Genomic DNA, 57,671 nt, shown 5'->3' with positions numbered 1-57,671 from the left:
CGTCCACGCTGCGACGTCCGGATCCGCCACGCCTGCGGCCGCCTGACGCGTCCGTTGCGCGTCAACGAACTCGAGGGCCTCCGCAACTTCCCCGGCGGACGGCGGACGGCTCAACGCCCGCCACCACGCCGCCGTCACCCAGTCGCCCGGCGACGATTCCGGATCCGCCCGGATCCGTGCAGCCAAGGCGCCCGCCCAACGCCGCACCTCCGGACTGTTCATCAGAAAAAGCGCCTGCGGAGCCACCGTCGTCGTCGGGCGCATGGCCTGGCTGACCAGCGGTTCCGGCGCATCGAATGCCTGAAGCATTGGGATCAGCTGGCTCCGCTTGATGGTGAGATAAATGCTCCGGCGCCCAATGCCCACTTTCAGGCTGCCCGGACCAAAGCGCTGAAGGTCCAGCTCGCCGCCAACCGCCAAAAGGGAATCGCGGACCACTTCGGCCTCCATCCGCCGGGGCACACGACGTGAAATGAGGAGGTTCTCGGGATCCGCTTCGAACGCCGTCGCGACCGGATGCGACGACTGGCGGTAGGCATCACTGAGGACCAACAGGCGGTGAATGGGCTTCAGCCGCCAGCCTCCGCGAACGAGTTGCCCGGCAAGCCAGTCCAGCAACGCGGGGTGGGTAGGCCGGGCTCCCTGGACGCCGAAGTCATTCGGAGTGGACACGATCCCCGTGCCGAAATGGTGTTGCCACAGCCGGTTGACGATGACCCGCGCGAGCAACGCCCCCGCACCGTCGTCCAGGTCGGTCATCCATGCCGCCAGCGTGCGACGGCGTCCGGAGAACCGCTCCCCTCCGGCCGGCTGCCATTGCCAGCGATCCCCGAGCTCCGGGCCGCGAAGAAGCACCCTGGGAAACCCCGGGGTCGCCACACCCCGCTTCTGCTCAGGACTTCCCCGGAGCAGGAAATGCGTCTCGGGCAGGAAATCACCACCCTGTGTATGCATGCGCACTGCCGGATACCCCTCGGCGCAGACGAGCACCTTGGTGAGCCGCGGTGCCGGCCTCCGCTGCGCATGGGACTCCACACGTTCGTGCAGGGTCCGCCACCCGGCATCCTGGGTTCGCCACCATGTCATCAGGGTATCCCGTCCCTCCGCGGAAAGCTCCGCCCCCTTGCGCACCGCCTCCAAAAGGCCCGTCACCGACGGCGGCCGGGCGGGAGCCTCGAACGACGACGCGTCGGACGCCGTCACCGCGAGGCGCACCCGGCCGATGTTGTGGCGCGCATTCAGCTCGAATTCCAGTCGCACCGTCAGTCGGTCGCCAGGCGCAACCTCCAGCGGCCCGCCGAGGAGAAAGATTGCCGCATGGTTCGTTCCGAAACGCGGATCCACCGCCCAGCCGGTGCGCGGATCGTCATCCAGTGCGGAGGCCACCGACAGGGAGTTCGTGTTCTGTTCGAACGTCGCCCGCGCCGAGACCAGCGGGAGCTCGCGCCGCGTGGCATCCCCCCCGGACGTCACGAACACCCGGATCCGGCTCAAGCCGATATTGCCGTTGTCGGCACGACCGGGTCCGCCGTGCGGCAAGCTGGAATCCGCCAGCGCCTCCAGGCGCACTCCCCGGATCACGGGCGAAGGAACCGCAGCGACGAAGGTGTAGGCGTCGGCGTCCCCGTTGCTTCCGGCGGCCAGCAGGGAACCATCCTCCAGGCGTTGAAAGGTCGCGCCGGCGTCGGAGCGAGACACCTCCGGATCCAGCAGGTCCCAGACCGGGCCATCCGGCACCGGTGCCCCGGCATTCAGCCAGGCTTCGAAGCGCCGGGGCAGTTCTGCGGCTTCATAGCGGTGCAGATCGTCCACCAGCGGCGCATGCATCCGGTCGAACGCTTCGCGCACGGCGCGGTTCTCGTCCGGATGCAGATCGAGCTCGAGTTCGCTCCGCACGGTGGTCGTGAAGGTGGACAACAGACGGTAGTAGTCCCGGCTGGAGATCGGATCGTACTTGTGGTCGTGACACCGCGCGCAGCCGATGGTGAGGCCGAGAAATGCGGTTCCCGTGGTGGCCAGCATGTCATCCATCGCGTCGTAACGGGTCCGCTCCACCTCGTTGGCCGTGATCTGCGTTGGAAACACGCCGGCCCCCAGGAACCCGGTCGCCATGAGGGCCTGCACCTCCCCCGGGGCAAATTCGTCCCCGGCCAACTGCCACCGGACAAACTGGTCGTAGGGCATGTCGGCGTTGAGCGCCTGGACGACAAAATCACGGAAGTGATGGGCGCCCGGACGATCATAGTCGTGCTCAAACCCGGAACTCTCGGCGAACCGGGCGACATCCAGCCAGTGACGGGCCCACCGCTCACCGTGCTCCGGACGCGCCAGCAACCGGTCCACAAGCCGTTCCCAGGCATCGGGAAGCGCATCCGAAAGGAACGCCTGCGCATCTTCCGCTGACGGGGGCAGCCCGGTCAGGTCCATGGACACCCGGCGCAACAGGGTCCGCCGGTCCGCCTCCGGAGAAAACTCCAGACCGACCTCACGCAACCGGGCGAGGAGGAAGGCATCCACGGCCGTTGACCCCGATCGCCCCCGGACCTGAGGGACCCACGGCGGTTGGACCTCACTCAGGGGCTGAAATGCCCACCACGCGTGTCCGGACACCGCCTCCCCGGCCTCGGCAGCGACACCGGCGGGCACCGGCAGGACCGTCAGGGCGGATGCCAGAACGCCGACCAGCACTTCGGAAGCACGATGAAGCGAGTCGCTCATTCGTCCGGGGAGGCCAGCCGGGCGAGGACGCTGAAGTCCTCGAGGGTGGTCGTATCGCCGCGGATCTCGGCGCCGATGGCGACCTGCTTGAGCAGGCGGCGCATGATCTTGCCTGAGCGCGTCTTCGGAAGCGCCTCGGCGAACCGGATTTCGTCGGGCTTGGCCACCGGACCGATCTCCTTGCCGATGTGATCCCGCAGAACGTGCTTGAGTTCCGGCGAAGCCGCGCAACCGGACTTGAGGGTGACGAAGCAAACGAGGGCCTGGCCCTTGAGCTCGTCGGGGCGCCCAACCACGGCCGCTTCGGCCACCGATGGATGACTGACCAGGGCGCTCTCGATCTCCGCGGTCCCGATGCGATGTCCGGCGACATTCAGGACGTCGTCAATGCGTCCCACGATCCAGAAATAGCCGTCGTCGTCCTGACGGCATCCGTCACCTGTGAAGTAGCTGCCTTTCACCTCGCTCCAATACACCTCCTTGTACCGCTTCGGGTCCCCCCAGATGCCACGCAGCATGGAAGGCCACGGTTTACGGATCACCAGTTTGCCGCCTGACCCCTTGGGCACCGGACGCCCATGGTCGTCCACCAGTTCAGGAAGAATGCCCGGCAACGGAAGCGTGGCCGTGCCCGGCTTGAGCGGGGTGACTCCGGGGATGGGCGAGATCATGATGCTCCCGGTCTCCGTCTGCCACCAGGTATCCACGATCGGGCAGCGTCCGCCCCCGATCACCGTGTGGTACCAGATCCAGGCCTCGGGATTGATCGGTTCGCCCACCGACCCGAGGAGGCGCAGTGATCGCAGGTCATGTTTACCCGGCCACTCATCGCCCCACTTCATGAACGCACGGATGGCGGTGGGTGCCGTGTAGAGGATGGTGACACGATACTTCTCGATGATCCGCCAGAAGCGGTCCGGCTCGGGCCAGTTTGGGGCGCCCTCATACATCACCGCAGTCGCACCGTTGGCCAGCGGGCCGTACACGATGTAGCTGTGACCCGTCACCCAGCCCACATCGGCCGTGCACCAATACACGTCTTCATCCCGCAGGTCGAAGACGAGGCGGGACGTGAGCTTGGCGCCAAGGAGGTACCCCGCCGTCGAGTGCAGGATCCCCTTGGGTTTGCCGGTGGACCCGCTCGTGTAAAGGATGAACAGAGGCGCCTCGGAGTCCTGAGGCACGGCCGGGCAGTCCGCATTCACATAGTCGAGCTCCCGGTGCCACCAGACATCGCGGCCCTCCGCCATGTGCACCTCGTTGCTACAACGGCGCACGACGACCACCTTTTCCACCGACCGCGCCTGGAGCGAGCCGTCGGGCCCCTTGAGCAGGAGCGCCTCGTCCACATTGCGCTTCAGCGGCACCACCGCGCCGCGCCGGTAGCCACCGTCGGCGGTGATGACCAGTCGGGCGCCGGAATCCTGGACGCGATCCGCGACCGACTGCGCGCTGAACCCGCCGAACACCACGCTGTGAACGGCGCCGATCCGCGTGCAGGCCAGCATGGCGATCGCCGCCTCGGGAATCATCGGCAGGTAGATCAGCACCCGATCGCCCCGCGAAATGCCGTGTCGTTTGAGCACGTTGGCAAAGCGGCACACCTCCCGGTGCAACTGGGCGTAGGTCAGCACCCGCTCCTCGCCCGGACGTCCATCGGTGGCCGGCTCACCCTCCCAGATCAGGGCCGCCTTGTTGGCGGTGGCGGTGCCGAGCCAGCGGTCGAGGCAGTTGGCCGAGACGTTCAGGCGTCCCCCCACAAACCAATGCGCGAACGGCTCCTTCCACTTCATCACCTTGCGGAACGGTTTCTGCCATACCAGTTCCTCGCGCGCCTGACGGGCCCAGAACTGGTCCGGACGCGTCACCGACTGCTTCCAGAAACGCCGGTAAGCCGCCAGGGATCGAAACGGCGCGCGACGGGCAAAGGTCTCCGGGGGCGGGAACACCCGGTGTTCCTGAAGCAGGGAGGCAATGTTTCCGGAGACGGACTTCTTCGCAGACTTTGAGCTCATGAGGCAGGAGGCAGGCCGGGAGCTTGCGGACACCGGGCTGGGGCCGTCAATGCGGGGTGGGTCCAGCCCGTTCAGAATCCGGACCCCGGGAAACAAAAAAGGGCGAAGGTGAATCCACCGTCGCCCCGGGGACCGGCCACCGCCGATCAACCCGCCGCCAGCCGCTCGCGAAACTCCAGGCGGTCCCGGAGCTTGCGCAACGCGGCGGCCTCCAACTGACGGATCCGCTCCCGGGTCAATCCGAAGTCCACCCCGATCTGCTCCAACGTCTTGGGGTCCCCTCCGTCGAGAGCGAACCGCTGGCGCAGGATCCGCTGTTCGCGCCCGTTCAACGTGGCGACCAGTTCCCGAATCAATTCGGCATTGGTCTCCTCGCTGACCCCGGTCCACGGCATCAGGGCGTTCTCATCGGGAATCAAGTCCGCCACCCGGCCGGCGTCGGGGTCACTCCCCAGCGGTGCCTCCAGGGACGTCGTGCCCACCGTGGCGCTCTCGCGCCAGTGCAGGATGTCGTCCTCGGACACGTTCAGCACCACGGCCAGCTCGGCATCGCGCGCGGGACGCCCGTGGCGTGCCTCAAAGGCGGTCTCCGCCCGGCGCAGCTGGGCAATCTGCTGGACCAGATGGATCGGCAGCCGGATGGCCTTAACCTGGTTGGACAGCGCCCGCTTGATGGACTGCTTGATCCACCACGCGGCGTAGGTGGAGAGCTTGGCCCCCTTCGTGGGGTCAAAGCGCTCAACCGCACGCATCAGCCCGATGTTGCCCTCGTTGATGAGGTCCAGAAGCGGCAACCCGTAGTCCTCGTATTCCCGGGCAATCTTCACCACAAGGCGCAAATTGGCCTTGATCATGTGCTCGCGAGCCTCGGCATCCCCGGCCTGGACCCTCCGCGCCAGGCGCACCTCATCGTCAGCGGTCAGGAGCGGCGTTTCGACGGCCTGCCGCAGATACAGCCGAAGGGATGAATTCTCGTCCCAAACGGCCCGCGGCCGCTCGGAGGCGGTCTCCACCCGGGCACGGGGAACCGCCACGGGTACCTGGGCGGCGGATGAGACCTCCACCGGACGCCGCCGCTGTACGCCCAAGGCCTTCAGACGCGGCGGCCGGGGCACCTTGGGCGCCATCCGGACTGCGGGAGCGACTTCACGGCGCCCCGACCTCGGGACCGCCGGCTGGGCGGGCACCGGGGGGCGACGACGACGATGGAGCGTCGCCCGTGCGGGGGACGATCGGGACTCAAGGCGAGGGGTGACCTTCATTTGTGCTCCTTTCAACAACCATCGGAGAGGGTTTCAAGTCGCAACGTTCAATTCGAACTGCGAACGCGTCGCGATTCGACTGCCCGCTCTGACAATTATTCGGGAGCAAACTCGACGCCAGATGCCGGAATTTCATGAACTTTCCGTGGGGCAGCCACAATCCGACCTGCGGGCAGACCGTCACCCGCCATCGCCCGGGCACTCCGCGTCATCCATCGCCGGTTCTCCCCAAGGCCGGCACAAACTGGCACAAGAAATGACCTGGGGCCGACCTAGGCGTTCCCGTCCCCGGCGTCGGCGTCGGCAATCGGGTGGAGACCCCAACTGGAGGTGCTACCCCCCGGCGACCAGGCTGGCGCGCGGGCCGGAAGCGGTGTCGAGGCGGGCCTCGATCCGTTGCACCAGGGATTCGACGGTCAGACCGTATTTCGTGCGCAGATGGTCCACCGAACTGGCGTGCTCGATGAACTCGTCGGGCCAGGCCAGGCGGACGACCGGTGTGGAGACTCCGGCCTCGGCGAAGCACTCCAGAACCGCGCTGCCGTACCCACCCATCGCCACATGGTCCTCCAATGTCGCGACAACCTCGGCAGCCTGCCCATAGAACTCGTGGACCGCGGCGTCCAGCGGCTTGTAGAAACGCGGATTGATCACGGCCACATCCACGCCGCGGGTCGCGAGGTGGTCGGCCGCCTCCCGGGCAAGGCGCAGCATGGGTCCCAAACCGAACAGCGCCACCTTGCGTGATCCGGGAAGGTTGGCGAAGTGCCGGACCACCTCCGCCTTGCCAATCTCGAGGACCGTGGGCTGCTCCTTGACCGGAACGCCTTCGGCGTTGCCCCGGGGATACCGGATGGCCACCGGATGCGGCTGGAAGGTGGCGGTGAACATCATGTCCTGAAGTTCGTCCTCGTTGGACGGCGCCATGCCGATCATGCGGGGCAGACACCGCAGGTACGCAATGTCGAAGAGCCCGTGATGGGTGGGACCGTCATTGGCGCTGAGGCTTGAGCGATCCATGCAGAAGATCACGGGGAGATCCTGCAGGCACACATCGTGATGAATGCAGTCATAGGCGCGCTGCAGGAAGGTGCTGTAGATCGCCACGACAGGCCGGAATCCCATGGTGGCCATGCCGGCGGCGAAAATGACGGCGTGCTCCTCGGCGATACCCACGTCGTAGTACTGCCCGGGCAGTGCCTGCTCCAGGAGCTTGAGGCTGGTCCCGCTGGGCATGGCGGCGGTGATGCCAACGACGTTCTTGTTCTGGCTGCAGATTTTCACCATCGCCCTTCCGAACACCTCCTGCCACATGGGGGCGGCGCCAGGCTTCGGCGCCGGCGTCTGACCGGTCACCACATCGTACGGTCCCAGCCCGTGGAATTTCTCCGGGGACTTCAGGGCCGCCTCGAAACCCCGGCCCTTCTGGGTAAGCACATGGATCACCACGGGCTCCTGGCAGGTTTTTGCGAACTCCAGCGTGCTGATGAGCAGCGGCAGGTCGTGTCCGTCAATCGGCCCCAGGTAGCGAAGGCCGAACTCCTCAAACAGGAGCGACGAACCGTGCCCGCCGCGGCCGTCGGAACCCAGCGCCGGGCCGGTGTGCTCCAGGGCCAGGGAGTTCACGACACCCTTCAACGCCTCCTCGGCCTTCTGGCCCAGCATCGAGACCGTCTGCCCTTGGGGCAGCTTGCGCAGCCAGTGACCGAACTCCTCCCGCAGCCGGTTGTAGCGGGGATTCGTCGTCAGCTTCCCGAGGTAGGTCGAAATGGCGCCGACATTCTTCGCAATGGACCATTCATTGTCATTGAGGATGCCGATGAACCGGCGGGTCGTGCCGGCAATGTTGTTCAACGCCTCGAACGAAATGCCGTTGGTCAGCGCCGCATCCCCAAAGATGCACACCACATGCTCCATTCCACCCCGCTGGTCCCGGGCGGCACACATCCCAAGGGCGGCCGAGAGGGCTGTTCCCGCATGGCCGGCACCGTAGCAGTCGTGCTCGCTTTCCGTCCGGAGCGCGAACCCGTTCAACCCGTCGGTCGTCCGCATGGTGTGGAACCGATCCTTCCGGCCCGTCAGCAGCTTGTGGACGTACACCTGGTGGCTGACATCCCAGACAAACTTGTCCCGGGGGGTTTCGAAGCACCGGTGCAGGGCGATGGTCAGCTCGACCACCCCGAGGTTGGGCCCGAGGTGACCTCCATTCCTTGCGAGCTTGGTGATGAGTTCCTGCCGAACCTCCGACGCCAGCTCGGCGAGCTGCTCCGGGGTGAGTTTCCGAACGTGCGAAGGGTGATCCACCATGTCGAGATAGCGACTCATGCGTCAATTAAGGCTCCCAATGGCGGGAGCATGGGGAACGGCGGCCCGGCGGCAAGCCCAACCGATGGCCCTCACGTGTCGCTGTCCCCTCCGGAAACCGCCACAGGACGGGCCACCCACTCGCCGGACAAGGTCTTCTCCAGCTGCTGAACGCGCACCTCGGCGGCGTCCAGCTGCGTCTGGCAGGTCCGCACCAGCCGCGCCCCCTCTTCAAACCGCGAAAGCAGCTGCTCCAGGGTCAGATCCCCCGATTCCATTGCTTCCACGATGGCCTCCAGTTTCTGGAGCGCCTCCTCGAACGGAACGGGAGCCCCGGAAGGCTCCGGAGTGGATTTTGCGGTCTTTGACACGGGCCGGAACGTTAGGGCATCCGCGTCCGGATTGCCCAGCCCGGATTCAAACGCCGCCCACCGCCGCCCACGCGATCCGACCCCGGCTCTTTGCGCTTGCCTTGGGATCGTGAAACAAATAAACCATTCAGAAGAATTTGAACGGCCTGAATCGTTCATCCGCCCGTAAGGGTCACCGCATCCCTGCGAAGTGACCGGCACGCAGTGTGCCCGGCGGTTTCACCCAAACTCCCGTGTCTGACCCCCTAGGACGCACGCGTCTCGAGTTCATCGAGGTGGCGGGACGGGTGTGCCAGATTGCCGGACTCCCACGCTCGGTGGGGCAGATGTACGGCCTGCTGTACCTGTCGCCAAAACCGCTGGCGCTCGACGACATCGCCGAACTCCTGTCCATCAGCAAGGCCAGTGTCAGCACCGGCACACGCCACCTGGCGTCCTGGCAGGCGATCCGGCAGGTGTGGATCCCCGGCGACCGCCGCGATCATTTTGAAGTCGTCGGGGATCTGCGCGAGATGCTGCGCACGGTGTACACCGGCTTCGTGACGCCGAAATACGCCAAGTCGGAGCGCAAGCTCGAGGGCCTGCTGGAGACCCTCGACGCCGAGTTGCGCGACGGCGGCCTCAGCCGCGACGAGCACGCGTTCTGCAAGGAACGTCTCGCCCACATGACCCGGCTTCAGCACCGCATCGGCAAACTCCTGCCGCTGGTCGAAAAGCTGCTGTAGAACGTCCGGCCCCCCTCTCCATTGTGACGCGAAAGGCACTCATCACCGGCATCAGCGGACAGGACGGCTCGTACCTGGCCGAACTGCTCCTGGAAAAGGGCTACGAGGTGCATGGCATCGTGCGCCGCCAGAGCAGCACGTACCGGCCCCGTCTGGACGCCGTGCGCGCCCGCACGGATTTGCCGCAGGACCGGCTGCACCTGCATTACGGCGATTTGACGGATGGAAGCGGCCTGGTCCGCCTCGTGCACCGGATCGCACCGGAGGAAGTGTACAACCTGGCCGCCCAGAGCCACGTGCGGGTGAGCTTCGACACCGCGGAATACACCACTGACGTCACCGCCACCGGATGCCTCCGCCTGCTGGAGGCCATCCGGGACGCCGGCATTCGCCCGCGCTTCTATCAGGCTTCTTCATCGGAGATGTATGGAAAGGTCCGTGAGGTGCCGCAGACGGAGCGCACCCCGTTTCATCCGCGCAGCCCGTACGCCTGCGCGAAGGTGTTCGCCTACTGGGCGACGGTGAACTACAGGGAGTCGTACGGGCTGCACGCGAGCAACGGCATCCTGTTCAACCACGAGTCGCCACGACGCGGCGAAACCTTCGTCACCCGGAAAATCACCCTGGCCGCCGCACGGATCCGGGGCGGACTTCAGCAGCGGCTGTCGTTGGGGAATCTTGAGGCCCGCCGCGACTGGGGGTATGCCCGGGAATACGTGGAGGCCATGTGGCGCATGCTCCAGCAGCCGTCCGGGGACGACTATGTCATCGCCACGCAGGAGACCCACAGCATTGAGGAATGCCTTGAAGTGGCTTTCGGGGCCGTGGGATTGCAGTGGCGGGACCATGTGGATGTGGACCCGCGCTTCCTCCGCCCTGCAGAGGTGGACCTGCTGATTGGTGATCCAACCAAGGCGCGGCAGGTGCTGGGCTGGGAGCCAAAGGTCCGCTTCCGGGAACTGATTGAACTCATGGTCGAGGCCGACCTCCGGCTGCTCCGGGACCAGCAGGCGGGCCGCCCGATCCTGTCCTATTGAAGCGCGGGAACCCCAAGCAAATGCCCCGCGCGCTCATCACCGGCATCACCGGCCAGGACGGCTCCTACCTCTCGGAACTGCTGCTGGAAAAGGGATATGAGGTTCATGGGCTGGTGCGGGATCCCGGGCGGATGGCGGGGTCGCGCATCGCCGCCTGGATGGACCGGCTGGTCCTCCACGGGGCCGACCTGACGGACGGCCCCCGGCTTGGGGATCTGATTCCCGCAGTGGCGCCGGACGAGATCTACCACCTGGCCGCCCGGACCCATGTCCCGGAGAGCTGGGAGGACCCGGTGGACACCCTGTCGGTCAACGTGGTGGGCACGGCGCGGTTGCTGGAGGCGTGCCGGCGGTGCGCCACCCCGCCCCGGTTGTTTCATGCCAGCACCTGCCAGGTGTTCGGGGAATCCGAGGACGCGCCGCAGGACGAGCAGACCCCGTTTCGTCCGGTCAACCCCTACGGCGCATCCAAGGCCTGCGCGACCGACCTCGTGCGAATGACGCGGGACGCCGCCGGGCTCTTCCTGGTGAATGGCATCTGCTACAACCATGAGTCCCCGCGCCGCGAAACCCGGTTTGTGATTTCGAAGATTTGCACCGCGGCGGCGCGGATCCGTCGCGGCATCCAGCAGGAGCTGCCGCTCGGCAATCTGACGGCCCGGCGGGACTGGGGCGACGCGCGGGAATTCGTGCGGGGCTTCTGGGCGTCGCTGCAGGCGGAACAGCCTGCGGACTACGTGTTCGCCACCGGACAGGAACACTCGGTGGAGGACATCCTCAAGGCCGCGTTCGGTGCCGTGGGGCTGCGCTGGCAAGACCATGTGGTGGTGAATCCAGCCTTGCTGCGCGCCACCGATCCCGGACGCCTCGTGGGCAACCCGAAGCGCGCCCGCGAGGTCCTGGGCTGGCAGACCCGTCGCACTCTCCCGGAACTGGTTGCCGAAATGACGCAGACGGTGCTGGATGCCGGCACCTGAACCAAACCCGCCGTTCGAACCCCGTCCAACGCACCATGCGCATCCTTGTCACCGGAGCCGCCGGCTTCATCGGATACCACGCCGCCCGGGCCCTGCTGGCCCGCGGGGACGTGGTGACCGGACTCGACAACCTCAACGACTACTACGACGTGCGGCTGAAGGAGGCGCGCTTGGAACGGTTGCGCGCCCTGCCGGGGTTCACCTTCGTGCGCGCCGATCTGGCCGATCCGGCGGCGGTGTCGGGGGTCTTTCGGGACGCGACGCCCGAACGGGTGCTCCACCTGGGCGCCCAGGCCGGGGTCCGCTATTCGCTGGAGAATCCTGCCGCGTACGGCTCGGCCAATCTGACCGGCTTCCTGAACATGCTGGAGGCCTGCCGCCACCATGGCGTGCAGCACCTGGTGTACGCCTCGTCGAGCTCGGTTTACGGCGCCAACACGCGGATGCCATTCTCCATCCATCAAAATGTGGATCACCCGCTCAGCCTGTATGCGGCGACCAAAAAGGCCAACGAGTTGATGGCCCACGCCTACAGCCACCTCTACCGGCTGCCCACCACGGGACTCCGGTTCTTCACCGTCTACGGTCCGTGGGGGCGTCCCGACATGGCCCTGTTTCTGTTTACCCGGGCCATTCTGGAGGGACGTCCGATTGACGTGTTTAACGAGGGGCGGATGCGCCGGGACTTCACCTATGTGGCCGACATCGTCGAAGGGGTGGTGCGGGTGCTGGACCGTCCCCCGGGCGGTGATCCGGCCTGGGACGCCAACGCGCCGGATCCCGGAAGCAGCACTGCCCCTTACCGGGTGTACAACATCGGCAATGACTGCCCGGTGGCGCTTGGCGATCTGATCGGGTGCCTGGAGCGCGCCCTGGGACGGGGCGCCGGACGCCGACTCCTGCCGATGCAGCCCGGGGATGTCCCGGCCACATGGGCGGATGTGAGCGACCTGGTCCGCGACACGGGATTCCGCCCCTCCACGCCCCTTGAGGAGGGGGTTCGCCATTTTGTTGCTTGGTATCGGGACTTTTACGGTGTTTGATCGGCCGGTCGGGCGACATGCGATTGTTCCTGATCAACATCCTCTTCTGGGTTGCGGCTGCCGGGGCTTGGGCATGGTACCATGTGGATCCTCCGGCGCCGCCCATCCGCTACGCCTTCACCGCGCGAACACAGATTCCAGGCATGCGCTTCACACCGGAACCCGTGAGCGAAGCGGCGCAGGACGTCCTGGCCACGACCAATTTGTTCAACGGAACCTTCACCGGTGATGGCGGCCGGCGCGTGTCGGCGTTTCTGGGTGTCTGGAGCGCGGAGAACTCGAAGGAAATGAGCGTGGTCTCGCACACGCCGGACATTTGCTGGGTGGGGGCCGGATGGACCCCGGTGATGGCGCGGCATCCCGACCAGATCGAGCTCGAATTCGACGGAGTGCGGCTGCCGTTCGAATGCCGGACCTTTCGCGCTCCCGGGAGCCTGCATGAAGAGCTCACCGTCTGGTGCACGCTGGTGAACGGGCGGGTGAGCGGCGACACGGGACGCTTCGTGGCGCTGCCCGAGCCGGGAGCACGACGCGAGGAGCGACAGGCACCGCAGGCACGACGCCTGGCGGGCAACCAGTTTTTGGAGTCCCTGAAACACCGAAGCGCCGGCAACGGGGAGAAGCAGTTCGTTCGCTTTTCCATCCGCCTTGATGGCGACTGGGAGCGGTCGCTCCGGCAGCTCCAGGAGTTCGGGCAGCAGTGGCTGGCGCTGGAAGTCAAGCGACCCCCGACCGGAGCGGCCGGCGAACCGTGACCGGGGCGGCGCCTCACCGGCACCGCGGCCTGTTTCCCCATCGTTGCACATGAACACCCTTCGCGTCGGCATTGGCCCATCCAGTTTCGCCCAGGAGGACCGGCGGCCGCTGGAAATCCTGGAACGGGCGGGCGTCACCGTGGTGCCCAACCCCACCGGCAAACGACTCACCGAAGCAGAAGTGCTGGCATTTCTGGTCGAGAACCGGCTGGACGGACTCCTGGCCGGCCTGGAGCCCCTGAACCGCCGGGTGCTGGAGGCGGGACGTCCTGCGCTGAAGGCCGTCGCGCGGGTTGGCATCGGAATCACCAACGTGGATGTGGCCGCCTGCCAGGAGCTTGGGATCCGCTTCTCGTTCACACCCGACGGACCGACGGAGGCGGTCGCCGAAATGACCCTCGCCGCCCTGCTGCACCTGGTGCGCGAGCTCGGGCCGATGGACCGGGAACTTCATGCGGGACGCTGGCCCAAGAAGATCGGTCGCAGCCTGCGGGAGCTGACCGTGCTGGTCGTCGGCTACGGGCGCATTGGACGTGCCGTGGCGGCGCAACTGCACGCGATGGGATGCCGCCTGCTGGTGTGTGATCCATTCCTGCCGGACGATGCCGGCTGCGCCCACCCGCGAGTGGGGCTGGCGGATGGCCTCGCCCGGGCGGACGTGGTGACCTTGCACGCCGCGGGTGACCAGGTGGTGCTCGGGGAGACGGAACTCAACGCCGCGCGCCGGGGCCTGATCGTGCTCAACTCCGCTCGAGGCGAACTGGTGGATGAAGCCGCCCTGGTGCGTGCGCTGGAATCCGGGCAGGTCTCAAAGGCCTGGTTTGACGCCTTCTGGCAGGAGCCCTATCGCGGTGCGCTGCTGCAGTTTGAGCAGGTGCTGTTGACGCCGCACACCGGCACCTACACCCGGCGCTGCCGCCGCGAGATGGAATCCGCGGCCGCCGCCAACCTCCTGCGCGACCTTGGCCTCCCATCATGATCCACGACTCCCTCAAGCAATGGCGCCGCCTGCCCGGCTTGGCACCGCATCCGGTGTGGGCCACCGCATTCGAATGGCTGGAGCGTGAGGCGCCGCAGGCGCCCGCGGGGGATCATTCCCTGGGCGGCGAGGGGTTCCTCGCCCGCGTCATGGCCTATTCATTGAAGCGCCGGGAGGAGGCCCGGTACGAGAGCCACCGGCGAACCGTGGACATCCAGTACACGATCGAGGGCGGCGAAGGCATTGAGGTTTGCAGTCCGGAAGTTCTGACCGCCCTCGGCGATTATTCCGAGGAGAAGGACGTGGAACACTTCATGCTTCCACCGCCCGGAAATTCGTGGCTTCACAACCGGGCCGGGTGGTTCACCGTGCTGCTCCCCGGGGAGCCCCACCTGCCGCAGCTTTCGGCTCCGGGCCACCTGCAGGTCCGGAAGGTCGTCATCAAGATTCCCGTCGCGCGCCTCGGGTGATCCCGCCTGGACGCGCCTGTGGACGGTCATTCAAGCACAGTTTCCATGATTAACATCGGCATCATAGGGTTTGGAAAAATGGGTCAGACCCGGCACGAGGCCATTGTCGCCACCGGCAAGGGCACCGTCGTGGCGGCATACGATCCGGGGCCCCAGGATTTCCGGGGCATCCCGGCCGTGGCCTCCGCGGAGGAGGTCATCGCCGATCCCCGGGTGGAAGCCGTCTTCATCGCAACACCCAACTTCCGCAACCGGCCGCTGACGATTGCCGCGCTGGAAGCGGGCAAGCACGTCTTCTGCGAGAAACCGCCGGCCTTCACCGGCGACGAGGTGCTGGAGATCCAGCGCGTCGAGGCGGCGAGCGGACGGAAGCTGATGTACGGATTCAACCACCGGCACCACCGCTCCATCCGCGCGGTGAAGTCCATGGTGGAATCGGGCAACTACGGACGCCTGCTCTGGATGCGCGGCCGCTATGGAAAAAGCGTGGACAAGAATTACTTCTCCACTTGGCGGGCGAAGAAGGAGCTGGCCGGCGGGGGCATCCTGCTGGACCAAGGCATCCACATGCTCGACCTGTTCCTGCTCCTGGCCGGGGAGTTTGACGAGGTGCAAAGCATGGTTTCGAGCCTCTACTGGAAGCTGGACGGCATTGAGGACAACGTGTTTGCCAACCTCCGCAACCGCCAGACGGGCGTCGTGGCCTCAATCCACAGCACGATGACCCAGTGGCGCCACCTCTTCTCATTTGAAGTCTTCCTGGAGCGCGGACACATGGTGCTCAACGGGCTCAAAACCCAGTCCGGCAGCTATGGTGATGAAGTCCTGACGGTCACCAAGAACCGGACCATGGCCCCCGCCGCCACCTGGGAGGACGAGGAGAAGATCGTGTATCATGTGGACCACTCGTGGCGCGACGAGACCGAGCACTTTCTCGACTGCATCCGAGAGGATCGTCCGATCGTGAACGGCAGTTCCCACGATGCGCTGAGGGTGATGCAGTTGATTGACCGGATCTACCGGGAGGAACGTCATCATCGTGCCGACCTGCACCAGGACCTGATGTCCTGAGGCCTTCGACACGGCTTCCCGCTGCTGCCCGTCGGTTTCCCCCCATCTCCCGCCGCTTCATGAACGCCGTCGAACCGGTCCGCATCCGTCCGGGATTCCCCTCCCTGGCGTGGATCCGCCAGATGCTGGCGACGGCGGGTCGGCGGCGGGGCGAAATCCTCGCCATGCTGGGGACGGTGTCCACGCCCGCCGTGAACCTGGTGTACGGCCTGCTGGTGTTTCGCAACATGACCCCGGAGATGGCCGGCCTGGTGGCCACCGCGGCGATTCTGCCCTTTTATCTGACCTTTCTGAACTTCGGGGTCCTGAACGGCCAGCAACGCGAACTGCCGTTCGCCCTGGGTGCCGGCGACCGGGAACGCGCCAACCGCATCCTGCAAACCGCTTCGCAGGTCAGTCTGGCCGCGGGAACCGTCGGCGCCCTGGTCTGCGTCGGAACCGGGCTGATCTCCCTGCTCCTCAAGAAGCCCCCGTTGCTGGTGCTGGCCTTCTGCGGGGCGGGCCTCGGGGCCTTTGCCTACCAGGTCGTGACCCACACGGACATCGCCCTCCGGTCGGAGAACCGGTACCTGCGCCAGGCGTGGGCGGTGATCGGAACCAACCTGATCTCCCTGGTGACCTGTGCCCTGATTCCGATCGCGGGAACCCTGGGCGCAATCGGGCGGGGAGCGCTGTCCTCGCTGGGTTCCCTCGCGGTGCGCTGGCGGACGGGCCTCTGGACCCCCGGGGGCCGCTGGAATCTGCAGGAAGCGCGGGCGCTGTCCCGCACCGGCCTCCCCCTGATGATCTCGGGAGCACTGGCCAGCCTGCTGATGGTGGCGGACCGGACGATGGTCGCGGTACTGCTGCCCAAGCAGGAAATGGGCGAATTCCAACTGGCGGGGATGATCGTCAACAGCCTGACCTTTGTACCCACCTCGCTGTCGCTGATCCTGTTTCCGAAGATCGCCCGGGCTTATGGCGAGCACCGGTCGCGCCGCCGCCTGCGCCGGTACGTCTGGATCAGTCTGCTGTTCAACACCGCCACGCTGATCCCGGTGAGCGCCCTGTGTTTCTTCATTATCGGACCGGTGGTCGAGAGGTTCTTCCCGGCATATGCCCCGGGCATCCCGGCGGCGCGGCTCGCCTGTGTCACCTGCGTGTTCTGGGTGTACCTGGGTGTGGGCTCCGTGATCGGGGTCATCAACCGCATGACCCCATATCTGTGTGCCCTGGGGGCGGTGCTGGTGATCATCTTCGGAGCGTCGGCGTGGCTGATCCATCTGGGGCACGGCATCATGGGGGCCGCCATCGCGAGGCTGATCGGCACCGCCATCCTGTGCGTGTTTACGATCCTGTACTCGCTACACCTCACCTCCAGTGAGATCGCGGAACCTGCGGACAAGGAGGGGCATGCGGCCGGCTGAGATCAACCTGCAGGACCCCCTCCAGGGCCGGCGCTGGCTGCAACTGCTCCAACCGGACGCCGGATGCGGCTTCCGCCTGCAGCCGGGACTCGACCTGCAGGCCCGTCGGCTGGGATTTTCCTTGAATTCCAACGCCCACGGGCTGCGGGGGCCTGCCGATGGCGGCGCCCCAAACGTGGTCCTCGGAACGTCGTTTGCCATGGGAATTGCCGTTCACAACGAGGAAAACTGGTGGGCGCTGGCCCTGCCCCCGCGGGGCTGGCTGAATCTGGGGCTGGCCGTCGGGATCCGGGAATGGGGGGACCTTCTCTCGAGATTCTACCGGGGTGGCCACGAGCGGGTGTGGTTTCTGTACCATCCCAACCTCTGGGCGCACTGCCGGATGTACGAGCGCTGGAGGGAATCGGGCACCGACGTGTTTCGGGCCCTGCGCTGGCGTCGCGACCTGGCCTCCTGCATTTATCTCAAGTTGCGGCGCATTCTCCGGAGGCCTCAATTGATTCGCACCGGCCGACTGTTGCACCATCGGACCGGCGGCGGGACCATGGAAATTGACACGGAATACGTCCATCTCGATTTCGACGGGGCCGGGACCCTTTTCCAAAGGAATCTCGACCTTCTTTCCGGGATCCTGTCCCGGTTTCGGGAAGTCCACATGGTGCGACTTCAGATCAAACAGGAGCTGGTCCCGGAGGGTGCCTCCAATGAGAATCTCCGGCGCACCTGCAGCAGCTACGACCGCTGGTACGAGGCGACATGCAGCGGGCTGGCTTCGCTGCCCGGGCTCCGGGTCCACCCCGCGCCCCTGATGACGCTCGATGACTTTCACCCGAGAGACTCCCACTGGAACGCCGCAGGCAACCGACGCTTTGCCGCCTGGCTGCAGTCATGGATCCCGTGAACACAACCCCAACAAGTTCCGGTCCCGCGCCGTGGGTCGCGCCGTCGCTGATGACCCGGGGCATTCGGAAACTGCGACGACTGGCCTTGCAGCCGCTGCGCAGCGCCGGAATGGCGCTCGGCGCCAATGACGAGCGCATCCTGGCCCTGAAAAACCGCCACGCAGGACGCCGCGCCTTCGTGCTGGGCAACGGCCCCAGTCTCAAGGTGGCCGATCTCGACCGCCTAGAGCAGGAAATCACCTTCGCCTCGAACAAGGTGTACCTGGCCTTTGACCAGACAGCATGGCGGCCAACCTACTACTCCGTGTGCGACAAGCTGGTGGCCCGCAACAATGCGCAGACCATCGCCGCCACCCCGCTGAACCGGCTGATGTCCGACGCCGTGCGCGACTTCTTCGGGCCCGATCTCCCCGCCACGTGGGTCCGCGAGCTGTCCGTACCCCCCGGTGAGCCCGACACCGTCCATCCGTTCTCCGACAACCTGCTCGTCGGCCACTACGGCGGCTGCTCGATCGTCTTCAACCAGCTGCAGATGGCCTATTACATGGGCATCCGGGAGGTGATCCTCATCGGGCTGGATTTCTCCTTCCAACTCCCCAGCCAGCAGGTGGCGACCGAGGTGCCTGGCGCCGGGTATGAGGTCGCGTTGAGGTCCCAGGGCGAGGTCAACCACTTCCACCCGGACTACCGGAAGGCGGGCGAGGCGTGGGCCGTCCCCAACATGGAAGGCCAGCGCGCTGCGTTCCGGTCGGCGCTTGCACGGTTCGAGGCTGACGGACGCCGCATCGTCAACGCCTCGCGCACCACCAAACTCGATGTCTTCCCCCGGGCCGACTTCGACGCCCTCGTCCCCAATCCCCCGCAGAAAGCGGGAATTTCAACATGAAGGTATTGCTCACCGGTGGGAGCGGCTTCATTGGCCGCCACCTCATTGCCCAGCTGCACTCGGAAGGCCACGAGGTCGCCAATCTCGACATCGCCCCGCCCTCGGAACCATCGCACAGGGCCCTCTGGCGCGAGGGGTCCATCCTCGACCCCGGGTCGTTGAGCCAGTGCTTCCGCGAATTCCAGCCCCAGGGCGTCGTGCACCTCGCCGCCCTGGCGGTGATGGAGGGGCGGTCTCTGGCTGACTTCCGGGCCAACACCGACGGCACCGCCAACGTGCTCGCCGCCGTCAAAGCGGCCGGAACGGTGCAGCGCCTCGTGGTCACCTCCACCCAGCACGTCCGCAAACCCGGCAGCGGCCCGCCCAAGTCCGACGACGATTACGTCCCGTACATGCTCTACGGAGAAAGCAAGGTCATCACCGAACAACTCACCCGGGCGGCCGGCCTGCCCGGCCACTGGACCCTGATCCGGCCGACCGCAGTCTGGGGTACCCATCATCCCCTCCTGACTTCCGGACTTTGGCGGCTGATCCACCGGGGCCTCTACCGGCACCCGTCGCACGACCCGGTGATCCGCTCCTACGGCTATGTGGAGAACGTGGCATGGCAGATCGGACGAATCCTGTCCCTGCCCGCAGAAGCCACCCAGGGCCGCACGCTGTACGTCGGGGACGACAACGGGCGGCAGGTCGAATGGATCCACAGTTTCGCACGGGCCCTGACCGGACGCGAGGCGCGTACGGTGCCGCTGTGGAGCCTCCGCGTGCTGGCCCGGATCGGCGACCTGGTGCGCGCCTTTGGCCTGCCCTTCCCCATGTATGCCTCCCGCCTGTACAACCTGATCACCGACAACCCGGTGCCCATCCAGCCGACCTTCGATGTCCTCGGGCGGGGCCCCCGGACCCTGCCGCAAGGGGTCGAGACCACCGCGACCTGGCTGTTGGAGCAATACGGCGACCTGGAGCGGGCCCGATCCCTGCGGGCGGCAACGTCCGCCAAGATTTGAATCGCCTGCCACCGTCGCCTGCCTATAGTGAACCGCCTACGGACGCGATGACGCCCCCTCTGCCCGGCAGGTTCCGCGAATGCCGCCAGTCGTGCCCCGCCTTGCATTGCATTGCCGGCGGGGCGCCATCCCAGCAAAGCGCCGCAGGAGTCCTGCGGAAACCGGGTTCGGACCCCGTTGAGTTCCGCACACTCCGCCATGCCTCAAGTGCCCTTGACGTCTCCACCCCCTGAACCTTCAAGCGGGAAATCCCGCCAGATCCTCGGCGTGCGGTTTTTCACCGGCACCGCTGAAGAGGCCGTTTCGCTGGGCGTCGCAGGCGGCCTGGTGGTGGTTCCAGCCGCCCCGGCGCTCATCGAACTGGGAAAGGATCCCGAGTATCGCGACGCGTTGCTGCACGCCGATCTGGCGATCACCGACAGCGGCCTGATGGTGCTCCTGTGGCAGGTGTTCCGGGGGGAACGGCTCATCCGGGTTTCGGGGCTGGAATACCTCAAGCGGCTCCTGGAGCGTCCGGAATTTCGGTCGCCGGGCCGCCTGGCCTGGGTCATGCCCACCGCGGCGTCGAGGGACCGCAACCTGGAGTGGCTGCGGCGCGAGGGATTCATGTGCTCGGCCGACGACTGCTACCTCGCCCCCATGTATCCCCGCGGACCGATCGCTGACCCTGCTCTCCTGGAATGGGTCGAATCACGCCGGCCGCAGCAGCTCGTCGTCGGACTTGGGGGCGGCACCCAGGAGCGCCTCGGGCATTATCTGCGGTCCCATCTCAGTTACCGGCCCGGCATCCATTGCATCGGGGCCGCAATCGGCTTTCTAACCGGGGATCAGGCGCGAATTCCCGACTGGGCGGACCGGTTCTTCCTCGGATGGCTGTTTCGATGCCTTGAAGCGCCCGCCCGTTTCCTGCCGCGCTATTGGCGCGCCCGCAAGCTGGTGGCGATGATGTGGCGCTACGGCGAGAACCTGCCGCCGCTGGCCACCCCATGACGGAACCGGACGGCCCGGACCGCGTTCACCGGGTGTCCATTTTCCCTGCCTGCTTTCCTGACCAAAACCTGTTGAGCACATGAAAAATGATCTGATTGTAGTTTGCGGCGGCGGCGGCTTCATCGGCGGCCACCTCGTGGCCGACCTGAGGCGCCAGGGCTTCACCCGAATCCGCTGCGTGGATGCCAAGCCCCAGACCGTTTGGTACCAGCGCTTTCCCGACGTCGAAAATCTCGTCCTGGACCTTGAACGGAAGGAGGCCTGCTACGCAGCGGTACAGGGCGCCCACACGGTGTACAATCTTGCGGCCGACATGGGCGGGATGGGCTTCATCGAGCTCAACAAGGGCCTTTGCATGCTTTCCGTGCTCATCAACACCCACCTGTTGATGGCCGCACGCGATTTCGGCATCCAGCGCTACTTCTTCGCCTCCAGCGCCTGCGTGTACAATGCCGACAAGCAGCGCGATCCCAACGTGACGGCACTGAAGGAGGCGGATGCCTACCCGGCCCTGCCCGAGGACGGCTACGGCTGGGAGAAGCTGTTCAGCGAACGCATGTGCCGGCATTTCCGGGAGGACTTCGGAGTGGTCACGCGGATCGGGCGCTACCACAATGTGTACGGTCCGTTCGGCACCTACGACGGGGGCCGCGAGAAGGCCCCGGCGGCCACGTGCCGGAAAGTCATCACCGCCAAACTCACCGGAAATCACGAGATCGAGATCTGGGGTGACGGCCATCAGACCCGATCGTTCATGTACATTGACGACTGCCTGAAGGGCACCCAGATGCTCACCGCAAGCGACTTCGTCGAGCCGATCAACATCGGGTCCAGCGAACTGGTCTCCATCAATCAACTCGTGGACATCGTCGAGGAGATCGCGGGCCTGAAGCTCAAGCGGACCTACAACCTGAAGGCGCCCAAGGGCGTCAACGGCCGCAATTCCGACAATACGCTCATCCAAAAGGTGTTCGCATGGGAACCCGGCACCCGGTTGCGGGACGGCATGGAAAAGACCTACCGCTGGATCCATGACCAGATGACTGCGGCGAAGTGACCGGCATCTTCATGAGCCCGCGACGGCGGGATCCCGGCATCGGCCGGGGTCCCGCCGTTTGCGTTTGTCGGACGCCCTGCCGGACCCCCTTTGGAGGTCAGAAGGCCGATTTGGGGGGCACGATGACCTGGAAGGCGGTCCGGAGGATCAGCAGAAAATCGAGCGCGATGGACCAGTTCTCGATGTATTCGATGTCGGCGAGCACCCGAAGCCGCAGCGCCTCATCCGTCCGCGCCTCGCCCCGGTAACCGCGAACCTGCGCCAGGCCGGTGATTCCGGGCTTCACGAAGGTGCGCACGTGATAATTGGCCATGATCCGGGACCATTGATCATTGTGGGCGGCCAGGTGCGGACGCGGCCCGACCACGCTCATGCTCCCCTTGAGCACATTAAAAAACTGCGGAAGCTCATCAATGCTGAGCTTCCGGAACCACCGACCGGCAGGATACACGCGTTCATCGCCCTTGGAGGTCTGCCGTTTGACGTCAAGGTCGTGCACATGCATGGACCGGTATTTATAAATGGCGAAGGGCTGGTTCTGCATCCCGGCGCGCATCTGCACATAAAACACCGGCCCCGGGGACTGGAGTCGCTGGAACAACCACACGATCGCCGTGGTCACCGGAAGAATGAACAACACGACCGGGAGCGACACCGCGATGTCGAGGGAACGCTTCAACAACCGGTTGAACGGGCTCTCCAATGGTTCCTCCCGGAGCGTCAGAAACCGGATCCCATCCTCGTCCACCATCGTCACCGCCTGACCGAACTTCTCCTCAAAATCGGTCAGGACCAGCAACCGGATCCCCCGCCGCTCGCACAGTGAAGTGATGAACTGCAGGACGTTCCGGAACATCGGAAAGCCGCTGACCAGCAACTGGGTGGCCTTGGTCTCCGTCAACACCCGCTCCACGTCCTCGGTGCCGCCCAGCACCGGGAGATTGGACAGCGCGCCGCGGGTCGGACTGTCGGACAGGATGCCCAGCACATGGAGCCCGATCCGCTCCTGGCGTCCGAGCCATGGGCCCAGATTCTCCAGATGCCCCCCAATGCTGTAGAGGATGGTGCGTTCGACCCGGTCGCCGGCAAACAGGCGCCGCGCCAGCCAGGAAGGCAGCTTGGAATTGCTGGCGACCAACAACAGGTACACCAGGGGCAGAAAGGTGAAGAGGAACATCCGGGAGATGTTCTTGTCCTTGGTGATGACGAGGACAAACAGCAGCAGCGTGGAAATCCAGAGCGTCTGCACGAACGAATCCCGGAGGCGGTCCAGGACCCTCAACCGGAGGAGCGCCCGTCGCTCCGACTGGGTGGTCAATCCCTTGAGGAGCAACCCGGTCACCGAGAGCAGCGAATAGATCGCGTACCGCCGGTAATCCACCGCACCGGGCGGATACATGAGTGCGAACACCCCCAGCCAGCCCCAAAACAGCAGCATCACCAGAACCGCCTGAACGATGCAGTGGAGGACGTAGAGACCGCGGGATCTTTCAGATATCATTGGCCGTCAACTGACTGGAAGAGCGGTGGACGCAACCCTCAGCGTCCCCAAACATGGAAAGGTCTGTTCGACGACTCGGACCGGAAATAGTCATGACACGGCATGGATCGCGTTGAACCCGCAAAGCCCGCAGGAACGGGAGAAGAAACTCTCCCCGGCTCTGGGTCGCGCCGCCCTCCCGGGACTCCGGGCGGCGCGAGTACACCGAAGCCACGTCGCCAAGTCGAGCCGGATTGCCGCGGTGCTCCTTCTTTTTCTTTGCGTGTTCCCGGCGGACGGCGTTCCCATACGTCCATGAACCCCCCTCCGGAGGCGGCGAGCTACCGGGTCTGGGCGCTGGACGACTCAGTGTACGGTCCCGTGGGTGTGGAGGTGCTGAAGGAATGGGTGCGCGACGAGCGGATCCTCCCCGAATCCTGGGTGTTTTGCGAGGGGACCCGGCGGTGGCTTCAAGCGGGGCAGATGCCCGCGCTCCGCCGTCTCTTCGGATTGGAGGACCCCGCGGTCGACGACTCCGGTCCCCATCCGATGCTCAAGCCGTCCATCCTCCGCCGCATCCGCGCCTTTGGCGAACTGTCCGACGACGACCTCGCCGCGCTGATTCCGCTGGGCAGCGTCCTCCAACTGCCCGCCTTCCACACGATCATGCGCGCCAACACGCCCTCGGACGACATCTACTTCGTGATTGATGGGCAGGTGCGCCAGCGGATCATCGTGCGTCAACGCGAGATCCTCATCGCGGTGAAGGAGGCGGGCGCGGCGTTCGGTTACATCGCGCTGTTCGACGGAGGTCCGCACGTCACCGACGCCGTCAGTGATTCGCCCGTGACGCTGTTCCGCATCCCGACGTCGCGGCTGCGCGAGCTCTGCCGCGTCCGCCCCGAGATCGGTGTGTCCATTCTCTCCTCGCTGGGCCGGTCGCTCGCCCAGCGGATCCGCTCCGACGATCGTCACCTCTATGAGCTGGTGGCCCTGAGCCAGGGAGGCCACTGACCGTCAAAGTTCCGGCGCCGGCAGGTGACGCAGCAGCTCCCGGTTTTGCTCGTGGGTGAGCAGGCGCAACGCCTCGTCGCGGCCAACCCAGCGGACTTCCGCCACCTCGTCCGTATCCCCAGGCGTCCCCGCCTCGAGCGCGGTCATTTCCCAAAGGCAGACCACCTTGTTCCGACCCGCAACCGGGTACTGCATCACGCCGGCAAACCGGCCCAGGCGCGCCCGCACTCCGGTCTCCTCCAGCACCTCGCGCAGGGCCGCCTCGGGAAAGGTCTCGCCAGGGTCCAGCTTGCCTTTGGGCAGGGACCATTCATCGGTCCCATGACGGCAGCGCCGGATCAGCAGCAATTCGGGCCCGCGTTCACCCGCACGCCACACCAGTCCGCCCGCGGCACGCAGCGGGAATTGCGATTCCTGAAGTTGAGGCTCTGACATTGCGGCACCGTCCGGGACCATCCAAGCCGGCCCCGGGCCGCGCCGGCAATGCCCAAAAACATCCTCCGGCTATCAAGGGGGCATCGAGCGGAGGAATGCATCGGCACGGGCGATGGACTCGCGCACCTGTTCCGACCAACGGTCGGCATCGCCCGACAAGGCGGTGAGGCCGGATTGAACCCCGGCGGCCACTGCGGGCGTCCAGGGCCGCGACAGGTGCGGCAAGGGATCCGCCAGCTGGCTCAGAACCGGATCGGCCGCCGATTCGACCATGCGGACGGTGGAGGTGAACTGGTGGAAGCGCGTTCGCGTCTCGTTCAGCTGCCGGCGACTGCCGGACGCCTCCAAGGGGTCTGCGCGGCCGCGAATTTCGAGCTCCCAGGCCGCGAAGAGTTCGGACGCAATCCGTTCCAGGTCCCGGAATCGCGACCGCACAACCGCCGTGGCCCTTCCGAGGGCATCCTGAATCTCCAACAGCGACTCGTATTTCCGGACGAGTTCGCCGAAATCCCCCTCCGAGGCCCCCTGCAACCGGCGTCGCAATTCGCCAATCTGCACGTCGAGCGCAACCTCGCTCTCACGCACCGCTTCCACGGCGAGGCGGAGCCGCTGACGCCCCTCGCCACGAAAGGCCTCTGGAACCCTTTCGCCGGATGACTGGCAACCCGTGGCGACGAGCAGCACTCCCAAAAACGCAGCCAACCGTCCAAATGTCCGGACCACGCGTTCACGATATCCAGCGTCTTCGGCCCGGCAACCGGGATCCGTCGCGCGCCGGCGGACGCCGGCGTCGGGACCTTGTGGAACCCGGCCCTGCGGGCAGCGAACGGGAGCGGACGGCCATTGCATCGCCCGCGTTTTTTCAAGACGCTGCCTCCACAATTCATCCCCCTCCATGTCTGCGAACGGCTACCGATCCATTCTCCACCCCACGGATTTTTCACGGGGCAGCGACGCCGCCTTTGCCCATGCGGTCCGCATCGCCGTGGCCTTCCAGTCGGTTCTCCATCTCCTGCACGTGGGCACGCTGGACGAGCCGACCGACTGGGCGGATTTCCCGGGTGTTCGTGAGACGCTCACCCGCTGGGGGCTGCTGCCGCCCGGCGCACACCACCGGGATCTCTCCCTGCTCGGACTTCATGTCCGCAAGGCACAAAAGCTCTCGGACGACCCCGCCGAGGCGATCAGTCGTTTCGTCATGGTCCATGAGGTGGATCTCATGGTGGTGTCCACCCACCAGCGCCAGGGGCTGAGCCGGCTGCTGCACCCGGGCCTGGCGGAGGCGATTGCGCGCACCTCGGGAACTCGCACGCTCTTTGTGCCGCGGCGGGTGCCGGGATTCGTCCACGCTGAAAGCGGCGCAATTTCGCTGAGGCACATCCTGATCCCGGCCGACCGGGATCCGCGGCCACAACGAGCGATCGAGGCCGCGGCCGATCTGGTCCGGACCCTGGGCGTGGGTCCCGGCACGATCACGGTGCTGCACGTCGGCTCCGAGGAGGACCTGACCCGCATCCCCAGGCCGGAAATCCCCGGCTGGGCGGTCGAGTTTGTCACGGTGACCGGGGATGTGGTGGACACGATCCTGGAGGTCAGTGACGAACGGGAGGCGGACTTGATCGTGATGGGCACCCGTGGGCGACACGGGTTCCTCGATGCAATCCGCGGCACGACCACGGAGCGCGTGCTGCGCGGGGCAAAATGCCCGTTGCTGACGGTTCCGTCGGCATGAGGCTCCGGAGTCAGGCCTTCGGGGATGGCACCAGATGCACGGGCACCGGGCTGTTCCTCATGACCGTCTGCGCGACGGACCCCAGCAGGACGCTCATCGCGGCGCTCCGCCCGTGGCTGCTGAGGCAGATGGCATGTGCCCCAAACCGAAGGGCCTCGGCGAGGAGGGCCTCGGCAACCTGATCGGCCTCCAGGATGACGGGCTGAACCAGAATCGCCTTGGATGCGGCCTCGCATGGCACCAGGCGCATCAGGAGGGACTTGAGGTGGCGAATCCGGGACTCGTGCTCACCCGGGGACAGTGGGGCTGACCGCCGGCCCCCCCCCGCGGGCAGCGCATGCACGACGCGCAACGTGCCTCCCTTCGGCAGCAGGGAACAGGCGGTGGCAATGGCGCGGTTGCCGAGAGGCGACAGGTCGGTGGACACCAGTACCCGCTCCAGCACCGGGATCGGCCCCGGAGCGCCCCCGGACTCCACGGGAACCACCGCGACGCTCATCGGGCTGTCGGACAGCAGGGCGCGTGACACGGAACGATGCCAGAGGCGCCGGACGCCGTGGCGCTGGTGGGTGCCGGTCACCATCAGGTCGGCACGGTGTTCCTTCGCCAGCTCGATCAGGACCGCGGGAGGCCCCACCGGCGCCAGCACGACTTCCACATCAAAGGGAGTGTCCCCCAGAATCAATCGGGCGCGCTCCGTCAAGTCCCGCTCCAGGATCTGCCGTGTGGATTCCGCCTCGGCGACACCCGGGATTGCTTTTGGCGTCCCGTCCTCGCTGGCCTCGGCGACATACCCCAGCATCACACGAACCGCCCCCACGGCGGCCCAATCCCGCACGAAGGCCAGCGCGGTATCACTCGCAGCCGATCCATCGGTCGCGACAAAAATCCGCAGCGGACGCTTCCCATCCGCCCATTCCCGGAACGGGATGGTGCTGCGCACCACCAAGGTGGGCGCGGCAGCGGATTCGGCGATCCGGTCGGCCGTGCTCCCGAGCAACACTCGCGCCAGGGCGACCCGGCCAACCGATGACAGGACGATCATCCGGGTGCGTCCGGGCCGGACCATCCGCTCCAGGACGGAGACCGGATGCCCCGGCTCCAACCGGGTCTCGACCGGCACTGCAAACGCAGCAAGGGACGCCGCCTGCGCATCGAGTTGCCCGCGGAGTGCCTTCTCCACCGGCGCCCAGATGTCGGGCGTGAGACCGTCGTCCACCGGTGGAGCACACGCATGCACCAGGATCAGGTCATCTCCAAAGCGTCCGGCCAGCAAGGCCGCCGTCGTGGCCGCCTCCGCCGCGTTGGGGCTGAAATCCGTGCCGCAAAGCAGTTTCATGAGGGAAGTCGCTGGTGTTTCCGACGTGGTCGCACGGACTGCGACAAAATGCCAGCGACCGTTTTGGATCCCTGGAATGCCGCGAATCGAGACGGCGGGTGATGAAAAATCTGGCCGTGCCGCCGGGCTTCCGCTGAAATGGTCCCATGATGAAAATCCCTTCCACGACAATCGCCGGTGTGGCCGTCCTGGTCGTCGTTGCCGCCTCCGTCCAGGCGGCGCCAGATTTCGAGAAGGAGATCGTGCCCATCCTGCAGTCGCAGTGTGTCGAATGTCACGGGGCCGACAAACAGAAGGGAAAGCTGCGCCTCGATTCCCTGGAGGTGGTCCTCAAGGGGGGCAAAGGGGGGCCGGCACTGATGGCGGGAGATGCCGCGGCCAGCGAACTGATCAAACGGGTGTCCCTGCCCAAGGAGGACGACGACCGGATGCCACCCGAAGGCGATGGCTTGACGCCGGAACAGATCAACCTGTTGAAGGAATGGATCAACGACGGCGCGAAATGGCCCGAGGGCCTGGTGATCGCTCCGGAAAAGTCTGCTGCAGCGGTGAGCGCGGTCCCTGTCCGGAAGGGGCCGCCCCCGCCCCCGCTCCCCGAACTTCCCAGGGACTTCGCGCCGGGCGCCGGCGAGGCCGCCGCCATCGCCACGATTGCCAAATCGGGGGTTGAGGTTCGGCCCCTGGCCCAGAACATCCCGTGGCGTGAAGCCAATTTTCGCCTGGCCGGCACCAACATCACGGACGAGGTCCTCGTGCCTCTCAGGGACATCGCCAGCCTCGTTGAACTGAACCTTGGAACCACCCGGGTGACCGACGCCGGGCTTGCGGTCATCGCCGGCCTCGGGCACCTGCAAAATCTTCAGGCCCCGCTGACGGCACTGACCGATGCCGGACTCACCCACGTCAAGGGGCTGACCAACCTCGTGACGCTCAACCTGTACGGCACTCAGGTCAGCGACGCCGGACTGGCACACCTCACCGGGCTCAAGCACCTGCGCGCCCTGTACGTGTGGCAAACCCAGGTGACGCCCGAAGGGGCCACCCGCCTTCAGGAGGCGCTACCGGGCCTGTACGTCAACACCGGAGCGGAGCTGCTGGTGATGGCGGCGGCCGAGTCCACCGAAAAGCCGGCTGAGGCCAAGGAGGAAACGAAGTAGTCGGGAAGCCGGGAGGCGCTTCCACCCCGGAAGGTGTTGCCCCACGCGGCCGTCACCCCGGCGGCGACGTGCGGATCCATCCACCTCCCAGCACCTGGTCGTCACCATCCCCGCCGTAAAAGACACAAGCCTGTCCGGGCGTCACCGCCCGCGCCGGCTCGTGCAAGCGGACGGTGGCTCCGCCGTCCGGCCCGGGCAGAACCCGGGCACCCACCCCAGGATGGTTGTAGCGAATTCTCGCCACACACTCGATCGCTGCGGGTGGGACCTCCCAGGCAATCCAGTTGCAGTCCTTCACCTCGAACTCCGTCCGTCCCAGATCCTCCTCCGGTCCCACGACGACCTGGTTTCGGGCGGCATCCAACCGGACCACATAGAGCGGCCGGGCGCCGGAAAGCCCAAGGCCGCGCCGCTGTCCGACGGTGTAGAACTCGATGCCCGCATGCTCCCCGAGGGTGCGCCCGGCCGTATCCACGATCTCGCCGCGATGCGGGCTCACCAGCCCCGCGTCCCGCAGGAATTTCCCGTAGTCGTTGTCCGGTACGAAGCAGATTTCCATGCTTTCCTGCTTGTCCGCCGTCCGCAGGGCGCACGCGCGCGCCACGTCGCGGGTCTCGGACTTGGTGCGCTCCCCCAGCGGAAACACGGCCCGGGCGAGTTGGTCCTGCCGCAGGCTGAACAGGAAGTAGCTCTGATCCTTGCGGCGGTCCCGGCCCCGGTACAGCAGGGTCCGGCCGGACACCGGATCGGTCTCCAGTCGTGCGAAATGGCCGGTCGCAATATGGTCGCAACCCAACTGGCGCGCCCGGTCGAGGAGGACCCCGAACTTGAGGTGCTGGTTGCACATCACGCAGGGATTGGGGGTGCGCCCGGCCCGGTATTCCTGCGCGAAATAGCCGATCACCGCCTTCTGGAAGAGGTCGGATTCGTCCACGAGATAGTACGGAATGCCGAGGCGTGCGCAGACGCTTCGGGCGTCCATCACCGCCTGAGGGCCGCAGCACTTGTCCTCCGCGCGGCTTGCGCAGTCCTGGGGCCACAGCTTCAGGGTGACCCCGACGACCTCCCAGCCCGCCGCCAGCAACAGGGCCGCCGTGGCCGAGGAATCCACCCCGCCACTCATTCCGACCAGCACACGGCGCCCGCCCATTCCCGTCATGACCCGGGGATCATGACACAACCCGGCACGGGACGCGACGCCTGCGGTGACTCAGGAGGCTTCAGGCGGGCTGCTTGTGACGCGACTCATGGCCCGTTCCAGTTCCTGCACCCGGCGCAGCAGATCCGGGAGACGCTCGATCGCGATCATCTGCCGTTTCCCATCGCGATCCGGGCGTGCCGGGGCTCCGAGCCAGCTCTGGCCCTCGGGGATGTGGTTCATCACGCCGGCCTTGGCCCCGACGGTGACGCGGTCGCCGATGCGCAAATGGCCGGCAATTCCGGCCTGGCCGGCAATGGTGACGTAGCTGCCGATCTTGGTGCTTCCGGCGACACCCACCTGTGACACGATGATGCAGTGTTCGCCCACGGTCACGTTGTGGGCGATCTGAACGAGGTTGTCTATCTTGGTGCCCCGCCCGATCACCGTCGCCCCGAGAGCGGCCCGATCAATCGTCACGCAGGCACCCAACTCGACATCATCGTGCAAAACAACCTGCCCGACCTGCGGCACCTTGCGATGCTGTCCCTGGTCGAAGACATAACCGAACCCGTCGGCACCCACCACGGAACCGGAATGAATGCGCACCCGCCGTCCCAGCACGGACCGGGGGTACAGCGAGACGTTGGGGAACAGGCGGCACCCTTCACCCAGGATGCAATCGTCGCCGACGAACACCTGCGCCTGCAGCACCACGCCTGCGCCGATCTGGACCCGCTCGCCGACCACGCAATGGGGACCGACGTGAGCCTCGGGATGAATCTCAGCGGAGGCCGCCACGACCGCAGACGGGTGCACCCCCGGGGCGAAAACCGGTTCAGGGAAGAACATCGGGAGCACCCTGGCAAACGCAGTGCGTGGGTTGTCCACTCGAATCAAGACCTTACCGGAGGCCGAGACATACGCCCCGCCGACCAGGATGGCAGACGCGGCGCTCTGGTCGGCGCGCGCGAAGTAGGTGTCATTCTCGGCGAACGTGAGCTCGCCGGGTTTTGCAGAGTCCGCCGGGGCAAACCCCGTCAGGACGAGGCCGGCATCGCCGACCACGGAGCCGCCCAACTGCGCGGCCACCTGGGCACAGGAAAATTCGGGCATAAGGACAAGCGTCCGAAAAGACGCAGGGGAACCCTACGTGCAGTCCTCGCGTGATGGCAATGTTTTGGAGCCCCACGGCCGGAGCCCGGAGCGCCGGTCAACGTTCGTTGGAGGTCTCGCGCCAAAGGGCAATCGCCCCCGTTTCAATCCGCGGCTCGGTCTTCTTGTCCCCGCCGGCGTAGGTGACATTTGTGAACAACAGACGGGTCCGGGCGTAGCCGCGTGCCTCGACCTGGATGTGGACGGCAAAATCGGAATACGTCTCCAGCAGGAGGTACGCATTCTTCACCGCCGCAAGCTGGAACCATCCTTCGCGATCCGTGACGGCCACCAGCGCCCGTTCCTCCATCCTGGGCCCTCCCTTGGTCGGAATGCTGCTCCCGGCAACGCCGGACCGGACTCGCGACACCGACGCGCCCCGGATCGGCTCCCGGGTGCTGCCGTCCACCACCTGTCCGGTCACCCGTGCCTCGGTCCAGGCCTGATGGGGCGGTGCAAGGTATTCGCATCCAACCGGCCCCAGCACTCCCAGCACCGTCAGGCCTGCTGCGGCCGCGATCCATTTCCGCCCCGCCCGGAATTTCATGGCAACCAGCATCCTCGGGCCTCCCGACGTTGTCGAACTTCTGCTTTTCCGGAACGGCGGCCAGCCCCACCTTGCGTACGTGAGCAGTGCCGTGCTGGTGACCGGTGGCGCCGGGTTCATCGGATCCCATCTGGTCGAACATCTGATCGCCTCCGGCGAGTCGGTGATCGTGCTGGACGATCTCTCCACCGGGGACCTGGAAAATTTGCGGAGCGTTGCCGGGCATCCCCGCCTGCGGCGGATCCACACCCGGGTCTCGGCCTGCGAAGACCTCGTGGCCCTGGTCGCCGAATGCCGGTTCATCTACCACCTGGCCGCCGCGGTGGGGGTTGAACTGGTGGTGAATTCCCCGATTCGCACCATCGAGACCAATCTCCGGGAGACCGAGGTCCTGCTCGCCGCCGCGGCGTCCGCAACCGTGCCGGTGTTGCTGACCTCGACCTCCGAGGTGTACGGCAAAAGCACGCGGCCGGCATTCTCCGAGGACGATGACCTGCTGATCGGTCCGCCGACCCACGGCCGCTGGAGCTACGCCTGCTCCAAGCTCATGGACGAGTTCCTGGCCATCGCCTACATGCGCGAACGGGGCCTGCCGGTCACCATCGCCCGGCTGTTCAACACCGTCGGCCCCCGGCAGTCCGGTCGCTACGGCATGGTGCTGCCCCGCTTCGTCCAGGCCGCCCTCAGCGGCGCACCCCTCCGCGTTTACGGCGACGGGGGACAAACCCGGTGCTTCTGCCATGTGGCGGACACCGTGGAGGCCCTGCGACGGCTGGAGGCGGTCCCGGCATCCCGCGGCGAGGTGGTCAACGTGGGGCACGACACGCCCATCTCGATACAGGACCTGGCCACACGCGTCCGCGAACTCACCGGTGCCGCCTCGCCGGTGCAGTTCGTCCCTTACGAGGACGCCTACGCTTCAGGATTCGAGGACATGCGCCACCGGCGTCCGTCGCTCGACAAGCTCGAGCGCCTCACCGGATTCCAGCCGCGGACACCGCTCGACGAGATCATCCGCCAGGTGGCGGACCACCTCCGGCCGCCGCCGCGCTAGCCCGGGTCGTTCCCACACGTCCGTCGCGAGGCCGACGCCGCCAACCGGGCGTGCGACCCGCCGCAGCGAACCCGGTGTGCACGGTTCCGGTCAGCCCGGACGGACGGCCGTGGCGGGGACCAGGGACTCCCGATGACCCATGCCCAGTCGCCGGGCCAACCGGGCGCCGGCATCGCTAAAGAGTGTATACACGACCGGAATGATGAAGAGGGTCAGGAACGTGCTGGTCAGCATGCCTCCGACCACGGCAATGCCCATCGGACGCCGGCTTTCGGCACCGGCACCGAAACCAATCGCAATGGGAAGGATGCCGGCAATGGTGGACAAGGCGGTCATGAGGATCGGGCGCAGCCGGACGGTGCCCGCCTGGATCATGGCGTCGTGCGCCGACAGGCCGGCGGCGCGCTGCTGGTTGGCATATTCCACCAGCAGGATGGAGTTCTTGGTTACGAGGCCAATCAGCAGCACGAGACCGATCTGGCTGAACAGATTGAAGTTCATTGCGGGAATCGGGGGGATCACCCCGAGTCTCCCCAGAAAATTCAGCAACCACAGCGCGCCAAAGGCCCCCACGAAGGCGAGCGGCAGCGACAGCATCACGGTCCAGGGATGGATCAGACTTTCAAACTGCGCCGCCAGGGTCATGAATACGATGATCCCGGCAAGCCCCAGGACCCACCAGATCTCCGTGGTCGCATCCGCCAGGCTGCGTGCGTCGCCCTCCCAGGCATATAGAAAGCCCACGGGCAGCTCCCCGGCGAGGAGCGCCTCGACTTGCCGGACCACCGTACCGATGGGCACGGCACCTGGCGATGCCGTGATGCTCGCGGAGCGGAGGCGTCCGTAGTGGTTGATCGCGTTGGGAGCCGCCCCCTCAGACCGGGTCACCAGCGAGCTGAGCTGCACCAGACTTCCCGCCGTGTTGCGGACGAAGATGCGATCGAGGTCGGCGGGTCGGAGCCGGGACTCCCGGGCCAACTGGGCGATGACATCGTACTCCTTGCCTTCCACCTTGATCCGGCTGAGGTCGAGGCCGCCGAACAGGATCTGGAGCGTGCGCGAGACGTCCTCGAGGCTCACTCCAAGCGACGCCGCGCGGTTGCGGTCCACGTGGACTCGCAGTTCCGGTTTGTTGACCTCGTAGCTGACGCGGACGTTGGACAGCAACGGCGCTCCCGCGGCGTTGGTCAGCCCGCGAATGCGGTTCGCAAGGGCGTTGGCGGTCTCGTCGAGGGCCTCCAAGTTCTGGTTCTGCAGCACCAGCTCGAAGGGCGAACTGTTGAAGCTGACCTCGATGGCCTTGGGCAGGTTCGCGATGGCCAGCCCCCCCTCGACCTCGGCAAAGAGCCGCTGGGCGATGCCGCCCGGGCCGTTGACGATCTCCTGGACCGATCGCCGCCGTTCGCTCTTGTCGTTGAACGTGACGAAGACGATGCCGAAGCTGGCCTGTCCGGGCCCGCTGAACCCGGGCGCCACGATGGCCCCGTAGCTCCAGACCTCGGGCACGGAGGCGATGATCGCCTCGGCCTTGCGCAACTGCCGGTCGGTGAACTCGCTGGTCGAGCCGTTGGGGGTGATCACCAGGGCGAACAGGCGCCCCTTGTCCTCCTGCGGCAGAAAGTCCTGCTCGAGTCCCCGGAAGGCCGCCACCATCACCACCATGGTGCCGAGGGTCACCCCCACCATGAGGACGCGATGGCCCAGCGCCCACCGCAGGCCGCGGCCATATATCGCCGCGAGGCCGTCGAACAGCCGCTCAAACAACAGGAACAGCCGCCCATGCTTCACATCCCGGATCGGCTTGAGCAACCGGGACGCCATCGCCGGCGACAGGGTTAGCGCGACGAAGGCGGAGATGATCACGGAGCCGGCCACCGTCACGGCGAACTCGACGAAGAGGCGTCCGGTGGTGCTCTTCTGGAAGGCCAGCGGTGCAAAGACCGCCACCAGTGACACGGTGATGGCGATCACCGCGTAGCTGATCTCCTCCATCGCCTTGAAGGCCGCCTGCATCGGCGAAAGGCCCGCCTCCAGGTGCCGGTAGATCGCCTCCAGCACCACGATGGCGTCGTCCACGACAATGCCGATGCTCAGCACCAGCGCGAGCATCGTGAGGATGTTGATGGAAAAGCCGAGCAGGTAGAGGAGGGCGAAGGTGCCGATGATGGACACCGGGATGGCCACGGCGGGGATCAACGTGGAGCGGACATTCCGGAGGAAGACGAAGATGATGAAGATGACGAGGCAGAAGGCGATGGCGAGCGTCTCCCAGACCTCCTTGATGGACCGCTCGACGAAGACGCTGCTGTCGTAGGCCACCCAGATTTCGCAGCCCGCCGGCAGGGTGGGACGGAGCACCTCCATCTCCGTCTTGACCTTTTGGGCGACGGCAACGGTGTTGGCCTTGGCCTGCTTGACGATGCCCATGAAGACGCAGGGCTGTCCGCGCGCCCGGGCGATGGTCCGGTAGTCTTCGACCCCTTCCTCGGCGTGGCCGATGTCCCTCAGGCGGATGAGGTTCGGGCCGTCGGAACGTACCACCAGCTGGTTGAACTCGTCGGCGGTCCTCAGCTCGCCGCGGGTCTGGATCGTCAGCTCCCGGTCCAGGTTTTCCACGCGGCCGCTGGGCAGCTCGACGTTCTGCTGGCGCAGGGCGCGCTGGACGTCAAGGACCGTGATGCCGCGGGCGGCCATCTTTTCCGAGTCGAGCCACAGGCGCATGGCGAAGCGCTTCTCGCCGCCGATGGTGATGGACGATACGCCGTCAATGCCCTGGAAGCGCGGTTTCAGCTGGCGCTCGGCAAGCGTGGTGAGCTCGAGCGGAGAGTAGCGGTCGCTGTTGAGGGCGATCCAGAGGATCGGCTGGGCGTCGGAATCCTGCTTGGAGATGATGGGCTCCCGGATGTCCTCGGGAAGGTTCCCCCGGACCCGGGACACCCGGTCGCGGACGTCCTGCGCGGCGATGTCAATGTCGCGGGACAGGTCGAACTCGATCGTGATGTTGCTCACGGCCTCGCGGCTCTCCGACTTCAGGGTCTTGATGCCGGGAATGTTGTTGACCGCCTCCTCAAGGCGCTCGGTGACCTCCGTCTCCACGATCTGAGCGTTGGCCCCGGGATACACCGTGGAGACCGAAATTACCGGCGGATCAATGTCAGGAAGCTCGCGCACCGGCAGCCGGGAGAGGCCGATCAGGCCGAAGAGAATCAGCGCGAGATTCATCATCGTCGCGAAGACCGGCCGCTGAATGGCGACGCGGGAAAGGATCACGGCCCCCCCTCCAGGTAGGGTGCGACGGATGCGCCCTCGGCCAGCACCACGGGGGCGCCCGGCCGCAACTTCTGCACCCCCTCAACGATCACCCGCTCGCCTTCGGTCAAGCCGGTCACGATCTCCACGCGGCCCGCAAGGCGCAGCCCGATCTCGACCGGCTTCAGGGCCGCGGTCTCGGTCTCCGTGACAACAAACACCGAGGTGGCGTCCCCGCTGTTCAGAATGGCCGTCTCCGGTATCACCAGCGCCGCCTCGCGCCTTTGGATCCCGAGGTCCATGCTGGCCAGCATGCCGCCGCGCAGTCGGCCCTCGCGGTTCGGAATGCGCGCCTTGACCAGCGCGGTGCGCAGGGCGGGGTCAATCTGGGGCGACACGAAGTAGATCTCCCCCTCGAAAAGGTCGTCGGGATACGCCGCCACCCGGAACGTCAGCGGCATGCCGATCCGCACCTGGCCCAGGTACCGTTCCGGCACCTCCACCTCCACCTTCACCGTGTCGAGATCCACCAGCCACGTCAGGCGGGTGTTCTTGGAGATCACCTGTCCGGGACTCACCAGCCGGGCGCCGGTCAGGCCCGAAAACGGCGCCGTGACCCGGGTGTCCCGCAGTTCGCGGCGCTTCACCTCGACGACCGCCAGCCGTTCGGCGGCCTCGGACGATGCCGCATCGTACTCCGCCTGGGCGATCAACTGGTCCCGCAGCAGCTGGTTGACCCGCGCCAGCGAGGTCTCGGACAGGCGCAGCCGGGCCTCCGCCTCGTTGAGCTGCGCGACCGCCTTGGTGTCGTCCAACTGGACCAGCAGGTCGCCGCGCGCGACCCGCCCGCCCTCGTCGAACCGGATGTCGCGCACGATGCCGTCGGTCTCGGCCTGGACCTCGATCATCTCGTTGGGCACGACGGATCCGACCAGTGACACCGACTCAAGGATTGCCTCCCGGACCACCGGCACCGCCACCACCCGGATGCCGAATCCACCGCCGACCCCGCCGCCCACCGCGGCATCGGCCCCGGATTTCCGGCAGCCCGCCAGCGCCAGCCCGGCCGCCACGAGGGCGGCAAGCACACGCAAATCCATTCGCCGCGCAGTGTGGCCGGGAGTCGCTCCGGCAACAACTCCGGCCCGACAAAATCTGGAGCCGGGTCGGCGGTCCCCTCTCCCTTCAGCCCCGGAGCACCCGGACGACCGCGTTGTAGTCGGGGACACCGCCGACGGCATCCACGCGACCGCGCGGGATGATCCCGTTGCCCTCGGGCCAGTGCACCTGAAGATTTCCCCGGGCAATGGGCACCGGAAAAACCACGCCCTCAAAACGGCCGGTCTGGTTCTCCAGCACCACCCGGTCGCCTGCCGCCAGGTGCAGCGCCCGGGCATCCTCGGGATTGATGAACACGGCATCCCGGGGCGCCCCGGTCAGCGGATCCACCCCATCATAAATCAGGGTGTTGAACTGCTTGCCGCGGCGTGTGGAAACGCGGAATTCCCCGAGGCCTTGCGGGGCTCCGGGCTGGGCGGCAGCCGGACCGGACCGCAACGTCCACCGCTCCCGCGGCGGGACGGCAACCGCCTTGAAGTGGGCCCGGCCGTCCGGAGTGGCGAACCGGCCGTCGTCGCACAACCGCGCCCCCCCCCACTGCACGGCATCGCCGGTGCGGGTCAACCGTTCGCATCCGGCATAGAACGGGACCACCCGGCTGATCTCCTCACGGATGGCCTGTCCGGAGTCGCAGCCCAACATTCCGGCCCGCTCCGGCCAGGCCGCTGCAGCGGCATCCCGCAGGATCCGCCACTCGGCGCGGGCCTCGCCAACCTGCCTTGGAATCTCGGGCGAAAACGCCACCCGCCGCTCGGTGGTGGTCTCGATTCCCCCGCCGTCCTGTTCATAACGGGTCTTGGCCGGCAGCAGCAGCACCTCCTCTCCGGGTTCCAGGAACATCTGATCCGTGAGCACAATGTCCTGGTGCACCCGGAAGGGCACGCGGGACAACGCCCGGGCGACGGCATCGGGCTCGGGCAGCGTGCGCAGGAAGTTGCCACCGACGCAGTAGAACACGTCCAATTCCCCGCGCCCGCACGCCTCGACCATGTCCACAGCCGTCATCCCGTCCCAGTCCGGGACGGGAAAACCATAGGCTGCGGACAGCCCGGCGCAGTTCGCCGCGGTGATGGGCTGGCCCCCGGGCAGCGCCGTCGAGTAGCATCCCATTTCAGCGCCACCCTGGACCGAACTGTGTCCACGGATGGGCATCAGCCCGTTCTTGGGACGTCCCACATAGCCCCGCGCCAGCCCCAGGTTCAGCACCATGGACACCCCGTCGCCGCCCGACGCGTGCTGGGTGATGCCCATGCTCCAGACCAGCACCGCATTCGTCGCTCCACGCAGCAGCGTGGCGAATTCCTCCATGGCCTCACGGGACAGTCCCGAAGCCGCCTCCAGATCCTCGATCCGCAAGGCATCGCACGCCGCCCGCAGCGCCTCCCAGCCCTCCGTGTGATCGCGGATGAATCCGGTCGCAATGCCGTCGCTGGCGATCAGCGCTTTGAGCACCCCGTAAAGGAACGCGATGTCCCCGCCCTGGGCGACCGGGAACCACCAGTCCACCAACCCGGTGCCAAACAGGGCGCTGCCGGCGGCGCTGGGAACCCAGTAACGCTTCATGCCGGGTTCGAGGTAGGGATTGACCATCACCACCCGGGTACCCAACCGCCGGGCCTCGTGCAGGTATTTGGTTGTCACGGGCTGGTCATTGGCCGGATTGGACCCGAAGAAGATGATCAAATCGGTGCCGTACCAGTCAGAGTAACTGCAGGTGCTGGCCGCGTACCCCAGCGCATGCTTCATTGCGCCGGTACTGGGCGCGTGACACAGCCGTGCGGCGTTGTCCACGTGGTTCGTCCCCAGGAACCGGGCCACCTTTTGGGCCACATAATAGACCTCGTTGGTGACTCCGCGGGCGGTGACGAAGAAGGCCATTCGGCGCGGATCGGCCCCCCGAAGGCGGTGTGCCATCCGCCGGTTGGCCTCCTCCCAGGAAATCCGCCGGAACCCGGGGTCCCCCCGCTCGCGCAGCATCGGGTGCCCAAGCCGTCCCAACTCCCGCAGTTGAGCATTGTCCCAGCCGGACAGGGCATCCCCCGACGCAACGGTCCGGCACTGACCCGGCACAGTCCGGGGTTCCCGGTGCAGTCGCGACTGCAGCGCCGTCAGGTCCGAGAGCATCGCGGGATCCAACGCCGGCATGGTGTTCAGCCGCAGCAGATTCAGCCGCGTCATGCACAGGTGCACCCCGTCAATCGTCCAATCATGCAGGCCGGCCACACCCAGGGCGCAGCCGTCGCAGACGCCCCGGCTCAGCACCTTCCACGCGTAGGGAAGGTTGTCGCGATTGCGCCAGGCGATCCGAAGCATGTCGCGGAAATGCTTCGGCTTGGTCTGGCCGAGGCCGAAGGGGATGAGCTGGCGCACACGCTCACCGAATCCTGACTCCACTCGATGGCTCACGGACCGAGGGTGGTGAAAAAGGGAGGCTGGGTCATGCGTTAGTTGCCGGGGAGTCCGCCTCGCGACCGGTCGGAGGGCCACGTTCCACGGGGCCCCCGACGGCCCGAACAACGCCGGCGCCCCACGCCCAGCGGCATCGCCGTCAACGACACCGCGACACCCGTCAACGCCGTTCGTTGAGCACCCACATCAGCGTCGCGATGCCCGCGGCGAAAATGGCCCCGGTGATCAAGGCCGCGATCAACTGCTGACGCCGCTTGCGCCGGTTGCTCCGTCCCTGTCCGGGCAGCAGATAATAGCGATGCTCCTCGGGATTTCGGGGTTTTCCAAACCACATGGTACGCTGACGCCCGGCGGTTATGCCGGAGAAGGCCCCCTCTGGCAACGGGACAGCCCACCCCGATGTCTGCCTTGACGCCATCTCCAAGGAACGGGCGCCCCATCAAGGGCGGCCCCACCCGCCTCGACGCATCCGTCGGCTGGGTGGCCCGCCGGCCCGCGCAACGTGCGATCCGGATCCCGAACGATCCAAACCCGCGGAATCCCCCTTCGGCGACTGCCGAGGGATCGCGCCGGATCGGCTCCATCCGGCCTGGGCCTCACCCACCTGACCGGCCGATTTGGGTTCGCTGTCCCGGGACACCATGATTCGATCCGGGCATGCGCATTGACGAATTGAGGGTCGGGATGGCGGTGATTCATCCGCAATATGGATCGGGAACGGTCAAGGCGGTCACCGAGCACGGATGCGAAGTGTTGTTCACGGATGGCCGCCGTCCGCTGGATCCAGAGGCGGCCGCTCTGGTGCCGGCCGAGGCGCAGGCTTCCTTGAACGGCCTTTCGATTCCCCTCGATATCCTCATCGGGCGCACGGTGGCCGCCCTCGCGGACCGGCTCGGGCTGGAGAAGCCCGACGCGGCAGTCCACGAACTGGCGCCCCGATGGAAAGGCGGACGCCTGGTCCTGCACCCAAGGGACCCCTCGCTCGCCGGCAAGGAGGTGGAGCTGGAACAGTTCTTCCACAAGATCGTCTTGGTTCGAAACAACCTCCGGGTGCTGGAACAGAAGATCAACGCCAGCGAGGTGCTGAGCAGTGCCGAGAAGTTTGACTGGCAGCAATATCTGACCCGCGTCTACGGGTCGCTCACCACGTTCAACCTGCTGTTCAAGGACAAGGAATCGCAATTCTGAGCGGCAAGTCTCCGGTTGAAGGCCACGGCATCCGCATAGCGCACCCCCGAGCCGCCAAAGAGGTCGAGGGCGCTGCCGATGGTCAGATCCACGCGGCCGCGGCCGAGTTCCTGGACACGTTCCAGGTCCTGAAGGGAGCTGGCGCCTCCGGCGTAAGTGACCGGCCGGGGCGACCAGTCGGCAAGAGACGCGACCAGACCGCCGTCAATCCCCTTGCAGAGCCCCTCAACATCCACCGCGTGCACCAGGAACTCCGCGCACGACCCGCCCAGCAGGGCAAAGACGTCCGGCCCGAGCGTCAGTGCGGTGGCCCGCTGCCAGCGGTCCGTCATCACGACATATCCCGCCTCGCACCGACGGCAGCTCAGGTCCAGCACAAGGCGGTCGCGTCCGACCTGCCGCACCAGCGTCGCCAGCCGGGCGTCGTCCAGACGGCCCTCCCGGAACACCCACGAGGTGACGATGACGTGGGAAGCCCCGGCATCGAGCCAGTCCCGCGCGTTGTCGGCGGTCACCCCGCCGCCGTATTGAAGGCCCCCTGGCCAGGCCCCCAACGCCTCGCGGGCCGCAGCGTCATTGCCCGGCCCCAGGGCGATCACATGCCCGCCCCGCAGGTCGTCGCGGCGGTACTGCGCGGCAAACCAGCCGGGAGGCTGCGGGGCGACGAAGCGGGTCTGGACGCCGGCACCGGTGTCGGAAAGCGTGGCGCCGATGATCTGGACGACGCGTCCCTCCCGCAGGTCAATGCACGGCCTGAACACGGTGGCAGCCTAGGCTGGACGGGGAAAAACCGCATTGGGAAACCGTCCCCGAATCGAGCGGCTGGTGAACGCGTTGTCCGGGCTTCGAGGAAAATTTCGTGAAATCCGTCCCGACGCGGACCAACCTCTGACGTGACCAAGCCGTTGGCCGTCGTCTTCCACGAAACACTCCTTCCGGGCAGCCAGATCGCCAACCGGTTGACCGACCTGGGCTGGCGCGTTCAGACCGTCACCGTCGCTGCCAGTGTCGTGGAGGTCCTCCGTCGCGAGAAACCGATGCTGCTGATCGCCGAACTGGCGCTCCGACACGGGGATTTCTGCGGGGTGATCGCGGAAATGAGGCGCGACGCGGATCTGGCCCACATTCCGGTGATCGGGTACACCCCGATGACGAACCGCAGGCTGCAGGACGACGCGGTCGCCGCGGGCGCCCGCATCGTGGCCGCAAACTCCGCGATTCTTGAACAGCTCCCGCAACTGCTGGAGCACGCCCTCGCCGTCGAATAGCCACATTCAGCCCCCCTCATGCCACTCCCTTCCATCCCGCTCGCTCAAGGTGTCCATGTCGCACATTTGTTCTTCCGTGTGGACCGGGCGCTCTGGCAGACCCTGCCCCCGGGGGCTGCCGCCGAGGCCCTGGCCCGTCTGGAGGCGGTCTGCAAGGAGAACCCGGGACCCGCCGCACCGCGGGTGATGACCTTCGCCAACGTCGGCGGCAAGGCGGATGCCGCCTTCCTCCTGTTTGCCGGCGAACTGCAACAGTTGAGCACGCTCCAACGCGCCGTGGAAACCGCGTTCCCCGCAGGCACCCTGCGGCCCGTCTACCAGTACCTGAGCGTCACGGAACTCCCCGAATACGTCGCGACCGACGACGACCTCCGGGCCATTCTTGCCCGCGAAGGGGTGACTCCGGGCACCCCCGGCTTCGAGGAGCGCTTCGAGGCCGCCCGACGGCGCAACGCCACCTACCAGCATGACCGGCTCCATCCGCAGATGCCGGACTGGGAAATCATGTGCTTCTACCCAATGAGCAAAAAGCGGGAGGGGCAGGACAATTGGTACCTGCTTGATTTCGAGACCCGCAAGCACCTGATGGCCGGCCATGCGAGGACCGGACGCAAATACGCCGGGCGGATCTCCCAGCTGATCACCGGCTCCTCGGGACTTGATGACTGGGAGTGGGGGGTGACGCTGATGGCGCATCAGCTCGATGCCGTGAAGGAGATCGTGTATGAGATGCGCTTCGACGAGGTCAGCGCGCGGTACGGGCAATTCGGCCCGTTCTACATCAATCTCCGCCTCGCCCCGGCCGACCTGTGGGCGCACCTCTACCTGTAGGCGTCCGGGGCCCGCTTCAGCGCGGCTCCTCGACGACCGTCAGCCGGTCCACAGCCACGTTGTCAAGCGTCTGGCGGCGTCCGCCAGGCCAGATGATTTCCACCCGGTCCACGGCGTCCACAGTGCCCAGCCCGAAGGTGACCGGGAGCTCGCTGGCACTCAGGTAGCTGCGGGTCGGGGTCACCTCGCGCCACTGGGTGTTGCCGCCCGCGCTCAGTACCACCCGCGCACCCACCGCGTCGCGGTTCGCCGACGTGCCCACCAACTTCAGGCGGACGAAGTGGTGCCCCAACGCCTGTTCGTTGCGCAGCAGCAACGGTGGCCCCGCCACCTGCGTGAACACCACGTCCAGATCACCGTCGCCATCAATGTCCGCAAATGCGCTGCCCCTCCCGACGATCGGGCGAAACAGGTCCGGTCCGGCGTCCTCCGGCGTCACGAGCTTGAAGCCCGCATCGCCGGCATTCCAGAAGAGCTGGGCGGGCTGTTCGTACCGCTGGCCGTTCTGCACCGTGGCGATCGCCTCCTCGAGATGGCCGTTGACGGTGAGCAAATCCGCGCGGCCATCGAGGTCGTAATCGAAGAAGAACACCCCGAACTTCAGCGGATCGCGGCTGGGTCCGCCGATACCCCAGGCGATCGCCTCGTCAAGAAAGGACACGCCCGGGGCGCCGGGCGGCAGGTCCTGGAGCACGTACAGCGCGGTCATCTCGTTCGCGAAGTTGCCAATCGCCAGCGCCAGCCGCCCGTCCGGCGTGAACCGGCACCCGTCAATGCCCATCGCGCCGCGCACGCTCCCATAGCTGTCGAAGGCGAACCCGCTCAGGGCGCCGACCTCCTCGAACGTGCCGTCACCCCGGTTGCGAAAAAGCAGGTTCTGAACGGTATCGTTGGCCACCGCGAGATCCATCCAGCCGTCGCCATCCAGGTCCACCGGGAACACTCCGAGCGTCTTGGCCATGGGCACGCCGGTGGATGCGTTTTTCACCTGGACGCCCGCCGCCGCCGAGATGTCGGTGAAGCGTCCATTTCCTTCGTTCCGGTAAAGCCGCGGGAAGGCCCCCTGGAAGTTCATCGGCGGGCCATAGGCCCGGTGCGTGCCATCGAGCGTGTAGCCCACGTCGGCATCAATTTCGCGCGACCACCGGATGTAGTTCCCCACAAACAAGTCCAGGTCACCGTCGTTGTCGAAGTCGAAAAATGCAGCCGCGGTGCTCCAGTCCGCAGGGTCCCCCCCGACCCCTGCCGTGGTGGTGACATCGGTGAACCGCCCCCCCCCCTCATTGCGAAACAGACGCGCCCCGCCCACGGTGGTCAGGAGCACATCGGTCCGCCCGTCATTGTCATAGTCACCCGTCGCCACCCCCATGCCGTACAACGGCACGTCAAGACCCGAGCCCGCGGTGATGTCGGTGAACCCTCCCCTGCCATCGTTGCGGTACAGCGCGGCGGTGGGTGCGGCGCGTCCCTCCGGCGTCCGGCCCGGCCAGTCGGTGGCGTTCACAAAGAGCAGGTCGGCATGCCCGTCGCCGTCGGCGTCAAAAAACGCGACCCCGCCCCCCATCGTCTCCGGCAGCAGCTTTTCCCCAAGTGCCCCGTTGGCATGACGGAACGTGATGCCCGCACCGGACGTGATGTCCCGGAACCGGGCCTTCGGAACGGGCGCCGACGGCACCGCCGCGGCTGCGGGCGCCGCCAGTTGGGTCATCCGGGTCACGACCACCGGCTTCCTCAGGCGCACGGTCAGCCACAGCACCGCGCCGGCCGCCAGGAGGATCACCAGCACCGCGGCGGACCAGCGGACCGCGCGGCCGACGACGGCATCGTCGGCCGCCACCAACTCCTCGGGATCGTTGGATGGAGGCTCAGCGGGATTCATGGGCGTCGCGTTGGAGGTTGTAGATGACGATGGCCTGCGAGGCATGGTCCGCCGCCGGGTTGCGGAGCCGCGCCGCCGCGACCGCCCGGTCCCGGGCGTTGTCGTCCACACGATACTTCTCGTGCAGCGCCCGGTGCTCCGCGGCACGCACCGCGTCTCCGAGCTGGGAGTACAGCAGCATGAGGTTGTGGTGCGCGGTGACATTCTCCGGATCCAGGGTGAGCGTGGCCTCGAACCGGTCCACGGCGGCCTGCAGGAACCCGCGCTGACGCTCCTTGTCCGACCGCTCCCGCTTGGCCCGCTCGTACAGGGTCTGGCCCAGCTCGTTGATCACCTCGTAATCCCGGCTGAAATCGAAACCCCGCCGCTCCAGCTCGGGGTAACGGTCCTCCAGGATGCTCGTGAACTCCGCAATGGCCTGGTCGAGGTGTCCGTTCTGCTTGTTCACCAGTCCGTTGAGCCAGGCAATGGTCCACCGGTTGCCGGGCGGGTCGAACCGCGAGGCGTCGTTGGCCCGCTGCAGCGCGGCCACCGCATCGCCCAGCCGGCCCTCCTTGAAGTACACCCGCGCCAGGTTCAGCGGGCCGTCCGCACGCCCCAGCGCCTCCACCTCTGCAAACGCCAGCGCCGCCTGAACCAGCTCCCCCTTTTCGCTGCCCTTTTCCCCCTTGAGGAAGAGTCCGATGCCATAATCGTTCCACCGCTGCCAGGCCGGAATTTTCGACTCGGGATTCGATCCCTCCGCCGGGAGCCCGCCCTCGATCTCAAACGTGATCCGGTCGGAGGCCAGGGTGGTGATGGGCAGGGTGTTGGTGACTTGGAACGGCGCTCCGGCCCGGTAGTCGGCGCCGTACACGTAATTCATGTAGATGGTGTCGAACTTTCGGTACTGCACCCGGACGTCCACGGTGACCGGCGTCCGCTGATCCTCGGGAACCGTGAAGCGGTAGTGCAGCACCGCGGCGGCCCCGGGAGGAATCTGGTTGTTGTACAGCGGGGTGAAAATGTCCTGGGGGTTTCGCCGGTCTATCCGGTTCCCGTCGCGGTCCAGCAGGTACACATTGAGAAAATGCGCCCAGGGATCCACCTCGCCGTGCGGCCCCTGCGCCCCGCTGCGCCCCAGTTCGCGTCCGTCGGCCGCGGTGACCGCCACGTCGGCCCAAAGCTCGTTGGAATCCACGGTGCCCTGCGTCAGCGGATGCCCCAGCTGCAGCGTCCGGACCACGGCCTCGAGCAGGTAGGTCTGCCCGGGCCGCAGCTTCGGCACCTGCGGCCGCAGCGGGGCGGTCAGCGCCCCGTCAATCGTGCCCCCCTCCTTCACCCCGAAGAGGTCCACCCGGATGCAGCCCTCCAGAAATTCCTGGTGGCGACGGACGGTCTCGGGGGAGTCGAGCAGAGCGGCAAGCCCGGTGTTCGCGCCCACAAACAGGTGATCGTGCAAGGCCCGGTAGGTATTGGTTCCAAACACCCGGGCCCCGAACTCCTCCGACCGCTGGGGCGGCATGTGGCATTCCGCGCAGTTCAGCCGCGCCTTCTCCGGGTAATAGAAACTCCGGGCGCTGACGCCGGACACACCGCTCAGCAGGAAGGTGTCGTAATGGTTCTGGCCGCGCAGAAACTCCTTGTAGTGATTGACCGCAAACGGGATGCCCACCTTGTGGCAGGTGCCGCAGAACTCGGCGGAGCGGTGGAGCGGCTTGAGAAACGTCTGCTTGTGGAAATCCGGCTTGGACTTCACAAGCTGCTTGTTCAGAAAGAACAGGAAGGAGTTGGTCGGTTCGAAGGCGAACGGGTAGTGGATCGGCTCCTCGATGGTGAAGTTGGCGTTGCCGATCGGGCCCTTGTGGGCGCCCTCCAGGCTGACGATCGAGTGGCAGACCGTGCAGGAGATGCCGGCCAGCGCCGTCGGGTGGTTGGTCATGTCAAACTTCGGATCGTCGAAGGCCCCGCTGAAAAACGGCACGGGATCGTGGCAGCCGGCGCACCAGCGGGAGGCCTGCACGCTGCCGTCGCGTTGCAACGCCTCCTGCCGGGTCTCGCTGACCGAGAAGAGATAGAGGGGATTGTTGAACGAGCTGAAGTGATGGGCGGAGTGAAACCACGACTGGTACGAGTCGGGATGGCACTGCAGGCAGTACTCATTGTTCATCAGCGTCGCCGCCGGAATGAAGTTGCCGCTGGCGGTCCGCGCACTGGACGGATGGAAGTATTGCTCCCCCTCGGGCGGTGCCTTCACGTGCCATTGCCTCGGGTCATGACGGTGCAGGGCCACCATGCCCGCCACCACGACCCCGACGGCCCCAGCCCAGGCAAGTCCCACGCGCCACCGGATACGGGGCCCCGCAAGCCGGTGCAGGACGTACAGCCAGACACACAGCAGCGGCGTGATGACATGGGCCCAATAGCTCACCGAGCGCAGCCCGGGATCGCGCAACTCGAACCCCTCGATCCGCATGAGCGCCACGCCGCTGAACAACAGCACCAGGGCCGCAATGAACAGGGCATAACCGACGCGGACGGCCCGGCGATTCGGCCGGTCGTGGGCGTTTCGAATATGGAGGACACCAAAGACGATGACCGGCACGACGATCAGGAGTCCGAGCGCCAGGTGGGCCAGAAATTGGAACTGATAGAAGTAGTTCTCGTAGGAGACGCCGCGGTCGCGCTCCAGCCAGTTCAGGAGAGTAATGCTGCTGAGATAGACCGAATTGGCCCCAAGCAGCGCGAACAGACCGAAAATCCCCAGAAGCAGGATCCTCAGGCGCGGTCCGACGGCGCGGACGTAGCGTTTGCGTCCCGAGGCCGGGGTTTCTCCGGGGGTGTTCATGGCAACCGGATGCAAGCAGACCACCCAAATCCGCAAAGTGACAAGCGGGTCCGGGGTGAACCGCCGGAACTTTGGGGTGAAATGGCATCCGGGCACCGCGCCGACGGGCGGAACACGCCCGTCTCCAGCTCCGCGGACCGGCAGATGGGCGGTTCCGTCACGACGGCAATCCGGGGAATTCCCCGGAGCCCGCCCATCGGACCGCGCAACCCCGGCTTGCGCACGGGTGCGTTCCCGGCTTCCTTGATGCCGAAGGTCCGACCGCAACCGTCATGAGATCCCGATCCGTTTTCGCTGGCGTCGCCGCTGCGGCCGTGGTGTTCACCCTCATCATCGTCGCCAGTCGTCCCGGCTCGGGATCCAGTCGCATCCGGATGTCCCCCGCCCCGTCCCCATCCCTCTCCCCCTCCATGAGCGAATCCCAAACCCCCGAGGCCTCCGACCTGCGCCGCCGGCTGACCGCGGAGCAGTTCTACGTCACCCAACAGTGTGGCACCGAACCCCCCTTCAGGAATGCCTACTGGGATCACAAGCGGCCGGGCATCTACGTGGACGTCGTGTCCGGCGAAGCCCTTTTCAGTTCCCTGGACAAGTTCGACTCCGGCACAGGCTGGCCGAGCTTCACCCGACCGGTCGCGGGCACCGGGATCGTCGAACGCGAGGACCGGGAGCACGGCATGGTGCGGACCGAGGTGCGATCGCAACAGGCCGACTCGCACCTCGGGCACGTCTTCGATGACGGGCCGGGTCCCGGGGGATTGCGCTACTGCATCAATTCCGCCGCATTGCGCTTCGTGCCGGTTGAGCAGATGGCGTCCGAAGGGTACGGCCACCTGCTGGGACCGTTTGTCCAGGCGGGCCTGGTGACGGCCGGAACCGCCGCGGATGCCGCTTTGGCCCGGCCGCCGGAAACCGCCGTGCTCGCCGGCGGCTGTTTCTGGGGCATGGAGGAAATCCTTCGGAAGGTTCCCGGCGTTCTCAGGACGCGGGTCGGGTACACGGGCGGCAGCACCGCAAATCCGACCTACCAGGAGGTCTGCTCCGGCCGGACCGGGCATGCCGAAGCCATTGAAATTACGTTCGATCCGGATCAAGTCACCTACGAAACCCTGCTGGACCACTTTTTCCGCATGCATGATCCGACCACCCTCAATCGCCAGCACAACGATGTCGGCACGCAGTACCGCTCGGCGATCTTTGTCACGTCGGAGACGCAGCGCGAGACCGCGGAACGCGTGAAGGCGACGTTCAACAGCTCGGGACGCTTCCGCCGGCCCATCGTGACCGAGATCACCACCGCCCGAGTTTTTTTTCCCGCCGAGGACCACCACCAAGGTTACCTCGTCAAGAATCCCGGCGGCTACAACTGCCACGTGCTGCTGGATTGACGAAGCCGGCTTGGAAACGCCCGGCATCGTGCCGGACCACCCCAGAATGGCAGGCCTGTGACTTGAATGACGGTGCCTTCATCGGCAGGCTGAGCGGTTCGCCGAAGGATCCGGATGAAGCGATGGGCATGGATTGGGTTGGCGGCTGTCCTGACGGCGTTCGGAAGGCTTGGGGCCGCCCCGGACGTTCCCGTCGTCGAGGAGTCCTGGGTGTTGCTCCTGCAGGATCCGCCGCTGGCGGCGACAGTGGTGGGAAGACTGGGCCGGGCGGTCGCCACGGGAACCCCCGAGGAGCAGCGGGCACGGCTCAAGGGGCGGCAGGATGCCGTCGCGGCGGCGGTGGAGCAACTGGGGGGCACGGTAACGGACCGCTTTGACACCCTGTTGAACGCCCTGGTGGTGCGCATCCCTCCCGGGCGCCTCGAGGCGCTCCGGAAGCTTCCGGGCATCCGATCCGTCAGCCGCGAACGTCAATTCCGGCCGGCATTGAACACCAGCCTTCCGTTCATTGGGGCGCGCCAGGTCTGGGGATCTGGCACGGCCGGGAGCACCGGACGCGGCGTCCGCATTGGCATCGTGGACAGCGGCATTGACTACCTCCACGCGGCATTCGGCGGCGCCGGCGATCCCGACGCCTACACCAACAACGATCCCACACGGATCGAGCCGGGAACATTTCCGACCGCAAAGGTCTCCGGCGGTCACGATTTTGTTGGGGACGACTACGACAGCGGCGGGGTGCATGGATCCACGATTCCCCAACCGGACCCCGATCCCTTGGATCCGGCAGCCAACGGGCACGGCACTCACGTGGCGGCCATCGCGGCCGGCGTGGGTGTGTTGGCCGGGGGCGCGGCCTATGGCGGACCCTACACGGCTGATCTCGACCTCACCGCATTTTCAATGGGTCCCGGAGTGGCTCCCGAAGCCGAACTTCACGCCTACAAGGTCTTCGGAAAGGGTGGTACCACCGCGTTCGCAATCCTTGTCCAGGCCCTTGAACGGACCCTGGACCCGAATCAGGACGGGCGGTTCGACGACCGGATGGACGTCGTCAATCTGTCGCTCGGGGCCGCTTTTGGGGATGGAGATGCCTCGGCACCGGAAATCGAGGCGGTCAACCGGCTCAGCCAGCTTGGGGTGGTGGTGGTCGTTGCAGCCGGGAACGACGGCAACACACGGTTCATCTGCGGATCGCCGGGCATCGCCTCCCGGGCCATCACCGTGGCCAATTCCATTGATGACGGAGCCTCCTTCATCGGCGTCCGCGTCAGCGCCCCACCGGAAGTGGCCGGGGAGTATTCCGCCGTGGAGGCCCGGTTCACCCCGCCTCTTGCGTCGCTGGAACCTGTCACCGCCCCGGTCGCCCTCGCCGAACCTTCGATCGCCTGCGAACCGCTCGACAACGCCGGAGCCCTCGACGGCCGGATCGCGCTGATGGACCGCGGCGGTTGCTTCTTCGTGGACAAGATTCGAAGGGCCGAGGCCGCCGGCGCCCGGGGTGCGGTCGTCATCAACAACGTGGACGGGCCGCCCTTCGAAATGGGCGGCCAGGGCGACACGACCGACATCCGCATCCCCGCCGTGATGATTTCGCGTGAGGACGGCGACCGGCTGCGGGACGCGCTCGCCGAAGGGGTGATCCTGACCCTCGCCGCCTTCGACGCGATGACCCGGCCGGACCTTGCGGACCAGCTGAGCGAAACTTCCTCCCGTGGCCCCAGTTCCGTGGATGCCCGGCTGAAGCCTGATCTTGCAGCCCCGGGAACCGGCATCCTTTCAGCCAGGGCGGGCAGCGGTTCGGACCGGACCAGCTTGTCCGGGACTTCGATGGCCGCCCCGCACGTGGCCGGCAGCGCCGCCCTGCTTCGGGGACGGCATCCGGACTGGTCTGCCGAGGACATCAAGGCCGCCCTGATGAACACGGCCCTTCCCATCGGACTGCCCGGGGGATCTCCCTACCCGGTGACGAGAATCGGCGCCGGCCGGGTCCAGGTGGTGCCCGCACTCGAAACGCTGCTGACCGTCACGACGGAGTCTTCGGGGGGAGAGGTCGCGATGACCTTCGGTTCACTGCGGGTGTCCCAGCCCGATTCCCAGATCCGCGAACTGCGGGTGGTCCATCGGGGTCCGGACACGGTCTCCATCAGGGTTGCCGTCACGCAGGATTTCCACACCCCCGGTATTGCGCTCGTTCCCCTGACGAAGTCGCTTGAACTTGGACCGCAGGAGTCGCGGATGGTGACGATGCGCCTCGACGTCGTTCCACAGGACCTGCCCCCGCCGCTGGATCCATCCGGTCCCCTGCTCGTCGGGGGCCGGCCGCGCCTGGTTTGCGGTGAAGCCGGAGGTCGCGTCGAACTGGACACGGGCAACGGAATTCTTCGGATTCCATGGCACGTAATGGTCCAGGCCACCGCCTCCCACCGTTCCACGACCCGAACGGTGGGACTGCCACCCACCGCCGCCGTGACCGTCCCCCTCGCCACCCGCGGCGCGTCCGCCCATCCGCGTCCGCTGGTTTCGGTGCTGCGCCCCGGATTTCACAGCATGCCCGGACCGGATTCCCCGGGCCATCTCAAGGCCGTGGGCGTCGCCTCGGACTTCCGGACCGCCGTCCATCCCGACGGGGCACGGCTGATGTTCGGAATCGCGACGGAGGGGCCGTGGCTCACCCCGCAGCACCACCTGCTGAGCCTGGAGGTGGAAGTGGACACCGATGACGACGGCCTCGCGAATTTCGTGCTGCTGAATGCCAGCGGCGGCAATCTGCTGGCTCAAAGCCTCGAGCCCCGATTCGCCAACGACGCGCTGATGACCCTCGTGCTGGATGCCTCGCGGACCGGGACGGTCCTCGCCCCGGGCGACCTTCTGAATCTGCTCGACCCTGAATTCCGCGACACCGCGCCCTTCGGAAACCGCGTCGCCTTGCTCTCCGCCCCCATCAGCGCCCTGGAGCTTGGCACCGACCACACCCGGTTCCGGTATCGGGCCATCGCGACCAGCCGTTCCGACGGCGTGCGAACCGAAACGCCATGGGTGGACCACGACTTCGCGCATCCGGTGTTGGATGCCACGGCCGATGGGCTGCTGGGCACCCCGTTTTTCGACGCCGGGCGCGATCTGCGTGTCGTCGCGTTCCCGGATGAGGCCCGGCATCAGGGATACGGCCGCGAGCGGCCTTTGGAGGTCTTGGTGCTCCATCAACACGCGGACGGATCGGATCCGGTGGAACGAGTGACGCTCGATCTGGACGATCCCGACACCGACGGTGACGGCCTGCCGGACCTCTGGGAACTGGAATGGTTTGGGGACCTGGAAGCCACGGCCGACGGCGATGAGGATCAGGACGGCATCGCGAACCTGTCGGAATACCTTGCGGGAAGTCACCCGGCGGAAATCCGGCTGTCGCCCCCGGATGACGGGACGCTCACGTTGCGGTGGAGTGCGCCAACCGGGCGCCCCTGTCGTCTGGAGCGCGCGCTCCGCCTGGAGGGCCCCTTCGAGACCCTGCACCGGGAAATCCCGACGGTCCCAGGCTTCCTCGAGTTCGAGGATCCCGGAATGCCTCCGGATTCCGGGGTGGTCTATTACCGGGTGGTCGCCGAATAGTTCCGGAGTCCAAACCGGGCTCCGGTTCCCGCTTCCTTCAAAGCGCGGTGCATCCCAAGGTTCTCCGGAATGGCTGAACGGTTGATCAACGAAGTGCTCCAGCAACCGGACGCCGCGGTGGAGACCACGCTCCGCCCGGCGGGATTCTCGGAATTCACCGGCCAGGCCAAAACACGGGAACGCCTGGAGATCGGTGTCGAAGCGGCGCGGCGGCGGCGGGAGCCGCTGGACCACGTTTTGTTGAGCGGCCCTCCAGGTCTCGGCAAGACCACGCTGGCCCACATCCTTGCGAACGCCATGGGTGCCACCCTGCGGACCACCAGCGGCCCCACGCTCGATAAGGCGGCCGACCTCGCCGGGTTGCTGACCAACCTTGAGGAAGGCGACGTGCTGTTCATTGACGAGATCCACCGGCTGCAGCGGACGATTGAGGAATACCTCTACCCGGCGATGGAGGACTTCAAGCTGGACATCATCATTGACCAGGGGCCAAACGCCCGGAGCGTTCGGCTCAACCTGCCGCGCTTCACGCTGATTGGCGCCACCACCCGCGCCGGCCTGCTCAGCGCGCCGCTGCTGACGCGGTTCGCGATCCGCGAGCGGCTCGACTATTATCCGGCGGAGCAGCTGCAGGTCATTCTTGGCCGGGCGTCCGGATTGCTTGGGGTCGAAACGGATCCCCACGGAGCCTTGGAGATCGCCCGGCGCAGCCGTGGCACCCCCCGCATCGCCAACAACCTGCTGCGACGGGTCCGGGACTTCGCCCAGGTGCGCGGCGATGGCCGGATTACCCGCGAACTGGCCGACCGGGCACTGGCCATGCTCGAGATTGACAGCCACGGCCTCGACGAGATGGACAAGCGGATCCTCGAGACTGCGATTCTGAAGTTCGGCGGCGGACCGGTCGGGGTGTCGTCGCTCGCAGTCGCCGTCGGCGAGGAGGCCAACACCCTGGAGGAGGTCTACGAGCCCTACCTCATCCTCGAAGGCTACCTTCACCGCACTCCTCAGGGGCGCATGGTCACGGAACTCGCCTACCAGCGCCTTGGCCTCCGCCCCCTTGGCGCGCGCCAACCGGATCTCCTGCAACCCGATGCCCGATGAATCGCGCAACCGGCGCGAGACGTCCAACCCCGGGCCAATTCCGGGTGACTTGGCGTCCTTTGAAGCGCACCTTGATCCGAGGCCAATCCCACGAATGCTCGTCCCGATGAAGCGTCCCCTCATCCAGTTGCCCTCATGCCTTTGCAGCCTGCTCCTGGTCCTTTCCGGCGCCGCGCAGGCCGCGCAGGCCGCGGAACCGGTGGACTTCGGGAAGCACGTCGAACCCATCCTCATCCGCCGCTGCTCGGAGTGCCACGGACCCGACCAGCAGAAGTCCGGCCTCCGGCTCGATTCCCGCGGTGCGGCGCTGAAATCCGGCAAGTCCGGCAGGCTGGCCGTGGTCCCGGGAGAGCCCGAGTCCAGCGAGATGCTGCGCCGGGTGACCTCCACCGATCCCGACGAAGTCATGCCCACCAAGGGGCCTCCCCTGACCCCGGAAGAAGTGGCGGTGCTCCGGCAGTGGGTCGCCCAGGGCGCCGAATGGCCCGAGATGGATCCACGGTCCCACTGGGCTTTCCAACCGGTGACCCGCCCCGCCCCACCGGCAATGGAGGCGGAGCCCTGGGTGCGCAATGACGTGGACCGCTTCATCCGGACACGCCTCCATCAGGAACGCCTTGCCCCGCAACCCGAGGCGGACCGCCCGACGCTGCTGCGGCGTCTCAGTCTCGACCTGACCGGACTGCCACCGACCTGGCCGGAGGTTGAGGCCTTCGTCAACGACGCGTCGCCCGATGCCTACGAGCGCCAGGTGGACCGCCTGCTGTCCTCGCCCCATTACGGCGAGCACATGGCCCGGGGATGGCTCGATCTGGCACGCTATGCCGATTCCAACGGGTACCAGGTGGACCTCGCCCGCTCGATCTGGCCGTACCGCGAATGGGTCATCCGGGCCTTCAACCGCAACCAACCGTTCGATCAGTTCACCATCGAGCAACTGGCGGGCGACCTGCTGCCCCACGCCACGCTGGAGCAGCGCATCGCGACCGGGTTCAACCGAAACACCAAGGTCAACGACGAGGGGGGCGGCGACGAGGAGGAATACCGGACGAAGGCGGTGAAAGACCGGGTGGCAACCTTGGGCACCACCTGGCTGGGACTGACCCTGATGTGTGCAGAGTGCCACACGCACAAGTACGATCCCATCAGCCACGACGAGTACTATCGGCTGTACGCGTTCTTCAATTCCACCGCGGACGCCGGGAACTACAGCCTTGCTCCGACCGTGGATGTGCCCCCTCCCAACCTCACGCGCCCGCTTGAAGACCTGCGCCGGCGGATCGCCACGACGCGGGACGCGCTCGCCGCCGCGGAGGCTGCGCTGCCGGGGCGGCAGGCCGGGTGGGAACGCCGGCTTGCCGCAGGCGGACCCGTGTGGGAGCCACTCACCCTGACCAACATCGTCTCGTCAGGAGGCTCCGGGTACACCAACCTGCCCGATGGATCGGTCCTCGCCGTGGGGGTCAATCCCATCTACGACACGATCACCGCCGAGGCTGGAACCGACCGCACCGGCATCACGGCGGTCCTGCTGGAGGTGCTGCCCGATCCATCGCTGCCCAAGAACGGTCCCGGACGCTGGGGCCAGACCGGCAATTTCATTCTCGACGAATTCAGCCTGGATGCGGGGCCGATCTCGGATCCGGCGGCAGGGCTGACCCCCCTGATGTTTTCCGGGGCGGAGGCCGACTGGGAACAGCAGTACTACCGCGCCGAACACGCCGTGGACCGCAATCCCAAGACGGGCTGGGCCATCGGGCCGCGTTTCGGCCAGCCCCATTTCCTGATTGCCACGCTGGACGAGCCCGCGGGCATTGAAGGCGGCACCCGGTTGCGATTCCGCTTCGAGCACTACCACGGCAACAGCCACACCGTCGGCCGGTTCCGGATCTCGGTGACGCGCGACCCGGATCCGGTCCGACGCTGGCCGGTGGACCCGGGCATCGCGGCCCTGGCGTCCATCCCCGCCGACCACCGCACCGCGGAGCAACAACGCCAGCTCGCTGCCGCCCACCGCGACGGGTCCCCGGAGATCCGCACCCTGGAGCGTGAGCTCTTCCGGCTGAACCAGCGGGAGGCCGAACTCGCCTCCCGGAAATACACCACACCCGTGATGCAGGAGCGGGCGGAGCCGCGCGAGACGTACGTCCACGTCCGCGGAAACTTTCTCGAGAAGGGTCGCACCGTCACCCCGGGCGTCTTGGAAATCCTCCCGGCGTTGCCGAAAAGTCAACCGGTCAATCGCCTCGCGCTCGCCCGCTGGCTGGTGGACCCGGCCCATCCACTGACCGCCCGCGTCACCGTCAACCGATACTGGGAACGCCTGTTCGGCACCGGGCTGGTCAAGACAAGCGACGATTTTGGACGACAAGGGGAGCCTCCGACGCACCCGGACCTGCTCGATTTCCTCGCCACGGAGTTCATTCGAAGCGGATGGAACGTGAAGGCGATGCAGAAACTGCTCGTGATGTCGGCCACTTACCGTCAGGACGCCGCGACCGATGCCCTGCGGCTCGACCAGGATTTCTACAACCGCCTGTTGTCCCGGGGCCCCCGGTTCCGGATGGATGCCGAGATGATCCGCGACCAGGCACTTGCCGCCAGCGGCCTGCTGGTCCCCGACCTCGGGGGACCCAGCGTGTATCCGGTGCAGATACCCAATCTCTGGAAGGAGATCGGATTCCTGCGTCCCGAGATCGGCATGGATGAATGGCCCCAAAGCGAAGGTCCGGACCTCCATCGCCGCTCGATCTACACCTTCTGGCGTCGGGTGTGCACCTATCCGACGTACGCCACCTTTGATGCACCCAGCCGCGACGTGTGCGTGTCGCGCCGTCCCCGGACCAACACCCCCCTCCAGGCCCTCGCCGGCCTCAATGATCCGGTGTTTCTGGAGGCGGCGCGGGTGTTCGCGCAACGCATTCTGACCGAGGGCGGCCCGGATCCCGAGGCCCAGCTCCTGTTCGCCTTTCGGACCGGACTTTGCCGCAATCCGACCCCGGCCGAGCGGGACCGGCTGCTCCGGCTGCTTCGCCAGCAGCTCGACAGCTACACCCGGGAGCCGGCGGACGCCGCGGCGTTGATCCGAATCGGCAGCGCTCCGTGTCCGGATTCACTCGACCCCCGCGCCGTGGCCGCGTGGATGATCGTGGCCAACGTCCTGCTCAACCTGGATGAACTCCTGACCAAGGGATGACTCCGAACCGGCCTGCACCGCACCCCGAAATGTCTCCACTCCTCGACCGACTTCGCACCACCACTCGGCGCCGTTTCCTCGGCGGCTGCTCGACCGGCATGGGAGCCCTCGCCCTTGGCTCGCTCCTGAATGAGCGCCTGCTGTCCTCGGAAGCATCCCCCGCCGGATCGCCCGGCACCCATTTCGCCCCGAAGGCGAAAAACATCATCTACCTGTTCCAGTCGGGCGGGCCGTCCCATCTCGACCTGTTCGATTACAAGCCTGAACTGAACCGGCTCGAGGGGCAACCGGTTCCCGAGGAGCTGGTGAAAAATATTCGGCTCGCGCAGATCGGCAAGAATGCCGCCCTGCTGGGCACCCGTTACCAGTTTGGCCGTTACGGACAGTCCGGGGTGTGGTTGTCCGAGCTCCTGCCACACCTGCAGACCGTGGTGGATGAGGTCTGCTTCGTTCAGGGGTTCTACTCCGAGGCGTTCAATCATGACCCGGCGACCCTCTTCATGAACACGGGTGCCCAGTTGTCGGGCCGCCCGGCCATGGGCTCGTGGTTCAGTTACGGACTCGGCAGCGAAAAC

Annotated in this window: 45 protein-coding genes (2 of these 45 cut by a window edge); 26 read left to right on the top strand and 19 right to left on the bottom strand. The window is 66.5% G+C overall.

Translation table 11 applies throughout. The annotated features are described in order from the left end of the window. The 5 genes from KF791_06025 to xseB all read right to left on the bottom strand — a co-directional run. Positions 1-2,718: the 5' portion of a DUF1549 domain-containing protein gene (locus tag KF791_06025; protein ID MBX3732134.1), read on the bottom strand. The gene continues 51 nt to the left of window position 1, outside the view; only the first 2,718 of its 2,769 coding nucleotides appear in the window; the start codon lies at positions 2,716-2,718; its stop codon lies beyond the left edge, outside the window. Beyond that, entirely contained in the window at positions 2,715-4,733 is a 2,019-nt protein-coding gene (gene acs, locus KF791_06020; GenBank protein MBX3732133.1) for an acetate--CoA ligase, read from the bottom strand. Before acs ends, KF791_06025 begins: the two co-directional genes overlap by 4 nt. A gap of 146 nt (positions 4,734-4,879) precedes the next feature. Further along, positions 4,880-5,860, bottom strand: a complete 981-nt coding sequence (locus KF791_06015; protein ID MBX3732132.1) for an RNA polymerase sigma factor RpoD/SigA — start codon at positions 5,858-5,860, stop codon at positions 4,880-4,882. 468 nt (positions 5,861-6,328) lie between these two features. Next, positions 6,329-8,320, bottom strand: a complete 1,992-nt coding sequence (gene dxs, locus KF791_06010; GenBank protein ID MBX3732131.1) for a 1-deoxy-D-xylulose-5-phosphate synthase — start codon at positions 8,318-8,320, stop codon at positions 6,329-6,331. A 71-nt stretch (positions 8,321-8,391) separates the two neighbouring features. Continuing rightward, entirely contained in the window at positions 8,392-8,829 is a 438-nt protein-coding gene (xseB, locus tag KF791_06005) for an exodeoxyribonuclease VII small subunit (protein MBX3732130.1), read from the bottom strand. Between the two features lie 74 nt (positions 8,830-8,903). On the opposite strand from xseB, the gene KF791_06000 reads away from it, so the two are divergent. The 14 genes from KF791_06000 to KF791_05935 all read left to right on the top strand — a co-directional run bounded on the left by KF791_06000 (position 8,904) and on the right by KF791_05935 (position 21,975). Beyond that, positions 8,904-9,395, top strand: a complete 492-nt coding sequence (locus tag KF791_06000; GenBank protein MBX3732129.1) for a hypothetical protein — start codon at positions 8,904-8,906, stop codon at positions 9,393-9,395. Between the two features lie 23 nt (positions 9,396-9,418). Further along, the gene (gmd, locus tag KF791_05995; GenBank protein ID MBX3732128.1) at positions 9,419-10,432 is read left to right on the top strand and encodes a GDP-mannose 4,6-dehydratase; all 1,014 of its coding nucleotides are present in this window, start codon (positions 9,419-9,421) and stop codon (positions 10,430-10,432) included. A 20-nt stretch (positions 10,433-10,452) separates the two neighbouring features. Then, positions 10,453-11,409 (top strand): GDP-mannose 4,6-dehydratase, encoded by a 957-nt coding sequence (locus KF791_05990; GenBank protein ID MBX3732127.1) that lies wholly within the window; start codon positions 10,453-10,455, stop codon positions 11,407-11,409. 35 nt (positions 11,410-11,444) lie between these two features. Next, a complete protein-coding gene (locus KF791_05985) occupies positions 11,445-12,452 on the top strand; it encodes an NAD-dependent epimerase (GenBank protein ID MBX3732126.1) in 1,008 nt (335 codons plus the stop codon). A gap of 17 nt (positions 12,453-12,469) precedes the next feature. After that, positions 12,470-13,207: an exosortase-associated EpsI family protein gene (locus tag KF791_05980; GenBank protein ID MBX3732125.1), complete on the top strand. Its 738-nt coding sequence runs from the start codon at positions 12,470-12,472 to the stop codon at positions 13,205-13,207. A 49-nt stretch (positions 13,208-13,256) separates the two neighbouring features. Then, positions 13,257-14,186, top strand: a complete 930-nt coding sequence (locus KF791_05975; protein MBX3732124.1) for a hydroxyacid dehydrogenase — start codon at positions 13,257-13,259, stop codon at positions 14,184-14,186. Further along, entirely contained in the window at positions 14,183-14,656 is a 474-nt protein-coding gene (locus KF791_05970) for a YhcH/YjgK/YiaL family protein (protein MBX3732123.1), read from the top strand. Before KF791_05975 ends, KF791_05970 begins: the two co-directional genes overlap by 4 nt. A gap of 45 nt (positions 14,657-14,701) precedes the next feature. Further along, the gene (locus tag KF791_05965) at positions 14,702-15,727 is read left to right on the top strand and encodes a Gfo/Idh/MocA family oxidoreductase (GenBank protein ID MBX3732122.1); all 1,026 of its coding nucleotides are present in this window, start codon (positions 14,702-14,704) and stop codon (positions 15,725-15,727) included. A 59-nt stretch (positions 15,728-15,786) separates the two neighbouring features. Beyond that, complete coding sequence (locus KF791_05960) at positions 15,787-17,133, top strand: oligosaccharide flippase family protein (protein MBX3732121.1); 1,347 nt, start codon at positions 15,787-15,789, stop codon at positions 17,131-17,133. Further along, complete coding sequence (locus KF791_05955; GenBank protein MBX3732120.1) at positions 17,120-18,034, top strand: hypothetical protein; 915 nt, start codon at positions 17,120-17,122, stop codon at positions 18,032-18,034. The genes KF791_05960 and KF791_05955 overlap by 14 nt, the downstream gene beginning before the upstream one ends. Beyond that, on the top strand, positions 18,031-18,921 hold the full coding sequence (locus KF791_05950; GenBank protein ID MBX3732119.1) for a hypothetical protein: 891 nt from the start codon (positions 18,031-18,033) through the stop codon (positions 18,919-18,921). Before KF791_05955 ends, KF791_05950 begins: the two co-directional genes overlap by 4 nt. Continuing rightward, positions 18,918-19,928 (top strand): NAD(P)-dependent oxidoreductase, encoded by a 1,011-nt coding sequence (locus KF791_05945; GenBank protein MBX3732118.1) that lies wholly within the window; start codon positions 18,918-18,920, stop codon positions 19,926-19,928. The genes KF791_05950 and KF791_05945 overlap by 4 nt, the downstream gene beginning before the upstream one ends. A 198-nt stretch (positions 19,929-20,126) precedes the next feature. Beyond that, a complete protein-coding gene (locus KF791_05940; protein MBX3732117.1) occupies positions 20,127-20,918 on the top strand; it encodes a WecB/TagA/CpsF family glycosyltransferase in 792 nt (263 codons plus the stop codon). Between the two features lie 79 nt (positions 20,919-20,997). Then, on the top strand, positions 20,998-21,975 hold the full coding sequence (locus tag KF791_05935) for an NAD-dependent epimerase/dehydratase family protein (GenBank protein ID MBX3732116.1): 978 nt from the start codon (positions 20,998-21,000) through the stop codon (positions 21,973-21,975). A gap of 97 nt (positions 21,976-22,072) precedes the next feature. Here the strand turns inward: KF791_05935 and KF791_05930 are convergent, their stop codons facing one another. Further along, positions 22,073-23,476 carry an exopolysaccharide biosynthesis polyprenyl glycosylphosphotransferase gene (locus KF791_05930; GenBank protein MBX3732115.1) on the bottom strand — a complete coding sequence of 468 codons (1,404 nt, stop codon included), beginning with the start codon at positions 23,474-23,476 and terminating at the stop codon, positions 22,073-22,075. Between the two features lie 294 nt (positions 23,477-23,770). Here KF791_05930 and KF791_05925 point away from each other — a divergent pair, with 294 nt between their 5' ends. After that, complete coding sequence (locus KF791_05925; protein MBX3732114.1) at positions 23,771-24,469, top strand: cyclic nucleotide-binding domain-containing protein; 699 nt, start codon at positions 23,771-23,773, stop codon at positions 24,467-24,469. 3 nt (positions 24,470-24,472) lie between these two features. Here KF791_05925 and KF791_05920 read toward each other — a convergent pair whose 3' ends face one another. Both KF791_05920 and KF791_05915 read right to left on the bottom strand, forming a co-directional pair. Then, positions 24,473-24,925: an NUDIX hydrolase gene (locus KF791_05920; protein ID MBX3732113.1), complete on the bottom strand. Its 453-nt coding sequence runs from the start codon at positions 24,923-24,925 to the stop codon at positions 24,473-24,475. A gap of 51 nt (positions 24,926-24,976) precedes the next feature. Next, entirely contained in the window at positions 24,977-25,627 is a 651-nt protein-coding gene (locus tag KF791_05915; protein MBX3732112.1) for a DUF2959 family protein, read from the bottom strand. 172 nt (positions 25,628-25,799) lie between these two features. Between KF791_05915 and KF791_05910 the strand changes: the two genes are divergently transcribed. Next, positions 25,800-26,636, top strand: coding sequence for a universal stress protein (locus tag KF791_05910; GenBank protein ID MBX3732111.1), 837 nt, complete (start codon positions 25,800-25,802; stop codon positions 26,634-26,636). 10 nt (positions 26,637-26,646) lie between these two features. Here KF791_05910 and KF791_05905 read toward each other — a convergent pair whose 3' ends face one another. After that, positions 26,647-27,975 carry a universal stress protein gene (locus KF791_05905; protein MBX3732110.1) on the bottom strand — a complete coding sequence of 443 codons (1,329 nt, stop codon included), beginning with the start codon at positions 27,973-27,975 and terminating at the stop codon, positions 26,647-26,649. 146 nt (positions 27,976-28,121) lie between these two features. Here KF791_05905 and KF791_05900 point away from each other — a divergent pair, with 146 nt between their 5' ends. Further along, positions 28,122-29,132, top strand: coding sequence for a hypothetical protein (locus KF791_05900; GenBank protein MBX3732109.1), 1,011 nt, complete (start codon positions 28,122-28,124; stop codon positions 29,130-29,132). A 52-nt stretch (positions 29,133-29,184) separates the two neighbouring features. On the opposite strand, the gene mnmA is transcribed toward KF791_05900, so the two are convergent. The 3 genes from mnmA to KF791_05885 all read right to left on the bottom strand — a co-directional run bounded on the left by mnmA (position 29,185) and on the right by KF791_05885 (position 31,972). After that, positions 29,185-30,291 (bottom strand): tRNA 2-thiouridine(34) synthase MnmA, encoded by a 1,107-nt coding sequence (mnmA, locus tag KF791_05895; GenBank protein ID MBX3732108.1) that lies wholly within the window; start codon positions 30,289-30,291, stop codon positions 29,185-29,187. Between the two features lie 51 nt (positions 30,292-30,342). Then, on the bottom strand, positions 30,343-31,386 hold the full coding sequence (gene lpxD, locus KF791_05890) for a UDP-3-O-(3-hydroxymyristoyl)glucosamine N-acyltransferase (protein ID MBX3732107.1): 1,044 nt from the start codon (positions 31,384-31,386) through the stop codon (positions 30,343-30,345). Between the two features lie 97 nt (positions 31,387-31,483). Next, the gene (locus KF791_05885; GenBank protein MBX3732106.1) at positions 31,484-31,972 is read right to left on the bottom strand and encodes a hypothetical protein; all 489 of its coding nucleotides are present in this window, start codon (positions 31,970-31,972) and stop codon (positions 31,484-31,486) included. Between KF791_05885 and KF791_05880 the strand changes: the two genes are divergently transcribed. Next, positions 31,971-33,026: a GDP-mannose 4,6-dehydratase gene (locus tag KF791_05880; protein ID MBX3732105.1), complete on the top strand. Its 1,056-nt coding sequence runs from the start codon at positions 31,971-31,973 to the stop codon at positions 33,024-33,026. The two genes, KF791_05885 and KF791_05880, sit on opposite strands and share 2 nt — an antisense overlap. 90 nt (positions 33,027-33,116) lie before the next feature. Here KF791_05880 and KF791_05875 read toward each other — a convergent pair whose 3' ends face one another. From KF791_05875 to KF791_05860, 4 genes are all read right to left on the bottom strand, one after another. Next, on the bottom strand, positions 33,117-36,296 hold the full coding sequence (locus tag KF791_05875) for an efflux RND transporter permease subunit (protein ID MBX3732104.1): 3,180 nt from the start codon (positions 36,294-36,296) through the stop codon (positions 33,117-33,119). Next, complete coding sequence (locus tag KF791_05870) at positions 36,293-37,375, bottom strand: efflux RND transporter periplasmic adaptor subunit (GenBank protein ID MBX3732103.1); 1,083 nt, start codon at positions 37,373-37,375, stop codon at positions 36,293-36,295. Before KF791_05870 ends, KF791_05875 begins: the two co-directional genes overlap by 4 nt. A gap of 85 nt (positions 37,376-37,460) precedes the next feature. Further along, on the bottom strand, positions 37,461-39,707 hold the full coding sequence (locus KF791_05865; GenBank protein ID MBX3732102.1) for a molybdopterin-dependent oxidoreductase: 2,247 nt from the start codon (positions 39,705-39,707) through the stop codon (positions 37,461-37,463). 256 nt (positions 39,708-39,963) lie between these two features. After that, a complete protein-coding gene (locus KF791_05860; GenBank protein ID MBX3732101.1) occupies positions 39,964-40,137 on the bottom strand; it encodes a hypothetical protein in 174 nt (57 codons plus the stop codon). A gap of 323 nt (positions 40,138-40,460) precedes the next feature. Here KF791_05860 and KF791_05855 point away from each other — a divergent pair, with 323 nt between their 5' ends. After that, positions 40,461-40,991 carry a hypothetical protein gene (locus KF791_05855; protein MBX3732100.1) on the top strand — a complete coding sequence of 177 codons (531 nt, stop codon included), beginning with the start codon at positions 40,461-40,463 and terminating at the stop codon, positions 40,989-40,991. On the opposite strand, the gene hisA is transcribed toward KF791_05855, so the two are convergent. Further along, a complete protein-coding gene (gene hisA / locus KF791_05850; GenBank protein MBX3732099.1) occupies positions 40,934-41,752 on the bottom strand; it encodes a phosphoribosylformimino-5-aminoimidazole carboxamide ribotide isomerase in 819 nt (272 codons plus the stop codon). The genes KF791_05855 and hisA overlap by 58 nt on opposite strands. A gap of 132 nt (positions 41,753-41,884) precedes the next feature. On the opposite strand from hisA, the gene KF791_05845 reads away from it, so the two are divergent. After that, entirely contained in the window at positions 41,885-42,259 is a 375-nt protein-coding gene (locus KF791_05845) for a hypothetical protein (GenBank protein ID MBX3732098.1), read from the top strand. Positions 42,260-42,277: 18 nt separating this feature from the next. Then, positions 42,278-43,090, top strand: coding sequence for a chlorite dismutase family protein (locus KF791_05840; protein MBX3732097.1), 813 nt, complete (start codon positions 42,278-42,280; stop codon positions 43,088-43,090). Positions 43,091-43,106: 16 nt separating this feature from the next. Here the strand turns inward: KF791_05840 and KF791_05835 are convergent, their stop codons facing one another. Together KF791_05835 and KF791_05830 are read right to left on the bottom strand one after the other, a co-directional pair. After that, entirely contained in the window at positions 43,107-44,969 is a 1,863-nt protein-coding gene (locus KF791_05835; protein MBX3732096.1) for a CRTAC1 family protein, read from the bottom strand. Next, complete coding sequence (locus KF791_05830; protein ID MBX3732095.1) at positions 44,956-47,796, bottom strand: hypothetical protein; 2,841 nt, start codon at positions 47,794-47,796, stop codon at positions 44,956-44,958. Before KF791_05830 ends, KF791_05835 begins: the two co-directional genes overlap by 14 nt. Before the next feature lie 374 nt (positions 47,797-48,170). On the opposite strand from KF791_05830, the gene KF791_05825 reads away from it, so the two are divergent. The 5 genes from KF791_05825 to KF791_05805 form a co-directional block, all read left to right on the top strand. Beyond that, the gene (locus KF791_05825; protein ID MBX3732094.1) at positions 48,171-49,184 is read left to right on the top strand and encodes a bifunctional methionine sulfoxide reductase B/A protein; all 1,014 of its coding nucleotides are present in this window, start codon (positions 48,171-48,173) and stop codon (positions 49,182-49,184) included. Between the two features lie 114 nt (positions 49,185-49,298). Then, complete coding sequence (locus tag KF791_05820) at positions 49,299-52,796, top strand: S8 family serine peptidase (GenBank protein MBX3732093.1); 3,498 nt, start codon at positions 49,299-49,301, stop codon at positions 52,794-52,796. Positions 52,797-52,865: 69 nt separating this feature from the next. Next, positions 52,866-53,900, top strand: coding sequence for a Holliday junction branch migration DNA helicase RuvB (ruvB, locus tag KF791_05815; protein ID MBX3732092.1), 1,035 nt, complete (start codon positions 52,866-52,868; stop codon positions 53,898-53,900). A gap of 106 nt (positions 53,901-54,006) precedes the next feature. Continuing rightward, positions 54,007-57,096, top strand: a complete 3,090-nt coding sequence (locus KF791_05810; GenBank protein ID MBX3732091.1) for a PSD1 domain-containing protein — start codon at positions 54,007-54,009, stop codon at positions 57,094-57,096. A gap of 29 nt (positions 57,097-57,125) precedes the next feature. Beyond that, positions 57,126-57,671, top strand: partial view of a DUF1501 domain-containing protein gene (locus KF791_05805; protein ID MBX3732090.1) — the 5' portion only. Its footprint extends 888 nt past the window's final position; the window shows 546 of its 1,434 coding nt (coding positions 1-546); it begins with the start codon at positions 57,126-57,128; the stop codon falls past the right edge of the window.

Source organism: Verrucomicrobiia bacterium (assembly GCA_019634635.1).
Classification (GTDB): domain Bacteria; phylum Verrucomicrobiota; class Verrucomicrobiia; order Limisphaerales; family UBA9464; genus UBA9464.
This window is presented reverse-complemented; position numbering and strand designations above follow the sequence as displayed.

Coding starts and splice junctions, on each gene's coding strand:
- KF791_05980 (MBX3732125.1), top strand. CDS start 12,470: ATGCGATTGTTCCTGATCAACATCCTCTTCTGGGTTGCGGCTGCCGGG.
- KF791_05945 (MBX3732118.1), top strand. CDS start 18,918: ATGAAGGTATTGCTCACCGGTGGGAGCGGCTTCATTGGCCGCCACCTC.
- KF791_05935 (MBX3732116.1), top strand. CDS start 20,998: ATGAAAAATGATCTGATTGTAGTTTGCGGCGGCGGCGGCTTCATCGGC.
- KF791_05880 (MBX3732105.1), top strand. CDS start 31,971: ATGGCAACCAGCATCCTCGGGCCTCCCGACGTTGTCGAACTTCTGCTT.
- KF791_05905 (MBX3732110.1), bottom strand. CDS start 27,975: ATGAAACTGCTTTGCGGCACGGATTTCAGCCCCAACGCGGCGGAGGCG.
- KF791_05955 (MBX3732120.1), top strand. CDS start 17,120: ATGCGGCCGGCTGAGATCAACCTGCAGGACCCCCTCCAGGGCCGGCGC.
- KF791_05870 (MBX3732103.1), bottom strand. CDS start 37,375: ATGGATTTGCGTGTGCTTGCCGCCCTCGTGGCGGCCGGGCTGGCGCTG.
- KF791_05855 (MBX3732100.1), top strand. CDS start 40,461: ATGCGCATTGACGAATTGAGGGTCGGGATGGCGGTGATTCATCCGCAA.
- KF791_05985 (MBX3732126.1), top strand. CDS start 11,445: ATGCGCATCCTTGTCACCGGAGCCGCCGGCTTCATCGGATACCACGCC.
- KF791_06015 (MBX3732132.1), bottom strand. CDS start 5,860: ATGGCGCCCAAGGTGCCCCGGCCGCCGCGTCTGAAGGCCTTGGGCGTA.
- KF791_05865 (MBX3732102.1), bottom strand. CDS start 39,707: ATGCTTCGGATCGCCTGGCGCAATCGCGACAACCTTCCCTACGCGTGG.
- KF791_05860 (MBX3732101.1), bottom strand. CDS start 40,137: ATGTGGTTTGGAAAACCCCGAAATCCCGAGGAGCATCGCTATTATCTG.
- xseB (MBX3732130.1), bottom strand. CDS start 8,829: ATGAACGATTCAGGCCGTTCAAATTCTTCTGAATGGTTTATTTGTTTC.
- KF791_05960 (MBX3732121.1), top strand. CDS start 15,787: ATGAACGCCGTCGAACCGGTCCGCATCCGTCCGGGATTCCCCTCCCTG.
- KF791_05925 (MBX3732114.1), top strand. CDS start 23,771: ATGAACCCCCCTCCGGAGGCGGCGAGCTACCGGGTCTGGGCGCTGGAC.
- KF791_05840 (MBX3732097.1), top strand. CDS start 42,278: ATGCCACTCCCTTCCATCCCGCTCGCTCAAGGTGTCCATGTCGCACAT.
- KF791_05830 (MBX3732095.1), bottom strand. CDS start 47,796: ATGAACACCCCCGGAGAAACCCCGGCCTCGGGACGCAAACGCTACGTC.
- ruvB (MBX3732092.1), top strand. CDS start 52,866: ATGGCTGAACGGTTGATCAACGAAGTGCTCCAGCAACCGGACGCCGCG.
- acs (MBX3732133.1), bottom strand. CDS start 4,733: ATGAGCTCAAAGTCTGCGAAGAAGTCCGTCTCCGGAAACATTGCCTCC.
- dxs (MBX3732131.1), bottom strand. CDS start 8,320: ATGAGTCGCTATCTCGACATGGTGGATCACCCTTCGCACGTTCGGAAA.
- mnmA (MBX3732108.1), bottom strand. CDS start 30,291: ATGACGGGAATGGGCGGGCGCCGTGTGCTGGTCGGAATGAGTGGCGGG.
- KF791_05810 (MBX3732091.1), top strand. CDS start 54,007: ATGAAGCGTCCCCTCATCCAGTTGCCCTCATGCCTTTGCAGCCTGCTC.
- KF791_05900 (MBX3732109.1), top strand. CDS start 28,122: ATGATGAAAATCCCTTCCACGACAATCGCCGGTGTGGCCGTCCTGGTC.
- KF791_05825 (MBX3732094.1), top strand. CDS start 48,171: ATGTCCCCCGCCCCGTCCCCATCCCTCTCCCCCTCCATGAGCGAATCC.
- KF791_05975 (MBX3732124.1), top strand. CDS start 13,257: ATGAACACCCTTCGCGTCGGCATTGGCCCATCCAGTTTCGCCCAGGAG.
- KF791_05910 (MBX3732111.1), top strand. CDS start 25,800: ATGTCTGCGAACGGCTACCGATCCATTCTCCACCCCACGGATTTTTCA.
- KF791_05970 (MBX3732123.1), top strand. CDS start 14,183: ATGATCCACGACTCCCTCAAGCAATGGCGCCGCCTGCCCGGCTTGGCA.
- KF791_05920 (MBX3732113.1), bottom strand. CDS start 24,925: ATGGTCCCGGACGGTGCCGCAATGTCAGAGCCTCAACTTCAGGAATCG.
- KF791_05940 (MBX3732117.1), top strand. CDS start 20,127: ATGCCTCAAGTGCCCTTGACGTCTCCACCCCCTGAACCTTCAAGCGGG.
- lpxD (MBX3732107.1), bottom strand. CDS start 31,386: ATGCCCGAATTTTCCTGTGCCCAGGTGGCCGCGCAGTTGGGCGGCTCC.
- KF791_05990 (MBX3732127.1), top strand. CDS start 10,453: ATGCCCCGCGCGCTCATCACCGGCATCACCGGCCAGGACGGCTCCTAC.
- KF791_05930 (MBX3732115.1), bottom strand. CDS start 23,476: ATGATATCTGAAAGATCCCGCGGTCTCTACGTCCTCCACTGCATCGTT.
- KF791_05820 (MBX3732093.1), top strand. CDS start 49,299: ATGAAGCGATGGGCATGGATTGGGTTGGCGGCTGTCCTGACGGCGTTC.
- KF791_05965 (MBX3732122.1), top strand. CDS start 14,702: ATGATTAACATCGGCATCATAGGGTTTGGAAAAATGGGTCAGACCCGG.
- KF791_05835 (MBX3732096.1), bottom strand. CDS start 44,969: ATGAATCCCGCTGAGCCTCCATCCAACGATCCCGAGGAGTTGGTGGCG.
- KF791_05885 (MBX3732106.1), bottom strand. CDS start 31,972: ATGAAATTCCGGGCGGGGCGGAAATGGATCGCGGCCGCAGCAGGCCTG.